The organism is Bacillus cereus group sp. BfR-BA-01356, from assembly GCF_022663635.1.
Classification (GTDB): Bacteria; Bacillota; Bacilli; order Bacillales; family Bacillaceae_G; genus Bacillus_A; species Bacillus_A cereus.
Genome location: NZ_JAKUFX010000024.1, coordinates 1 through 56,532 on the forward strand (window position 1 = coordinate 1; position 56,532 = coordinate 56,532).

Consider the following 56,532-nt stretch of genomic DNA (forward strand, 5'->3'; position numbering starts at 1 on the left):
AAATGATTGTCCTTTTCTTGCCATAAAAAAATCCCCTCCAGATAAAACAGTATTGAGTCCATCATATCAGATGGACTCTTTTTTACTGTCTACCTATAGGGGATAATACCATATTGACATCTTTTTTAATGAAGAAGTGACCACCCCATGAAGTCTTCATGTACTTGGCACGCCCTCTTATCGTTTCGATCATATAATTCAGCATAGCTATCTGTTTCTTCATCATAAGCCATCGTATAAATAATTTGGCCGTCTACTTCAACGGATAAAACGACTCCACCTTTCATCTCTTCTACATGAATGATAGCATTCGCCGGAATTCTCATATCCGTCATTCTCATCGCATCTAACAATATACTAAACCCCCTACAGCGTATTCATTGCTAGTACTATTACACACTAAATAGTATACTACTGTAATAGCATACATTTCGTCAATGAAATTGCTGTTGAAATAGCATATTGTCTATATACATATACGCTAAAATAGAAGAAATAGAAACATATTAATGGGAGGCTAACATTGATTCTACACAAAGGAGATGTACTATTCCGTCAAGGCGAGGACGGTCCTTTATACTTTATAAAAACAGGCTTATTAAAAGTAGTTCGGCTAGAAGAAAACGGAACACCATTTTTATTCAATATTATCGTTCCAGGTGAAACGATACCTCATCATTCTTTAATTTCACCGAAAGAATATCACGGTACAGCTATCGCTTTAATAAAAACAGAAGTGGAACCGATCACTAGTAGTGAATGGTATGAGAGGCTTCAAGCAAATCCCGAATCGTATGCTAACATTGCTATGCAATTGCAATCTAAATTAAGAATGATGCAACAACGAATTGATCAATTGACAACCGTCTCTCCGAAAGAACGTCTTCATCGTTTACAAGAATGGTTCACTCTATATTTAGGTGACATTCCTATATATGAAATATTAACACAAACCGAAATTGGCCAACTGATAGGTATACGCCGTGAAACAGTAAACCGTTTATTACGAGAACAAATAAAAAACGAGGTAAAATAAATACCTCGTTTTTTTGCTTATTGTAAGCTTGTTGCTGGGCCGAAAAATTCATAATGAATATGCTCTTGTTTCACACTTAAATCAGTTAGTGCAGCATTTATATGCTTCATAAATGCTACTGGACCACAGAAATAGAACTCTGCTTCAGTTGTCGGAATAATAGTTTTTAACCATTCACTTTCAATGAAACCTTCTTTATCAAAGTTCTTCATTTCTAAATCTTTTTCAGTCGGTGCAGAATAACAAGTATATGCTTTAACTTGTTCATATTCATTTTCTACTGCCTTAACGTGTTCTTTCATTGCATGTGTATTACTATTTATTGCTGCATGAACAAAATATACATTACGTTTTGAATCTTGTTCAATTAACGTATTTAACATACTCATCATCGGTGTAATCCCTACTCCACCACTAATTAGTACAACTGGTAATGTTGAATCCATATTTAACACGAAATCTCCCGCTGGTGCACTTACTGGTAAAACATCTCCTTCTTTTACATGTTCATGTAAGTAATTAGACACTTTACCGTCTGGTGTATCTACACCTTTTTCTTTTTTTACACTAATACGATAATATTCTTTCCCAGGAGCATCGGATAAACTGTATTGACGATTATGTGTATATGTCTCACCTTCAATATTGATTTGAATCGTTACATATTGACCTGGGATGAATGAAGAAACTTTCCCTCCATCTTCAGGTTTCAAATAAAATGACGTAATAACATCGCTTTCCTTCACTTTTTTTACAATCACAAAGTTGCGGAAGTCTTTCCATCCACCTTCTTTATGTGCAGCTTCTTCATACATCTCTGCTTCAATGCTAATGAATGCATCAGCAATGACACCATATGCTTCTCCCCATGCATTTAAAACTTCATCAGGTGCACCTGCGACCTCTTTAATGGCACGTAGTAAACATGTACCTACAATCGGATAATGCTCTGCTTTAATACCTAAACTTCTATGCTTATGACCAATTTGTTTTACAACTGGAATAATAGCTTCTAAATTATCAATGTACGTTGCAGCTGCATAAACAGCATTCGCTAACGCTTGTTGTTGTCTTCCCTTTTTCTGATTTGTATGGTTGAAAATATTCAATAACTCCGGATGTTCCGAAAATAAAATTTCATAAAATCTCGTTGTAATTTCAACGCCTTTTTCTTGTAATAATGGTACTGTTGACTTTACGATTTCAATTGTTTTTGCACTTAACATTGTATCCCACTCCTCTATTTCCTTAACTGTTTTTAGTTTAACTGAATCTTATAATGCAGATTGTGATTTTAATCACTATTAACACGGTGTTTTTGTGAATAATATATGAACATTGCATTTACAAAAGAAAATAAGCTAACTAGAATTCTAGCTAGCTTATTATTTTGTTTGTATAGCTTGTTCGATTACTTTTATATCTTTCCCATCGCCAAACTCCGTATACCCCCAGATATTCGTTTCACCTCTATATTTATTTACGATAATATCCAAGTCATGATATACACGGTGAGCATACACTACATACTCAATATTTTGAAGTTCCACACCTTTTTTTACAATTTCATAGCTTCTATTTACATCGCGTTTTATTTTTTCATTCTTTATTTCCGTATGTATATTTTTTAAAGATTGTTCTTGTTGTTGAAACCATTGCTTAAATTGATTCCAATCCCCATCTGTATAATTCTCTGCTTTACCATAATTTAAGAAATTATTATAGCTTTCATGTGTCATTCGAATAAAATCTAGCACTTTTGTCTCTTCTTGCACATCTTCTATTTGAGCTATTGTATTTACCTCAGCAGGCTTATTTGCATAATGTAACAGCACTTTCATAAGACTATAACTCGCAATGATCATCACGATAATAATACCTAATACATTTAACAATTTCTTCATACACAGAACTCCTTCTCTACTAAAAATATTACAACGTATGACTATACTTGTAACATTCTCTCGTAGAAATATAATTCCTGTATTAATTCTTCCTATCATTTCGACAATATTTTTCTATACATTTCTCGTTGGCAAATGTTCTTGTAAAACAATATATCCTTCATAAGCTGTGTAACCGAGTATAACCATTAATCCGATATAACAAGCAAATACTGTCCATTTCGTTTTCGCATCCACTTTATAATAGTTTTCTTGTTGTTCCTTTTCTGTTTTCCATTCATTTAATTTTCTTTCTGACGCTTCAAATGCTTCCCTTATGTAAATTGTATACTCATCTTTTTCATCTTCATATGGAACATAATCTAACGGTTCGAACTTCGGTAAAAGATACTCTAACACTTCCATTTTTTGAAGTTCACCTATTTGTAACTCTTTTTCCCGTTCTCTTTGTCTTAATGCATTCATCTCATGATGCATCACGTATATAGTCCGATGTACAGCACCCGTTTCTTTTAATTCCTCTTCAAGCCTAGTAACATATTCTTTCATCCCATCAATTTTATGCCCTAATTCCTTAATCGGCTCATCTCTCTTTATTACTCTATATAACTCCATACAACCGATAATAACAATAAACCCTCCCAAAATACTTTTAAAGTAAATTGAATAGCCAAGTAATAAAATAAGGCCTGCTCCCCAAATTTTAGTACTGACAACTGAAATAATTCGCCCACCATCTAGCGGTGAAACGGGAATTAAATTAAAGAAATTAATCATACTTCCAAGCAAAATAACAAGCGCCCAAAATGGCTCTTTCGTCATTATATAAAGCGGTATCGCCGGTAAAAATGACAGAAGTCCGAAAAGCGGACCCATATAGGCAATGTAAGCTTCCTCTTTCGCATTTTTCGGCATCTCTTTCATTCCAATAAGAGCCCCCATAAATGGAATAAAGATTGCTGGCGATGTTGGGATCCCCTTTCTTTTCGCAGCCCATAAATGGCCCATTTCATGAACAAACAACAAATAAATGAGCGCCACTCCAAATTTCCAACCATATAGAACTGCGTATGCGCCAAGCGATAGAAACATACTAAATACCGTTGAAAACTTTGCTAATTTAAAAATTGCAAATACCCACTTTAACTTAGACAGTAAAAATAGACCTATCGCAACAATAATTCCCCATAATCCTTTTTTATTATTTTTCATATTCCTCTCCTTTATCTCTCATTAATGAATCATATCATTCATCAAAGCTTGTTCTTTTCTCTATTATGACATATTTTTTTCTATTGTTAGAAATAATGTTTATATAATCCATTTTCAGCCAAAAATATAAATAAAAGGAGGTGTACACAAATGAATTTACAATCTCTTATAATAGGTGCTCTATCGTTTTTAGCTTCAACTCTTATTTTTTATACCGTTAGTTACGTATTATTATTAGATTTGTTGCCCAATCACGTATTTATTGCCCTTGTCATCCTTTCCGCTCTTATGATTTCTTTTCTTATTACACGAAAATCAATGAATGAGCCATCTACAAAAGCAAAGTAATAGAGAGGGGTGCTTTCCCCTCTCTATTATCATTTCCTAGGAAAGGTCATATAGATTTGACGAGTTTATATTCATTCCAATCCGTAAGGGCTAATTAAAGTCTCACTTTATCTTTGAAAATTCATTTTTTCACCATAATCTTTAACAATCTGAATTATATTTTGAAACACACCTATTTTTTCTTTTTCACTGTTTAATATTTTCAAATCATAACTTTCGTAATATGTTTCTAATGATTTTAATTGTGATTCTGAAGCGCTTTTTATCGGAACAGTAGCATGTAATTCATATTGCTTATACCCTTCCTTTACTTTTTCACCTAAAATCATTTCACTCTCTTTTGCTCTAATTAATTTTTGAACTTTTTCTGGAAAATTGAGTTGCAAATAATATTCTTGCTCCTTCACTAACTTATTGTATAGTGATTGTGAAATCGTATACCGTACCGTATAATTCACGTTTTGATCGCCTGTTTTAATATGAAACGCGGTAATCTGCAAATCTTTTTTTGTTACTTCCGTTAAAGGGCTTACCTGCATCTCATCTTCTTTTTGTTCTGAGACATTTGGAAATATATCCAAAAGCTTTTCCGTATCTTTTTCATTCAACATATACATAGCTTTCTTATATTGCACCCATCCTCGTCTATCTTCTCCCCTTAACCATGCATAATAAGTTTCTTTTTTCCCATCTCTACTAATTTGTATTTCATATTCAGGTTCACCGAAGCTTCCTGTTATTTCTTGTTTCTCAGCTTTATTCAAAATGTCTATTACTAACTTCGCTTCTGATTCCTGCAACTTTTTCTCTTTATGTTTTTTTTGTATAACGGTTACCCCTATTGTTTCTTTCACTTCATTCACCGTCTCTTCTACTTTTTTTGTTTCTTTTTTCGGTTCAACTTGACCACAAGCTGCTAGTAACATAACAAACAACAACACCAATACATATTTCCCTTTCAAATTAATCCTCCTCTTACGATAAGAAATCCTTATAATCTTCATACATAAAACAAAAACGTGACATCCTATTAAATACGCTATACTAATCATTGAAAGGAGGTCTTTATCATGTCCATTAATTTTCATGATGAAAATAATAAGTACACATATGCAACAAGAAACGCTCATATTTCTTGGGCTGAAATGGTAAAAAACATTACAGAAATACAAAACAAGCAAATAATTGATATCGGCTGTGGTGGTGGGATTTATACGAAAGAACTCGCTCTTATGGGAGCCAATAATGTTGTGGGACTTGATTTTTCAAAAGAAATATTACAAGCTGCAAAAGAAAATTGTAACAACTTTTCAAACATTTCATTCATCCACGGTGATGCACATAATATCCCATACCCTAATGAAACATTCGACATAGTTATTTCGCGTGCAGTTATTCATCATTTACAAGACATTCCTACATTTTTACGTGAAGCTTCTCGTATATTAAATAAAAACGGTGTACTTATTTTACAAGATCGAACAATTGAAGATTGTACAATTCCAGGAAGTCCCGAACACATTCGCGGATATTTTTTCTCTCTATTTCCAAAACTTATTGAAATAGAGTCAAAAAGACGTCCAAAAACCAACACTATACAGACAGAATTACAAAAACATTCTCTTCATGTACTTCCCACACAAACACAATGGGAAATACGAAAAATACATGATTCTGTAGAAGCATTATTGCAAGATTTATCTCCTCGAACAGGTCGATCTATTCTATATGAGTTAACAGATGATGAACTTTCTCAACTTCTACAACATATACAGACCGCATTACAAAACGTCTCTCCTATTATTGAAAGAGATCGATGGACAATTTGGAGCGCCATGAAGTTGTAAGGAAGGAAGCCTCACAAAATAATGTGAGGCTTCCTTTCTTTCATAATCTAATTTTGCAACACTCTTGATATCCTCCACTTCTGGCCTGTGCACTTCCACACTTCGGACATACTAAATATCTAGACTGATTTGTCAATAAACTACCTTTTTGAAAGAGTAAAACTTCTGCTTGTTTAAACGAACGCGAATAATATAACCACATAAAACCAATTATAGCAATAATGCCAAATAATACTCCCATCGCAAGCATTTCAGTCACCTCTTTTGGTTTGTTCTTTCCAGCAAGTGGATTGTTGTATTATTCTCTGTAAATTCAAACAATCCCTTCTTTACTCTTATAAATATCAACTTTCTCTATAAATTTTACAATTCTCCGCAAATTTTCACTCCCATTTTACAATTCATCATTTCCTTTACAACAACGAATATCACTTTCGATATTTCCGTATATAAATATATCTTTCAAAAAACATATTGACTTTCTAAAAAAAACATGCAACAATACTGTCAGAATACTTGAATAAAAATTCATTGACGAGAACGAGTACGTTATAGAACTGTTCCCCAGAGAGTTGGCGATTTGCTGAAAGCCAACGTTCAGCGCGTAACCGAAAATCATCTCCGAGAAGTAGAACCGAATGTTACAGTAAGTTCTTACCGGCCGTCCCCCGTTACAAGGAACACGTATCATGTTGTACGTTGCAAAGCCGTATACATATAGATTTATTTCTACATGTGTAAATTAGGGTGGTATCGCGGGTAAATATAACTCGTCCCTTTCTTTAGGGACGAGTTTTTTGTGTTCTTACAAATGAATTTAAAAAAGGAGGAAAAACAATGAACACTGTATCAAAAAAACATATTTTTTTCACGGGTCTTATGCTATTTTCTTTATTTTTTGGGGCAGGTAATTTAATTTTCCCTCCCATGCTTGGCCAAAATGCAGGTGAAAACTTTTGGCCAGCAATGATTGGATTTTTACTAACAGGAGTTGGCTTACCACTACTAACTGTTATCGCAATTTCTCTATCTGGAAATGGAATGCAGCAACTTGCAAGTCATGTTCATCCATTATTCGGAATTTTCTTTACAGTAATTGTATACATTGCTATCGGTCCATCTATGGGCATCCCACGTGTTGCAAATGTCGCTTATGAAATGGGTGTTAGTTCTTTCTTACCAGAAACAATCCGCTCTAGCAGCCTAGTGCTATTTGTATATACAATCATCTTCTTTACTATCGTATTTTGGCTGAGTTTGAATCCATCTAAACTTGTTGATCGTATTGGAAATGTATTAACACCTATTTTATTACTCTCTATTTTCTTATTGTTTGTTAAAAGTGTATTTACACCACTTGGGCAATCAGGACCAGCAATGCAAGAGTATCAAACTTCTCCAATCTTCAAAGGCTTTATGGAAGGCTACTTAACAATGGACACTATTTCAGCACTTGCATTCGGAATTATCGTTGTAAATGCAATTCGCTCTAAAGGTGTGAATGATCGTAAGTCCATTGCCATCGCCACAGCAAAAGCAGGGCTTATTGCCGCTACAGGGCTCGTACTTGTATACGGTGCACTCGGCTGGCTTGGGGCAACTAGCGTCTCGCTCGGATATGCAAAAAATGGCGGACAGCTACTTACTGTTATCGTACAACAATTATTCGGTCCATACGGTTTGCTCCTATTATCTCTTATCGTTACACTCGCTTGTTTAACGACATGCGTTGGACTCGTATCTGCGTGCAGCCAATATTTTTCAACATTATTGACTACATTTTCATACAAAACGTTCGCGAGTATCATTTGCGCATTAGGATTACTAGTTGCCAACTTAGGTTTAACGAAAATTATCGCAATCTCTGTTCCAATTCTACTTGTTGTGTATCCAATTGCGATTGTACTCGTACTACTATCATTACTTCATAAATACTTCGGTGGATATCGCTCTGTTTATGTAGGTGCTTTAATTGGAGCAGCTGTAGTGAGCGTATTTGATGGATTAAAACAAGGTGGTATTTCAGTTTCATTTATCACACCATATTTTGAATTTATCCCTTTATATAATGAAGGAATCGGCTGGCTAATACCAGCATTAGTAGGAGGTCTTATTGGTCTTGCAATGGCTAAGTTAAGCGGTACGAAAAAAGTTCCATTAGTAACCGAATCTCACGAAGTAAAAGCCTCCTAAAAAAACTCCCAAAAGGGAGTTTTTTTACATTTGATACGCAGCATGATTAAAACTGCTTATTTTATAAGCCTTCGTATAATATTCAATATTCGTATCAACTGTTTCTACCTTGACAACATCATAGCGCTCTTCTTGCTTTACTAAAAATAAATAGTATTCCTCTGTTGCCTCAATAATCGCAATTTTATCTGTTTCAACATTATATTGTTCACAAAGCGCTTGTAATGCGTTCACATAATCCCCTAATTTTTTAGACTTATCCATTCCGAATATAGTTTGAACTAACATATACATTCTCCCCTTTATATGTACTGTTAACACCTCAATGATAACGCTTACATTATTTGTCGTCAATAAAAACATTCAATTGTTTTAACGCCAAATCTATATTGTATCGAGCCAATAATCAGCGAGGAATTCCCCGCCAATTAAAGTTTTACTTTATCCCGCATTAATTGCCCGTAAAAGTCCGATTGGTGAGGGCTGATAATCAGTGGGAGAGGAACAACCTCCCCACTGATTAAAGTTTCACTTTATCACTTCGTTAATTGATGCCTAAATGCATAAATAACCGCCTGAGTACGGTCACTTACATTCAATTTATTTAATATATTACTCACATGTGTCTTTACCGTTTTCAGTGCAATAAATAACTCGTCCGCAATCTCTTGATTACTTTTTCCCTCTGCAATTAATAACAAAATCTCAAACTCTCTTTCCGTTAAATCATCATGCAAAGGTTGCTCTTTCTTTTGACGCATACGGGACATCATTTTCCCGGTAACTTTCGGCTCTAATACTGTTTCTCCATCATAAGTAGCTCGTACAGCATCAGCAATATCACTTGCTCTTGATGTTTTTAATAAGTAACTGGTCGCCCCAGCCTCAATAACAGGATACAATTTTTCGTCATCTAAAAAGCTTGTTACAACTACAATTTTTGCTTCTGGCCATTCTTGAATAATAGCACGTGTTGCTTCGACACCATCCATCTCATCCATAACAAGGTCCATTAAAATAATATCCGGCCTTAATTGCAATGCTAATTCTGATCCTTTTCTTCCATTCTCAGCTTCCCCTACTACTTCAATATCTGGCTGTGTCGATAAATATGCCGATACACCCATACGAACCATTTCATGATCATCGACAAGCAATACTTTTATCATACTTCTCCCCCTCTCTCAATCATAATCGGTACTTTTACTTCTATTTGTGTACCTTTGGCCGGGAAACTAAGTACCTTAAGTGTCCCACCAATTTCATGAACACGCTCTTGCATCGATCTTAGGCCATATGAACCAGCCTTATTAACCCCTACTTCAAACCCAACGCCGTCATCAATGATTTTTAAAATCGCATATTGATCAATTTTTCGAAGGCGCACTTCTGTTTTCTTTGCCTTCGCGTGTCGCAACGTGTTTGATAGCGCTTCTTGCACAATACGGAATAAATGATCTTCTACACCTTTTTTTAATTCTATTGGCTCAATAAGCCATTCAATTTTCATATGTTGTTTTCGCGATAATTCCGTTAATAATTCCTCTATACCTTCTGTCAGTTTCTTACCTTCCAATTGTACAGGACGTAAATGAAGGAGCAATGCTCTCATTTCTGATTGAGCATTTACAACCATATTTTCAACAAGTTGCAATTGTTTTTTTGTCACATCTGGAAATTCAGTTATTTGTTCATTAATCGCTGACATCATCATCGACATTGCGAAAAGCTGCTGACTTACTGAATCATGCAACTCCCTTGCTAAACGATGCCTTTCTTGAGAAATCGCTTCTTGTCTCATCTCTTCATTCCAATGAGCTCGTTCATTCGTTACTTTTTGAAAGAGTCCAGCTTGCTCCTCTAATCGACGAGCCAGAACGATTACTTTTCGTTCCACTTCATGAAATTCATCATCTGCAGTAAACGAAACATCGCTCGGAAAATTCCCTCGCTCTACTTCAAATAGAAAAGTATTTAATCCTTGTATACGCTGCTCTATATAATAACCGATTGCATATCCTACAATTCCCCCGATAAGTAAACTTGTAGTCATAATAAACAAGCCAATTGGAACAGAAGCGATGGATTCCTTCCATAATAAATCATACACTTGTTGCTCGCTTTTCCATACATATACAATTGTACAAATGAGTGCGATACTAACAGAGGACAACATAGAATAACGAATATACATCCACGAAATATTTTTTTGTTTCTTCATTATACTTTCCTCACTTCCGTGTCGCCTACGACAAGCGAAGAAATAATTTTAATACGTCGAGGAGCCTCTTTATACTGCTCTGTTCTAAATGTAACATTGCGGTTAAACCCTGTCTCTTCATGACCTGGCAAGAGCACACGTCCGACAATAACAGAATGATTTAAAGAAAGTTCAATATCATACGGCACATATAAACGAATATTACCAACGACACCCCGAATAACAATTACCGTTTCCCCTTCTGGAATCATAGCAGTTGTTAAATCTATTTCCACATCACAAGCACCATATTGAACATTAATATCCTCAAGTTCATAAATATGATCCATCATTCGCACATTGCCTACAAACATATTTTTCAAATATGTTTCTGTACGATATATTTGCTTCTCTTCGTCTATAATCCCTTTTTCTTTAATTTCAACCTTCATTGCTTTTTGCTGATGCCCTTGTTGAATCAATTGATAACCAATTAAAGCTAAACAAGCAAATACGACAAGAACAAATGCTGCTGATGAAAATAAGAAAAATAAAAATACGATACCACCAACAAATAAAAATACATTTCCCCGTACATAACGATTCTTTTTACGATAATGCCTTCCAAACATAAGCATAATAAATGCAAAAATGAGACCACCTGGTTCAAAATGTCCAAGTATCATATCAAGAAAAAGACCGAATCCAAATATGATGAGGAGCATCCCCATTAATTGTGTCTTTGAAAAATGTTTCTTCATTTCAGCTCCCCCCTTCTTGTCACATATACATAGAAGAAAAGGCATTGCTTTCCAACACCTTTTCTCCTATCACTATATCATAAGCCTGTTTTATAATATACTACTATTATTTTGTTAACTCTTTCGTTAACGATACATCATTCTTTTCTTTCATTTCACGCTCAAGTTTTGCAATTTTCATATCAAATGTATCACGCTCATGCTCTTCATTCATACGAGTTTCTAAGTCACGAATGTGATCTTCAATTTCTTCAAATCGTAAGAACGGATTATTTTCATCCATTTTATGCATCGCAGTATTCATACGACGATTTGCATGTGCCATATTTTCACGTGCCATTAGTTCCATACGCTTTGCGTGCATTTCTTTTAATTTATTTTTCATTTCAGAAAGACGACGCTCTAACTCATCAATTTGCTCTACAACACCTGCATACATTTCTTCTAATCGAGTTACTTGACCTTCATAATAAGCTACCTCTTCTAACGCACGTTCGTGCAATTGCAATTCGCCTGCTTCTTGAGCAATGATAGCTTGCTTTGATCTTTTATTAACGAAATAACGTGCTTGCTCAAGCTCACGAGCAAAGTTAGATTTTAATGTTTTATGACGCTCAATTAACTTCTCAATTTTTGTTATTTCACGCTCACTATCACGTAAATATTGGTTTAACATCGCAATTGGATTTTTTCTTTCCTTCTCATCTAACGCGTTATGAAAATCAGCTAAAATTGCATCGCGTACACGTCCGAATAAAGATTGTTTCATTATAAATCTTCCTCTCTTCTACTTTTTTTATAATTTGATTTATTGTTTTAGTTTTTCATTAATTTGTTCCACTCATCTTCAAAGTTGCTATATGGTTTAGAACTTTCTGGAGCAGATTCAACAACTACATCTTTTTCTTTTTTCCACTCACGGTATCCGTAGTATAAAACCACTAAAGCAGCGATACCGATTAATGCTGGCGAATGAGAAAGTGCAATGGATAAACCGATTAAACCAACAATCCCCCAAGCTAACTTTCCAAAAAATGATTTAGCTCGCACAAATGATTTATAGCTCCAATATACAACTCCTGCTCCGATTGCAAATCCTACAATACCAGCAAGACTACCAAGAGCAATTAAAGCCAAAATACCGGCTGCGATAAACGCTAGAAATTGTTTCATCTTGTGCTTGCCTCCCTTCAATTTGATACTCTTATCTTAACTATTTTTTCATCTTTCCATAACGAGCTTAAGAACCGTTTTTAACTCAGACTTAAGACCGAGTCATATTCAGCCCTTTACGCAAAAAAACGTGCAGAGTCTATCCTCTGCACGTTTTTTAATTACTAACATTCATATTAAATTAAGCTGTTTTATGATACTCTTTTTTCTCAGCTACTTTCGAAAACCTTGGAAACCCAATTAAAATAGAAGCAATCCCACATACTCCAACTAAGATTGGATAAAATGCATATGGCAACAATTCAACCGGAGATAACGCTGCAAATCCTGCTGCCGTTAACATTTGGGCACCGTACGGAATTAATCCTTGCACACAACATGAGAAAAGATCTAATACACTCGCTGATTTACGAGGGTCTATTTCATATTGATCTGCAATATTTTTTGCAAGCGGGCCTGTAAAGATAATTGAAATCGTATTATTCGCTGTACACATATTCGTCATACTCACTAAACCAGCAATACCAAATTCCGCTCCTTTTTTCGAACGAATATTACGTGTTAATACATTCATTAAATATTGAATACCACCATTATATTGGATTAATTCAACCATACCGCCAATTAATATAGCAAGTAATACTAACTCCATCATACCGCCCATTCCAGTCGTTACACTTTTAAAGAAACTTTCTAACGTGTAACTTCCATCTATAAGGCCGATAACACCAGATAGTACAGTTCCACCAGTTAATACAATAAGTACATTCCAGCCAAGTAGCGCTGTAATCAGTACTCCTGCGTACGGTAAAATCTTTATCCAATCAAAGCTATGTGCTTTAATCTGCGTGTCACTTCCTGAAGTAACTATTACTAATAGTACAATTGTAATAATAGCCGCTGGTAACACAATTAAAAAGTTCGTTTTAAACTTATCTTTCATTTCTGTTCCTTGTGAACGAACAGCTGCGATTGTTGTATCTGAAATAAATGATAAATTATCACCAAACATCGCTCCGCCAACAACAGTAGCCATTGCAAGCGCAATTGAGATATCAGTTTGACCACTAATACCTACAGCAATCGGCGCTAATGCTGCAATTGTTCCCATTGAAGTTCCCATCGCTAATGAAATAAATGCACCAATAACAAAGATTCCAGCTACGATAAATCCTGGCGGTAAAATAGTTAACGCTAAATTAACAGTTGAGTCTACTCCGCCCATTCCTTTAGCAGTTTCAGAAAATGCACCTGCAAGCACAAAAATTAATACCATAATCATGATATCCGGATTTCCTGCACCTTTAGCGAACCGCTCTACTTTCACATTAAAACTTTCTTTACGATTCATCACTAAAGCGACTCCTACAGCAATTGAAATCGCTACAAGTATCGGCAATTTATAGAAATCACCTGTAATAATTCCAGAACCAATAAATAGCGCCAAAAATATCCCAAGTGGTAATAAAGCTAAACCATTTCCTCTCGTTTCTTTCAAAGTACCATCTCTCCCTAGTTTCAACCTTTTTCTAATGAATAACAAAAGACCTCTTCCGATGAGAAGAGGTCTTATACATCTATAAGAAACGCTCTTCTCATCTTTCAAGCACATGCTTGCTGGATTTGGCACAGCACTCTGAAATCGAGTCCGCTGCCGAGGCATCGTAGGGCCAGTCCCTCCGCCTCTCTTTATAAGAAGGTTTCATATTTATTTTTTAATAATAATTTCTTCCCTAACTTTACTCGCTTACAAAACAAAAGTCAATTATTTTTTGTATAGATTTTTTTGGTAATTATACAAAAATTCGAATACAACAATCATTTTAACTTTTCGATTTCTTCTTCCAATATTGAAATCCAATAAAATTCACTATTTTTTATTGCTGCTAATATCCATTTCGTAGTGTACCAAGCTAACTCATACTCTTCCTTCGTGACATCGCCACTTTTATAAGCATCCTCTAGCTCTTCTTCATCTAATATATACACCTTACCGCTGGGTAATAATACTACATCTAAATATAAATCATCAAAATACGGTAAACCACGATCGTCTATTTCATATTCTTTCGTCACATCAATATAATATTGCACTAAATTGTGCCTATCATCTAACATAGCTGTAATCGCAAAGTTCTTTCCATTAATGAAATATTGAGCCCACGTATACCCATCACTTGCAATACAAATTTCTTTACCATCATATTCTTTACAACTAGGCTCTCTCACCTTTTTTATATCCAGTATTCCGAGCATTCCCTCTTCCACTTGCTTAACCGTATAACTCTTTTCTATTAGTCTCTTCCACGAAGAACCGTCACCATATTTTCGTTTCATTATGTCTGCTCCTCTTCTATATACAGAAAAGCTCCCACATATTATGTGAGAGCTTGTTCATATTATAATTAAGCCGCTTGACCCTTTTCAGAAATCTCTTTTAAATAAGCTTGTCCTTTTTCAGCGTCATATTGACCTTCCCACTTAGACATAACTACAGCTGCTAAAGAGTTTCCTACAACGTTAACTGCTGTACGAGCCATATCTAAAATACGGTCAATACCAGCAATGAACGCTAAGCCTTCAGGTGGAATACCTACTGTACCAAGTGTCGCTAATAATACAACGAATGATACGCCCGGTACACCTGCGATACCTTTTGATGTAACCATTAATACAAGCAACAATGTAATTTGTTGTGTAATAGATAAATCAATACCGTACATTTGCGCTAAGAAAATAGCCGCAATTGCTTGATATAAAGTTGATCCATCTAAGTTAAATGAATAACCTGTCGGAATAACGAAAGATGTAATTGCTTTCGGGCAACCGAATTTCTCCATTTTCTCCATGATTTTTGGTAAAACTGTTTCTGAGCTTGCTGTAGAATACGCTAAGATCAGCTCGTCTTTTAAAATCTTAAAGAATTGGAAAATGTTAATTCCAAATATTTTCGCTGTAAGTCCTAAGACAACTACGACGAAGAAAATCATTGCTCCATATACGACAATTAGTAATTTCCCTAACGGAATTAATGAAGCAAGACCAAATGTAGAAACTGTAACACCAATTAGTGCAAACACACCAAATGGTGCAAATTTCATAACTTGGTTTGTTACGTAAAACATTGCATCAGCTACACCTTGGAAAAATTGAAGAACTGGTCTTCCTCTTTCACCAATCGCTGCTACACCTAAACCAAATAGTACAGAGAAGAAGATAATAGCAAGCATATCTCCGTCAGCTAACGACTTCATAATGTTCGTTGGAACAATATTTACAAATGTATCTGCAAATGAATGACTTTGTACTTGCTCTGTCGTATGTGTATATTTCGAAATATCTGTCTTTGTTAACTGCTCCATATTTACGCCTTTTCCTGGTTGGAAAATATTCGCTATTAATAGACCAACAATAATTGCAATTGTTGTAATAATTTCAAAGTAAAGAATTGTTTTTCCGCCTAGTCGACCTAGTTTTTTAACATCGCCAACACCAGCAAACCCAACAACAATACTTGCTACAACAATCGGTACAACGATCATTTTAATTAATCGGATGAAAATATCACCAATTGGTTGTAAGTACTTCACAACAGCTGGATTATCAAAGAAAATCGCACCAACCGCAATACCAAGCGCAAGTCCTATTAATATTTGCCATGCAAGTCCTATTCTTTTCATATTTGTTGTAACCCCCTCTTCGATGTGTCACTCTATCTCTCATTCTATCTCTATAAAACTAAGAAATTAAGAGTATTACATATTATTCGACAATTCACTACATTTTGTCCCTGTTAAAAATCATAAATCAAAAATTTAAATCTGACAACAAAATAACTTTGCCCGAACACAAATAATTTTCTTGACAAAAAGCAGACCCATGTTAGAAAACCTAACATGAGAACGATTCCTTACTAGTGTTTTATTAGCTTTCCAAGTAATATTTCACCTCATAAAAACGATTACTTTCCTCCTTCATTCCACAGATAAATCCCAAAATTTACCTTTGTTACACATATGAATAAAATGTAAGCACTATGACAATTACAGTTGAAAAATGATAAATTCCGACAAAACTTAGCAATTTTATAAAATTTTCTTTACATTATGATTACAACGATAGACACCCTTCTTCTTATGATATATAACATTCATAGGGAAAGGAGTCAGACAACAATGAAAAAGAAATTTGCAGCGTTTAGCGTTTTAGCAGCAGGAACGATTTTTGCTTCCCCGTTACTTTCACCCGTATACGCTGAAACGAATCAAGATAAATTATCTAACATTCAATCTGAATTAGAAGGCAAACAAAGTGACTTACAAAATAAATCAGTCGAGAAAGAACAAATAGAAAAAGAAATTCAAGAATTACAGAAGAAAATCGATGAATTAACTACTTCCATTAATAAAAATGAGACTGAATTAAACGATACAAAAAAAGAAATTAGCAAAACACAACAAGTAATTACTGACAAAAAGAAACATATAGAACAATTACAAACAAACATAGATACACGTCAGGAAGTTATTAAACAACGATTACAATCTATGCAAGAAAAACCGCGTACAAATATCATTACAGAAGTATTAACAAACTCTACAAACATTGCTGATCTTGTTGATAATATGTACTCCGTAAGTTTAATATTAAACAACGATACAGATATTGTAAAAAAACAAACATCTGATCAAAATGCTGTAACGACAGAAAAAGAGGCTGTTGAGAAAAAAGAACAACAACTGAAAGACTCTGAACAAAAACTAGAACAAAAACAACAAGAATTACAAAATAATCAACAGCAGCAACAAACTCTTATTAACGATCTACATACGAAAGTAGCAAAAGTAGATTCAGAGATTGAAGGATTAGAAGAATCCAAGGGCATTTTAGAAAATCAACGTCAAGCTGTTCAAAAAGCAATTGAAGAAGAAAAACGGGCGGAAGAAGCTCGTAAAGCGGAAGAAGCCCGCCAGGCAGAAGAGGCTCGCAAACAACAAGCTACTAAATCTGCTCAAGCGGCCCCAACACCACATGATACAAATATCGGTGGTTTTATCAAACCAGCAGCTGGATCAAAAACTTCCGGATTTGGTGTACGTTCTTTAGATAACCATAAAGGAATTGACATCGCTGCTTCGGGAACGGTTCCAATTATCGCTGCTGCAGATGGCGTTGTTATTCGCTCAGAATTATCATCTAGTTACGGAAACGTAGTGTATTTATCTCACCGTATAAACGGAAAAACATATACGACAGTATATGCTCATATGAATAGTCGTTCTGTATCGAATGGACAAACTGTAAAACAAGGCGATCAGCTTGGATTTATGGGGAATACGGGCCAATCATACGGACAACATTTACACTTCGAACTTCATCTTGGAGAATGGAATGTCGGCAAGACAAACGCAGTTGACCCATCTCCTTATATCGGATTATAAAAAACCTCGGTGCCTACCGAGGTTTTTCATTTACACTTCACACAATATAGGCGTTCTACATAGACTATAACTAAATGCCTATAGTTGACGAGGTGATCCATATGAATACGCAATTACAACAAAAAATAGAAGAAGCTAGAGGAACGTATATTGGCCGAATATTTACATTTGGCGGCTCAGTTTTATTTTTAATCGGTTCATTCCTCGCAGTCACCACAGCCTATAAAGCGTATAATCGTCTATTACATTCATCAACATAAAAAAAGACGGGAGATCCCCGCCTTTTTTTTATGCAAACATTTTAAATACACCTATCGCATTTAAAAATACAATTATTACAGTTACCGGAATAACATAACGAAGTAAGAAGAACCAAATGTTAAATAACGTTTTCCCTTTCGTTTCCGTCACTTCTAATTCTTTCATCAACAATTCTTTACTCATTTTATTTGGTACAAATAATGAAATAGCTAGTACTCCTAACGGTAGCAATACGTTACTTACCGAAAAGTCGACTAAATCAAAGAACGTTTTCCCAAATATTTTCACGTCACTCATAATCCCAAATGATAACGCTGATGGAATACCGACTGCAAAAATAAGAATACCAATTAATAATGATGCTGACGGACGCTTCTTCTCATTACCTTTCGCAACAGATGCTACTACAATTTCAAGCATTGAAATTGCTGATGTTAAAGTCGCAAAGAAGAATAAAATTAAAAACATAATAAAGAAAAATTGACCAAATGGTATTTTTGCAAATACTGCTGGAAGGACGATAAACAGTAATCCTGGTCCTTCAGTTGGTTTTACTCCTAATGCGAAAATCGCTGGGAAAATTGCTAATCCTGCAAGTACTGTAACAAAAACAGTTAAACTTACAATAGATGTTGCTGATTTCGCTAAATGTTCCTCTTTCTTTAAATACGAACTATACGTGACCATTACTGAGGCACCTACTGTTAGTGAGAAGAAAGATTGTCCCATCGCGTATAAAATCGTATCTGCTGTAAGCTTTGAAAAATCTGGCTTTAAGAAGAACTCTACTCCAGCAAAAGCACCATCGAGTGTTAACGCACGAACAATAATCGCAATAAATAAAATAAATAATAGCGGCATCATGTACTTACTTGCCTTTTCTATACCTTTCTCTACACCTTTACTTACGACAAAAATTGTACAAAGCATAAAGATAAATTGTGCTCCAATCGCACTTAACGGATTTGAAATCGTTTCACCGAACAATTGTCCATAATCAGCTGCTCCATTCCAGAAACTTCCTGTCACACTATAATATAAATAAAGTAAAATCCATCCACCTACAACACTATAAAAAGATAGTACACTAAAACAAGTAACAACTCCCATACGACCAATCCAAGGATATACTTTGCTATTTGGCACTAGTACTTTATAAGCTGTAACGGCCTCTTTTTGCGTGCTACGTCCAATAACAAACTCCGCTATTAAAAGAGGCATACCTATAAATAAAGTTAATAGTAAAAATACAAGGAAGAATGCGCCTCCCCCGCCATTACCTGCAACATATGGAAATTTCCATATCGCACCAAGACCTACTGCGGCTCCGGCTGCTGCGAGTACAAAGCCTATTTTCGACGTCCATTGCTGTGTTTCTTTCATCATAATTTCTCCTTTTCTGAATATTTAAACTTTTGTTAATTATACACTTTCATTTCATACTCGCACACCTCCTTTAGAAAATAAAAAAGTCCCCTACACGCAAATATGCATGTAGAGGACGATATATGTAATGTAAATACCGTGGTACCACCTCAATTGGATTGATAAATCCCACTTGTTCAAGTACAGGAATAATTCCGATACTCTATCCTTTTAACGGCGGAACCCGGGTTGCCTACTACAATGTTCAACATACCTCTCGCAAGCCCATTCTGTATATTTTATCGTACCGGGCTCCCACCTAACCCCAGCTCTCTGAACGCATCAAATATACGTACTCTTCTTGCTCATCGATTTCATCTATTGAAGTTACTTGTGATTATAAATTATATTTTTATATTTGTAAAGCGCACTTTATCTTTTATTATTTTAAAACCTTTTCCTCTAACTCACGTAAAAAACTTTCTCTTTTCCCCTCATTTTGCACATATACTGATTTCAACACTTCTTGGAGCAATATATTTCGTTCCCTCTTTTCTAACTGTAAATCTTTTAACTTCAACCTTACTTCATATAAAAAATCTAAATACGATTCATATGTCTCATCATATTTATTTGCAATATCATCTCGAATTTTTTTTGCGAGCTTCGGGCTCGCTCCCCCAGTAGAAACTGCTATATTAAGTAAACCACGATGAATCGCTGCCGGAAAATGAACATTACCACTTTCCGGATTTGTAATAATATTTACTAATTGATTCTCAGCGGCATCTTCAGCAACTTGTTCATTTAATATTGAATCACTACTCGCTGCAACAACTAAAAAAGCACTTTTAATATCACTTTTTTCATATTCTCTTTGATACCAACGAATTTTCTTTTCTTCCACAAGTTTTACTAAATTCGCATCTAATTCTGGACTTATCACAACTATATCCGCACCCTGTTTGAGTAAAGGAATAATTTTAAATCCTGCAACTTTTCCCCCGCCAATAACAACAACGCGTTTCTCATTAACTCGCACTGTAAGTGGATACATACTGATCTCCTTTCAATAACTCCGTCGTTTTCTGAATTAACATATCTTGAAACGCTTCATTCTTCCCTAAATATGGACTGATTTTTATCTCTTCCACTTCATATTGGCGCACTTCTTTCTCAATATGTTTCATAAGTAAACCTGTAAATAACAAGTAAGGCAGTACAACGATGTTCTTTTCTTTTCGTTCTACAACTTCCTTTAACTTCTCCTCAAATTTTGGCTCTGCAGCCGCTAAATAACAAACTTCTACTTTTTTAACCTTCTCTTTTGTTTGAAATAAAGAAGCAATCCAGTTTATATCTCTTAATACTTCAGGATCACTGCTCCCTCTTGCAACAAGAAGTAACGTCACTTCATTTTTATCTTCCTGTTCGATGCCACTTCCGCTATACACCGATTTAACAAGTGTTTCTGATACACCAAACGGATTACCATAGGTCACTTTAACATCCGAAAATTGATTAGTTAACTTTTCCAATTCAAAAGGGATATCTTTTTTTACATGACCTGCCGCTAATAAAAAAACAGGGATAGCAATAATCTCAGTGGCCCCACGCTTCACACATGTACGAAAACCATCTTCAATAGAAGGATTCGCTAACTCTAAAAAACAAACTTCTTGAATAGTCGCTTCTATACGGCTCATGCATGATGTAATAAATTGAATCGCCTCTTCTTTCGCTGTCTTCAAACGACTTCCATGACATATATATAAGACGGCTTTCATTTTACAACACTCCACTTACTTGATAAGCATTTTCTGTCTGCTTCTCAAACCAATGAATTTTTTCTCTAAAACGGACAACCTCTCCAATTACAATCATACTCGGATTTTGAATTTGCTCTTTTTTCGCAACATCTACAATTGTCCCTAACGTTCCAACAACTGTGCGTTGCATAGACGTCGTCCCCTGCTCAATAATAGCAGCTAGCGTACTTTTATCTTTTCCATGCTTCATAAGTTGCTCACATATGTAGGGCAAATTACTAACCCCCATATATACCGCTAAAGTCTCTACACCTTTCGCTAAACTTTCCCATTTCACTTCTTCTTCAGCACCTTCTTTCCTATGCCCAGTCACAATAGCAAAACTTGCACTTGCATCACGGTGCGTCACTGGAATGCCCGCATAAGCAGGAGCAGCTATTCCAGCTGAAATACCAGGAATGATTTCAAATGGTACACCTTGCTTTGCTAATGCTTCAGCTTCTTCTCCCCCTCTACCAAACACAAATGGATCGCCGCCCTTAAGCCTCGTTACAACTTTTCCTTTTTTCGCATACTTAATAAGAAACGTGTTAATTGTCTCTTGCTTCATCGTGTGATAATTCGGGAGTTTTCCGCAATAAATTAAATCCGCGTCAGGCTTTGCGTATGAAAGCAGCTCTTTATTCACAAGTCGGTCGTATAAAATAACATCTGCCTTCTCAATACATTTCAACCCTTTAACAGTAATTAAATCTGGATCGCCAGGACCCGCTCCAACAATATAAACCTTTCCCATCATCTCTCCTCATTTCTTCTATTAAAATGAAACTTCCATTCGTATATAAGAATGGAAGTTTTTATTTTTTCGTATTACTGATCTCTACTCATGGATAACAAATGCCCCACCTTTTCGAATCTTCTTTTTTTCAAACAAAGAAATCTCTTTTACCTCTGGCAACGGTAAAAAATGCTTTTCAAGCTCAATCTCCGCAAGCTTAAATGCCTGTTCTTCACTTTGAGCAACAACAACAATCGGAACAATACTATTTACTAACACAGCTTCAAATCGATATAAATCCATATCGTCCCTCCTAAGACGCTATTACTTCTTCTAGCACGTTATTTAACGCTATTTGTAATGTATCTACACCAACACGACCTACAAAATCATAAAATGTTTCGGCTGGTAATTTATTCTCTTTGAAATAACTTATAAATGATGCGAGTACATCAGGTAGATCCTCGCCATCTATTTTTCCTTTTAACTTTTGATTGTAGGCACCGCCATCTAACAATGTTCCACCTACGTATATTTCAAACGCTTCAACAATACCTTTTTCCTTCGTTTTCATTTTCACCCCTTGTAACCCAATGTCAGCAATTTGACGTTGACCACATGAATTCGGGCAGCCTACCATATGAATTCGAACTGGAACATCGAGTGCAATTTGTGTATCTAAGTATTCTGCAATTTTTCGTAATCTTTCTTTCGTTTCTACTAGTGCAAGATTACAATATTCAATACCGGTACATGAAACCGCATGACCAATAAATGATTTCGGGCTAGCAGATATCGCTTCAAACAGCGGTTCACTAAGTAATCCTTTTACATTTTCTGGAGGAACGTTCGGAATAATGAAGTTTTGCGAGTTACATGTACGAATTTGTCCATTTCCATATTGCTTTGCGATTCTTGCAATCTCAAACATTTCTTCTGCATGTAAACGACCTACCGGTACATTAAAACCTACATATTTTAATCCCTTTTGTTTTTGGTCTTGAACACCATAAAAATAGCCTGCATTCCATCCTTTGAGTGCACTTTCCCCTTTACTTTGTAAAGGCCCTGTATACTCTATTAGTTTCTCTTTAAATTTCTCTGCTCCCCAGTCCGCAACAAGAAATTTCAACCGAGCTAAATGACGTTTTTCACGATATCCAAAATCACGGAATATAGTAGCAATCGCAATCGCCACCGCCTTCACTTCTTCTGGTAAAACGAATACATCTAATTCATCAGCTAAATACGGTCGAGCTGATAATCCTCCACCTACTTTTATATGAAAACCAACTTTTTTCTCACCATCTATTTCTTTCGTTGCAGGCGTAAATGCAACACAGTTAATTTCTGCGTTTGCTGAATTATAAATATTAGAACTAATAGACATTTTAAATTTACGTGGCAAGTTAGAAAACTCTTCATTATGTTGGAAGTAATCATATACTTCTTTTACAATATGCGTTGTATCGAATAGTTCATTTGCATCAATACCAGCAAGCGGATTACCTGTAATATTCCGCGTTATATCACCACAAGCCCCCGCTGAAGATAACCCAACTCTTGCTAATCTTTTAAAAATATCTGGAATTTGCTGAATTTCTAACCAGTGAAACTGAATCGCCTGTCTCGTCGTAATATCTATTACATTACGTCCATAATCTTCAGCGATAGAAGCAAGTACTTCTGCCTGTGCATTTGTAATAATCCCTGACGGAATATTTACCCGCATCATAAAATAACCAGCTTCTTTCGGTCTTTGTAAATACAAGCCTGCCCATTTAAAGGCATCCCACTCTTCTTTCGGAATAGATTCGAAACCATTTTCCGCATAGTAAGGAATATCATTAAAAATTTCTAAGCCATCTTTTTCTAATTTATTTTTCTCGGTCTGATTTAATTTTTCATTGTTAGCCCATACTTTTTCATAACTCATTGTTTATCCCCCTATATAAAACTACGCTCTTGTAAGTACTTCACGATTTGTTCTGCACATTCTTCAATAGAATATTTGTGCGTTTCTACAATTAATTCCGCCTGCTCTGGCTCTTCATAAGGCGAATCAATACCTGTGAAATCCTTAATATCACCTTTTCTTGCCTTTTTATAAAGTCCTTTCGGATCACGTTTCTCACACTCTTCAATCGGACACTTCACAAAAATTTCAATAAATTCATCTGCCGCTAATAAATCTCTTACTTGTTTGCGGTCTACTCGAAATGGTGAAATAAATGCTGTAAGGACAACTGCTCCTTGGTCTACAAATAACTTTGCCACTTCGCCAATACGTCTTATATTTTCCATGCGATCACTTTCAGAAAATCCTAAGTCTTTATTTAAACCGTGGCGAATGTTATCCCCATCCAGCACATAATTTCCAATATTCTTTTCAAACAGTTTACGAGCGACCGCATTCGCTACTGTAGATTTACCCGAAGCTGATAAACCAGTAAACCAAATTACAAAACTATGATGTCCATTCTTCACTCTTCTCTCATCTTTTGAAACCGAAGCTGTATGCCAAGTAATATTCGTATCCATCTCGTTCTCTCCCTATTCTGTTACTACTTCTTTTTTCAAGCCTTTAATTAGCACTTCCACTACTTCTTTACGACTAAATGTACTTGGCGGAATCTCACCGTTTCTTAATAATTCTCTTACTTTCGTACCCGATAAAATAACATGATCTTCTTTTCCGTGCGGACATGTTTTCGTTGAAGCCATCGCTTCACATTTCGTGCAGTAAAAACTATGCTCAAAGAATAGTGGTGTAATTCCTAACTCTTCTATCGTAAAATTTGTGAAGATTTCTTGCGCTTCATACGTTCCGTAATAATCTCCTACTCCAGCATGATCACGCCCTACTATAAAGTGGGTACATCCAAAATTCTTTCTTACTAACGCATGAAATATCGCTTCCCTTGGTCCTGCGTAACGCATGGCAGCAGGAAATACACTTAAAAAGACACGATTTTTCGGATAATAGTTTTGAAGAAGTACTTCATAGCTTTCCATTCTTACATCAGCAGGAATATCATCCGATTTCGTTTCTCCAACGAGCGGATTTAAAAAGAGACCATCTACAATTTCAAGAGCAGATTTTTGAATATACTCATGGGCACGATGTACCGGGTTTCTCGTTTGAAATCCGACCACTGTTTTCCACCCACGTTTTTTAAATGCTTCCCTCGTTTCAATTGGGTCTAAATGATAAGAAGGAAATTGATTATTTTCAAAGCGTTTTGTTAGAATAATAGTTCCTCCAACGTAAACGTTTGGTCGTTCATATAATTTTTTCACTCCTGGATGAGCCTCATCCGTTGTTTTATATACAAGTAACGCTTCTTTTTCTTTATCTGGTACAAAAATATCTTCTATTTGAATGACACCGTATATATTTCCATTGTTGACAAGCTTTACTTCCTCTCCAGCCTTCAGGCTTTCTGCGACTTTTTCTGTTACCGGTAATGTAATCGGTATACTCCACACACTACCATTTGCTAAACGAAGCGTTTCTACAACAGAATCATAATCTTCCTTCCCTAAAAAACCAGTAAGGGGGCTATATCCACCTGTCGCCAATAGTTCTAAATCACTTAACGCAATATTGTCTAATTTAATTTCTTTTTCAATTTGTGATACATCATATGTCTCATCTATACGGTTTACTAATTCGTTTACTATGCTCATTTTTCTATATCCTCTCTTAGCTTTATTTCAAGATTCATCTTATTGGTAATGAAGACCACATTCAGTTTTCACTTTTCCAGCCCATCTACCATCTCTTGAATCGCCACCATCCCCTACAGGTAACGTACATTTCTCACACCCAATACTTGGATAGCCAACATCATGCAACGGGTTATACGGCAAGCTATGTTTGTATACATATCGCCAAACTTCTTTCCACGTCCAATGAATGAGTGGACAAACTTTAATAGATTGAAAACGATGATCTTGATTTATAAACTTTGTATGCTTACGTGTTTCTGATTGTTCCCTTCTTAAGCCCGATATCCATGCTTTTTCCACGACTAATGATTTTTCTAAAGGTAAAATTTTTCTAATCTTACAACAAAGATTCGGATTGCTCTCCCACAGTTTTTCACCATGCAACTTCGCCTGTTCATCAAGTGTAAGTTCTGGCTGTTTTTCTATAATATTCAATGAAGGAAATCGTTCCCGCACTTTTCGAATTAATTCATACGTTTCTTGAAAATGAACATTTGTATCCAAAAATACAACTTTAGCAGATGGATTTACTTGGTTTATAATGTGCAGCAATACCATACCTTCCACCCCAAAGCTACATGCGTAGACAACCTCATCTTTATATTCTTTATAAGCCCAATTTAATACTGATAACGCACCTTTTGTTTCATCTTCTTCCGAAAACGAAACAACATTTTCTTCCCACGTTTCATACGTCAACATGTTTTTTCCCCCTGTAAAAGCAAAAAGACGGTTTTAACCTAATGAAAATAGGTTAAAACCGCCTCTAGTTTTTCTAGTCAGCGCTTTTCACTTTAAACGTACTTTTTCACTTTTCTCTAACTGAATTACTTTTCCATCTTGCACAACAATTGTAATTGAACCATATTTCATATCAGCAAGCATCGCTTCAATCTTCTCGGATACTTCATCAAAATGTTCCCGTACACTCACGCGAACAGCCCCCCTTTTTATTCATAAAAAAAATCTTTCCCATTTCGAAAAGACTGTTCGGTAATATATTTTACCTTATCTTTCAAAATGGATCCCATTTTGCTGGATTTAGCACCTTGCTTTCTATAAGCAGGTTGCCGAGCTTCTTCGGGCCAGTTCCCTCCGCTTCTCTTGATAAGCTTTGTATTTGTATTTTATCACAATTCTGATTTTTTTCAATCCTAGTTTTCCGATATATTTTAATTATTTTATTTTATAAAAAAGGAATTGTCCATTCGAACAACTCCTTTTCCTATTTAGACAAGCTCTTTAATACGTATGCGATCGTTCCCAATAATATTTTCATATGTTTCGCGTTCCACAACTACTTGCGATGTTCCGCCTTTTGCAAAGACAACGGCTGGTCTTCGAATCCGATTGTAATTATTCGCCATCGAGTACCCGTATGCTCCTGTACAGGAAACTGCTAGTAAATCAGAAGCAGCGACTTTCGGTAAATGAATATCCCAAATCAACATATCTCCACTCTCACAGCATTTCCCAGCAATCGAAACGAGTTCCTCATTCTCATCATTCCCTCGATTCGCTAACATCGCTTCATAACGCGCACTATATAAAGCAGGTCTTAAATTATCTGTCATTCCACCATCGACTGATACATATTTCCGAATACCAGGAATATCTTTCACAGATCCAACTGTATAAATTGTTGTCCCAGCATCACCTACAATGCTACGGCCTGGCTCAATCCATATTTCTGGCAATGGATATTCACATACAGTAAATTGTTCTCTCACTGCACTTGTTACAGCTCGCACATATGTCTCAAGAGTTAATGGTGTATCTGACTCTGTGTAACGTATTCCAAATCCCCCGCCTACATTTAACACTTTTACTACATAGTTTGTTTGCTCTCTCACTTCTTCTAAAAATTGGCGAAGAACTTCAATTGCTCGAACAAAACCAGCTGTTTCAAATATTTGCGACCCAATATGTGAATGGATCCCTAGCACATTATAATTTGATTTTTGTAAAGCAAATCCAATTGCCTGCATCGCTTGACCGTTTGAAACACCAAATCCAAATTTCGAATCATCTTGACCTGTTGTAATATATTCATGTGTGTGCGCCTCTACTCCAGGCGTTACACGAATTAATATGTTCACAAATTTCCCATGTTGCATCGCTAAATCGTGTAAAACTTCTAATTCAAAGAAATTATCTACGACAAAACAACCGATATTCGCCTGAAGAGCCATCACTATTTCTTCTTCTGTTTTATTATTTCCATGAAAATGAATACGTGATGCCGGAAATCCTGCTTGGAGCGCAGTATATAATTCTCCCCCAGAAACAACGTCTAATGACATACTCTCTTCACGAGCTACTCGGCACATCTCCATGCACAAGAACGCCTTGCTTGCATATGCTACTTGATAAGAGAAACCACTTTCTTTAAAAGCACGATGAAATGCTCGGCATTTTCCTCGAATAGACTCTTCATCGTATACATAAAGTGGTGTTCCGTATTGCTTTGCTAGCTGCGTCGTATCGCACCCTCCAATTTCTAAGTGTCCTTGCCCATTAATTCGGCTTGTGCCGTGTAAATACATTTAAATTCCTCCCTTATTTCCTCTAAAACTCATAACCCCAATCTTCTATTCATTGCAGCACGCTTTTAGATAGACAAAAAACGCGCGGAACAATGTTCACACGCGTTTCTTATTAGGAAAAATATATATTGAAAAAATAAACGAGTTGTTATCTCCTCAAAATAAGAAACCGCATCAACATCTCCAAATAGCTCTCCATAAAATAAATCTTATGACAGTACTACATTTATTCAATGCAGTCCCAATATATGAATAAGATGGTTATTCTTATATTTCGGCAATAGTCCCTTTCAACCTATGATCACAGATTCCATTAAATCTCCCATAGCTTACTCTTTCCTATCGCGGCCTCTACCTTTGAGAGTAGATGAGGTAAGTCTATTTAATTTTCAAACATCTAATTGTTGCTATTAACAATACCAAAGGACCATTTTATTTGTCAAACAATTTTTTATATTGTTTTTTTACAGTTTAGTTTCGTATCATTTGGTAAGCGCTTTACTGAAATCTTTGTCACTTCCCATTCGCCTTCTTCGTTATTAAATGTAATCGTTACCTTCTCAAATGGTGGAGCAATTTTCCCAGCAACACGTTCATACTTTGTCACTTCAATACTTGCTTGAAATAAATATGTACCGCTATACACTTTTTTTAAACTAATAATTTTAGGACATTGATAAGGTTTCAAACTTCCATATTGTTTTTCAATTGCTTTATTTATTTTTGGAAATAAAACAGAATAAAGTGCATCTTCCATAAGAGGTGCATCATATTGGGCTACCGACACACTCGGTGAAGTAAAAAGTATAACACTACTGCATGCTATAAAATATAATAATTTTCGCATTATAACCTCCGTATAATCACGCGATTCTTTCTGCGTACGATAATTATCATACATAGAAATTCTGTTTTATTGTCTCCCACCACTCTTTTTCTACTCGATTATTATAAAAAAGCCCACAACCTTCTTTTATTTTCGTATAATGATACTCATAGTATAATAATCATAATAACAAAGGACTGTTCGTATATATAAAATGAGTCGTTAAGCAAACTGACTCACAAGAACTGTCATGCTTTTTAGGAGAGGAGTATATTATGCTACAACATCTGTTTCCAAAACTGCGATTTGCACTCGTTGCAGTCGTTTTACTATGGATTAAAACATATATTGTGTACAAGCTAGCATTTGATATTAAAATTGATAATTTCTTTGAAGAATTCATGCTTTTTATCAATCCACTAGCTGCGTTACTTTTATTTTTCGGCTTAGCTTTACTTGCATCTAAGCACCGAAACCGAATTATAATTGGAATCAGTTTTATACTGTCATTTATTTTATTTGGAAACGCAATGTTTTATGGGTTCTATAACGATTTCGTTACTTTCCCGGTTTTATTCCAAACAAACAATATGGCTGATTTAGGGACAAGTATAAAAGAACTCTTTACGTACAAAACATTACTTTTATTTGCAGATGCAATTATTTTAATGTTTATTTCACGTAAATTCCCATCATTTGGCGACAAAACACCACTTTCCCGCTCAGAGAAGCGAACTTTCTTTAGCGGTGTAACAGCTTTATTAGCACTACAAATTGTTGTATCAGTTATTTATAAACCACAAATGTTCTCGCACTCATTTGACCGTCAAACTGTCGTGAAGAATTTAGGTTTATACACATACCATCTATTTGATATTACGCTTCAATCCAAGTCTTCAGCTGAGCGTGTATTTGCAAGTGGGGATGGGTTTTCTGAAATTAAAAACTATACAGACTCAAAAGACAAACAAGTTGATAAAAACTTATTTGGAGCTGCAAAAGGTAAAAATGTAATTTTAATTTCAATGGAATCTACACAAAACTTTGTTATTAATAAAAAAATAAATGGAAAAGAAATTACACCATTTTTAAATGAATTTATTAAGGATAGTTTCTATTTCGATAACTTCTATCATCAAACTGGACAAGGCAAAACTTCTGATGCTGAATTTATCGTTGAAAACTCACTTTATCCGCTAGATCGTGGTTCTGTATTCTTTACTCATGCAACAAATGAATACACAGCGACACCAGAACAATTAAAGAAATACGGATATTCTTCTGCCGTCTTCCATTCAAACGATAAAACGTTTTGGAATCGGGATGTAATGTATCCTGCGCTTGGATATGATCGTTATTTTAATTTAAATGATTACGCAGGAACGGAGCAAATGTCTGTCGGTTGGGGATTAAAAGATAAAGAGTTCTTTGAACAATCTATTCCAAAGTTAAAATCTTTACCGCAACCGTTCTATACAAAATTTATTACATTAACAAATCATTTTCCGTTTCTTCTAAATCCGGAAGATCAATATGTTGATGAATTCAACTCGGAAAGTGGTGTTGTAAACCGCTACTTCCCAACTGTTCGTTACACAGATGAAGCTCTTAAATTATTTATTCAACAATTAAAAGAAGAAGGATTATATGATAATTCCGTTATTGTCATTTATGGTGATCATTACGGTATTTCCGAAAACCATAACACAGCTATGGCACAGTTCCTAGGAAAAGATACTATTACACCATTCGATTCTATGCAATTACAACGAGTCCCTCTTATTATTCATGTGCCTGGCCAAGAAGGAAAAGTTGTTTCTAAAGTATCCGGTCAAATTGATATTAAGCCAACGCTCCTTCATTTACTTGGTATTAAAACAAATAAATCCGTTGAATTTGGAACTGACTTATTTATTAAAGAGAAAGACCCGCTTATGGTAATGCGTGATGGTAGCTTTGTTTCTGAAGAGTATGTTTATACAAAAAATATGTGCTACAAAAGAAGTACGGGTGAAGAAGCTGACATGACGCTATGTCAGCCGTATATTGAAAAAGCAAAAACAGAATTAAAATTCTCCGACAAATTAATTTATGGAGATTTATTACGCTTCGATCCTAATAATCGATATAAAACTGGAACGATGGCAACGAAATTTGAATAGTAAAGGAAGCAACTTTATACAAGTTGCTTCCTCTTTTTATTTTCACTTAATTTTCAAACCATCCTTCTATGAAATCTTTCACAAATTGGTAATTTCTTTCGTATGAGGAATAAATTTATGGTATGATAAAATAAGTAAACTTTCATACACTAATTAAGAATTTATTACAGAAAGCAAGGGATCAGATTTTGTATAGAGCAGCTATTCCAAACTTATTTACGCTCGGAAATTTATATAGCGGATTTTTATCAATCGGCTATGCATCTTTAGGATATTATAAATCAGCTGCTATTTTAGTACTTATCGGGATGATGTTAGATAGTCTTGATGGTCGTGTTGCTCGTTTATTACGTGTTGATTCACAAATGGGAAAAGAGCTCGACTCGCTTGCAGATGTCGTAACATTTGGTGCAGCACCAGCTGTTTTAATGTATTACACATCTTTCTCAAACTACGGAATCATCGGATTATACATAGCGGGATTATTCCCTCTTTTCGGAGCATATCGTTTAGCACGATTTAATGTAACACCATCTTCTACTTCAATGAAATATTTCACTGGAGTACCGATTACAGCAGCGGGAGGGCTTGTTGCTTTCTTAACATTATTTTCACATACCATTCCAAAAATCGTTCTTATTACCGTATTTGTAACGTTCGCATTTTTAATGGTGAGCCGCATTCGTATCCCAAGTTTAAAAGATGTACCAATTCCACGATATAGCATCATTATTACACTATTTTTAGTTGGAATCATTATTACAATGTATCAAACAGGATTTGGAAATTTTTCTGTTTTCTTATTCATTGCCATTCCACTATATATTTTGTACATGTTATCTCAATTCATTAGACAAAGACCGTCTAAAAAAGCGAATAAAGAAAAATAAGAAAACCTTCCAAGTCCGGAAGGTTTCTTTTTATTTTGTAACTAATACCTTTTGATTTACAGGTGTTACTGGCTCTTCGCCGTTTAATACAGCTAAAATATTTCTGACAGCCATTTCAGCCATCGCATCACGAGTTTCAAATGTTGCATTCCCTACATGTGGAGCAAGTACTACATTCTTTAATTCTTTTAGCTCTTCTGTAATTTTCGGTTCAAATTCAAACACGTCAAGAGCTGCTCCTTCAATTTCATTTGTTTTTAATGCATGAGCAAGTGCTGCTTCATTCATAATTGGTCCACGTGAAGCATTTACAATATACGCTGTTTTCTTCATCATTTTAAACTGCTCTTCATCAATCATATGATGTAATTTTGGATTATAAGCACAGTTAATTGTAATAAAGTCTGCTGTTTGTAATAATTCTTCCAACGTCACATACGTTGCTCCCAGTTCACTTTCAGCTTCAAGCTTACGATTTGGCCCTGTATATAAAACATCCATTCCAAATGCTTTCGCACGTTTTGCAACAGCCTTCCCAATTTCTCCAAGACCTATAATTCCGATTGTCTTACCATGAACTTCTCGTCCTAAGAAAAATAACGGTGCCCATCCGTTAAATCCAGTCGTACGACATAACGTATCCCCTTCAGGAATTCTACGCGCCGCTGCTAAAAGAAGTGCAAATGTTAATTCTGCAGTCGCTTCCGTTGATACTTTCGGTGTATTCGTAACTGCAATTCCTTTTTCGCCCACATACGTGTAATCAATATTGTCGTAACCAGCACCATAGTTTGCAACAATCTTTAAATGAGGCGCTGCATCAATAACTTCTTTTGGCACCTTTGTCGAAAGTAAACTTAACAATGCATCTTTATCTTTTACACGCTCTGTTAATTCATCTATAGAAATTAACTCCTCTTTATTGTACATTTCTACATTATGATCTTTTAATAGTTCTAATCCAATTTCCGGAATTTTTCCCGCTACTAATATTTTTGCCACTACTAACACCTCTTCTATAGAAAATAAGACATCTCTTATATTTCATTGTAAGAAATCCACATATAAAAACCAAGGAATTTGATTATAGTTTTGAAAATCGACACTTTTCCATGAAAAAAGAGGAGATGCAACTCTCCCCTTTTCTTACGCTTTTTCCTGCGATTCTTTTCCGAGCTTCACATCAATAGTTCCTTCTGCAACCGTATCGCTAATTTGCTCCTCAATAACCGATTGAGATGCAGCATTCGTTTCAGAAGTATAAGCTTGTTGCTGTGCACCTTGTACATTTTGTTTATTTTGTTGTTTCGCCATTTCTTACCCTCCTTTTCATTCTTTCTTATTTTGAACAAAAAGGACCGTTTTCATCAAAAAATTGCGTTTCATTTTGAATTTGTTACTTCTTCTTCAAGCGACCTCATTACTCTTGCTCGCTTCGTAAATGTTGCAACCTGAGTAACACCGTGAGCTCGTAATGTTTGTACATTTTCTTGTACATAATTCCCTAAATCATTTGGGTAATGGGCATCCGAAGAAATCGTAATTGGAACACCATACTTAGCTAATACTTGTAAATATAGTGGACTTGGGCACATTTCACGAACAGGATAACGATAGTATAATCCTGCATTTATTTCTGTTGCCGTATTCGTTTCTACTAACGCACAGGCAATTTCCTCATAATAAGAAAGCTGTTCATTCTCATCCAATCGATAATTAAATACCTTTATATTATCAAGATGAGCGATAATATCAAATAACTCGGTACGAATCGCACTCTCAACTGTTTTAAAAAACATATCATATAATGCGCGTAGGTCATGCACCTCAAAATATTCTTTCGTATCTGGATTATCAAATCCCCAGCCATTTAGAAAATGAACGGAACCAATTACATAATCAAAGTCTCCTAGCGCTAATAATTCTTTTAACTCTCCTTCACAACCAATAAAATAATCCGCTTCAATTCCAAGTTTAAGTGTGACACCTCTTTTCCCCCATCGTTCTTTCGCCTCTTCAATTGCCTTTGTAAAATCATACAGTGAAACTACCCTTACTTGATCCAACCATTCTTTCTGTATACGACCGAGCTTAGAATCACTAATATCTACATATTTTTCATAATATCCTTTTGCTTCATGAAAACGATATAGATGATCAACAATTCCCACTTCTTTTATTCCTTTTCGTACAGCTTCTTCTAAATATAGATCTATCCATTCTGTTGTAAATGGCCCTTCCTTCACACGCTTTTGCAAACGCTCTTGTGTTTTCATAAGCCAATCAATAGAATGTCTTTCTTGAAGCGGTTCATAACATTCCAACGCTTCATTTATTTTAGCAAGCCATCCTATTGAATACGGTCCTTCTTCTAAGTGAAGATGATAATCTACTTTCATATACATTCCCCCTTATAATGTATCTATTTCCCTTCTATCCCCAACTCTCGAAAGCTTTCCATTTCGTTCTTTCACCTCTCGCATGACATCTTCCAATGCAATATTTTTTTCAGCTAATAAAACGAAACAGTGATAAAATACATCAACCATTTCTTTCACTACTTCTTCTTTATCATTATTTTTACATGCGATAATTACTTCAGCACACTCTTCACCAATCTTCTTTAAAATTTTATCTTCTCCTTTTGAAAATAAATAATTTGTATACGATTCAGGAAGTGGGCTTCCCTTTCGTTCTTCAATTGTTTTATACAGCAACTTAAAGGCATTTTCCATATGTATCCCCCTATATAATTTGATAGTGAAAACATGTCTTCTCTCCCGTATGACAAGCAGGTCCTACTTGTTTCACATTCACAACAATTGAATCTTGATCACAATCTAAATATAAAGATTGCACATATTGAACATTCCCTGATGTTTCCCCCTTATTCCATAACGACTGCCTCGAACGAGAATAAAACCATGTTCTTTTCGTCTCTAACGTTTTTTCATATGCTTCTTCATTCATATAAGCTAGCATTAAAACGTCTTTCGTACCTTCTTCGATGACAATTGCCGGTATTAATCCTTTTGAAAAATTAGGTTTCATAACCGCACCTCAATATTTGCATCTCTTAATTTTCGCTTTACACTATGCACTGTCGCCTCACCATAATGAAAGATGGATGCCGCTAACGCTGCATCAACTGTTGTCTTTTGAAAAACTTCTATAATATGATCCGTATGACCACAGCCCCCTGATGCGATGACTGGAATAGAAACACTTTTTGAAATTTCTTCTGTTAAACGAAGGTCATATCCGCTTTTCGTTCCATCTGCATCCATACTCGTTAACAAAATTTCACCTGCCCCAAGTTTAACAACACGATTCGCCCATTCTATGGCATCCATTCCTGTGTCAACTCTTCCGCCGTTGACGTATACGTTCCATTTATCTTCTGCTACTTTTCTAGCGTCAATTGCCACGACAATACACTGTGATCCAAAGTGTTCTGCGCCCTCTTCTATTAGCTTCGGGTTTCGCACTGCCGCTGAGTTTATTGAAACTTTGTCTGCTCCAGCTCTTAGTAAATTGTACATATCTTTCACACTTGAAATCCCCCCGCCAACCGTAAGAGGAATAAATACTTTAGCTGCTGTTTTTTCTACAACATCTATAATCGTTTTTCTTCCTTCATGAGTCGCTGTAATATCTAAAAATACGATTTCATCTGCCCCTGCCACGTTATATGCTTCAGCTATTTCAACCGGATCACCGACATCTTGTAATCCTATAAAATTTACACCCTTTACGACTCGCCCTTCTTTCACATCTAGACATGGAATAATTCGTTTCGCTAACATAACTTCGTTACCTGTAACACTTCTTCTAAATCAATCGTTTTCTCGTAAAGCGCCTTTCCAATTATGACACCATATATATTCATATCATTTAACTTTTTCACATCTTGAATAGATGCCACTCCTCCAGAGGCAATGAGACGAATGCCCACACTTTTTTGAAGTAACGCCAATTGTTCAAAATTTGGCCCTGCAAGCGTCCCGTCTTTCGAAATGTCTGTAAACACAATCGTTTGAACACCTAAACTTTCCATTTGTTTCGCTAAACTAATATAAGAAATTTCAGACAGATCAAGCCAACCTCTCGTTGCTACGAAACCATTTTTCGCATCAATTCCAACAATGATTTTCTCTTTATATAGACGAACTGCTTCCTCTAAAAATGACTTATCATAAAGAGCTGCTGTTCCTAAAATCACTTTTTCTACACCTACTGACAATAACTTCTCCACCGCTACAAGTGAACGAATTCCTCCTCCCACTTGCACAGGAATACGTACCGCCTTGCAGATTTTTTCAATGACGGGCAAATTTAACGACTCGCCAGCAATTGCACCGTCTAAATCAACAATGTGTAGTATTTCCGCTCCAAGCTTTTCAAATATGATTGCCTGCGCTACCGGATCTTCATTCATCACCGTTTCTTTACTAAACTCTCCTTGATAAAGTCTAACGCATCGTCCTTCTTTTAAATCGATAGCTGGGAAGATTTCCATGCTTCTACCACCCCTTGAAAATTTTTTAATATTTGCATGCCAATTTCACCACTTTTTTCTGGATGAAACTGTGCACCAAATACATTTCCTTTCGCTACAAACCCTGGTACTTGCATTCCATAATCACTTACTCCGCATACAATTTCATCTGGACAATCCGCGTAATATGAGTGAACATAATACACGAAAGAACCATCCACTAATCCATTCCAAAGCGGAAATTCTCTTTCCTTCCTTAATTCATTCCATCCCATATGAGGAATTTTATACGAAACTTTTAACTTACGAATTTCCCCTGGTAGTAAACCTAACCCGCTACAATCTTTTAGTTCCTCACTTCGTTCAAATAAAAGCTGCATGCCCAAACATATACCGAGGAGTGGTTTTCCTATATCACAAACCTCTTTTAGTACACACACTAAATCTCTTTCTTCTAATACGTCCATCGCTTTCGGAAATGCACCTACTCCCGGTAAAATCACGCCATCGCTTCTCAATATCTCTTTTTTATTACTCGTTACAATGTACTCTGCGCCAATATATTTTAATGCTTGCTCTACACTGCGAATATTCCCCATTCCATAATCTATAATGGCAATCAATTACAACATCCCTTTCGTTGAATTTACACCAGTAATGTTGGCATTTTTTTCGACCGCTTCTCTAAGCGCTCTACCAAAAGCTTTAAATAATGCTTCAATTTTGTGATGCGTATTACTTCCGTATAGAACGCGCGCATGTAATGTAATATTGGCAGCATGTGCAACTGCTCTAAAAAATTCTTCCGTCAATTCTGTATCAAAATCCCCAAGCTTCGGATTTGTTAATTCCCCTTGAAATACACAATATGAGCGTCCACTTATATCAATTGCGACAAATCCTAAAGATTCATCCATCGGTACATACGCAGAACCGTAACGATTAATTCCCTCTTTGTTTTGCAATGCTTCTTTCAAGCAATTTCCGAGTACAATTCCAACATCTTCAACGGTGTGATGTGCATCGACAAATACATCACCTTCTGCTTCAACTTGCAATCCAAATCTTCCATGTCTAGCAAATAAAGTAAGCATATGATCGAAAAAACCAACCCTCGTTTGAATAGATACATTTGTACTTTCATCAAGCTGCAAACTTAATTTAATTTTTGTTTCTGTCGTCTCACGTACTTGACTGGACTGACGCATTATTGTTCCTCCTCAAACCTTATTTGGATTGCTCTCGCATGTGCATGTAACCCTTCTTTATTTGCAAGCTCTACAATATGATGCTGTACATTTTTTAATGCTTCCTCCGTATAAGAAATAAAACTTGATTTTTTCACGAAATCATCGACTGATAACGGAGAAAAAAATCTTGCCGTTCCGCTCGTTGGTAATACATGATTCGGTCCCGCTAAATAATCCCCGAGCGGTTCAGGTGCATATGACCCAAGGAAAATAGAACCTGCATGTTTCACATAATCTAGAGCATTCATCGGTTCTTTTATATGTAACTCTAAATGTTCTGGAGCAATTTCATTTGATAACTTTAGCGCCTCCTCTAAAGAAGGAACGATAAAGATGGCTCCATTTCTATTTATTGATTCACGTGCAATTTCAATTCTTGGTAACGTTTCTAACTGTCTTTCTACCTCTTTTTCTACTTCTTTAGCTAGTTCTATATTCGTTGTAATACAAATCGCCGTTGCTCTCTCATCATGCTCTGCTTGCGATAATAAATCCGCTGCGATATATTTTGCATTACCTGTTTCATCCGCGACAACTACAATTTCTGATGGACCAGCAATCATATCGATATTTACTATTCCGTATACTTCTCGTTTCGCTAGAGCGACGTACAAATTTCCCGGTCCAACTATTTTATCCACTTTCGGAATCGATTCCGTCCCGTATGCTAAAGCAGCAATTGCTTGTGCGCCACCTATCGTATAAATTTCATCTACTCCCGCAAGATCTGCAGCAGCTAATATATGCGGATCAATTCCTCCTTTCCTCGGCGGTGTTACCATTACAATCTTTTTCACACCTGCGAGTTTCGCCGGCAATACATTCATTAATACTGAAGAAGGATATGAGGCTGTCCCACCCGGTACATATACACCTACATTTTCTAACGGCCGAATGAGTTGCCCTCTAATTATCCCTTTACTTTCACAATCGAATATTGAGTGCTTCTTTTGCTTTTCGTGATACGAAACAACGTTTTTCTTCGCCTCTTTTAAAGCTTCTAAAAATGAATTCTCTACAAACATACTCGCTTGCTGTATTTCTTCTTCACTTACACGAAAATCTTTCATCTCTACACCATCAAACTTTTTTGTATAGAAAGATAAAGCCTCATCTTTCCCTTCCCTTACATGTCTAATGATTTCTCTTACACTTCTTTGAACAGTTTCTTCTATTATATTAGCGTTTTCTCTTAGCACTTTTATTTTAGATAATGCCTCCTTAAATTCTTCATAAATGATTTCCATTTTAAATCCTCCTATTTCCTTGATAAGATTTCTTGCTCCATCATATTTATAATGCTGAATATTTCGTCTTTTTTAGTTTTTAAGGCTGCCTTATTTACAATCATCCGAGCCGATATAAAGTACATTTCCTCAAATACAATGAGTCCATTCTCTTGTAATGTTTTTCCTGTTTCAACAATATCTACAATCGCATCTGCCAATCCAAGAAGAGGAGCGATTTCTACAGAACCTTCTATCTTAATAATTTCTACATCCTCTCCCTTATCATGATAATAAGTAGAAGTAATATGGGGGTATTTCGTAGCGATTCTTTTCTTCCGGTAACTCTTCGGATTATACGTAGGAATAGAAGCAACACAAAACTTACAAATCCCCACTCCTAAATCCAGCATTTCATAAATATCTTTCTCGTTTTCCATTAAAATATCTTTTCCAACGATGCCAATATCAGCTACCCCATGTTCTACATAAGTAGCAACATCAATCGCTTTTACTAAAATAAATGAAACATTTGTATTTTTACTTTGAAATACAAGCTTCCGACCTTTATTTTTGAGCTCGGAACAATCAATTCCAATCTGCTCAAAAAGTGGAATGACATGTTTTTCTAATCTTCCTTTCGTTAACGCAATTTGAATGTTACGCATGAAGCCTCTCCTTCTTTCTGGACTACCCATTTCTCATTCCATACATATTCCACTAAGTATTCATTCTTTGCCTCAACGACCGTTCCTATTTTATTTTTTCTTGCAAATTGAAAGGTATCGCTTAAATTAGAGAATAGAGATAACCAAGCATTTTTCCCATCCTTTCGAAGTAAATTTCGTAGCCTTTCTGCTTCCGCTAATCTATTTAACTCATAATGAATCACAATATCAATTTGATTTCGTTCATATGGTTCTTGCTGCTCTTGCAGCGCCTTCACAATTTGATTTACTTGTACCGCGAGTCCAACAGCTGGCAGCATTTCTCCAAAATTCCCAATTAGCTCATCGTACCTTCCGCCACTAACGATTTCTTCTCCAATTTCATATATATATCCTTTGAAAATAACACCCGTATAGTAATCTAAGTGTTGAATCATGCCCAAATCAATTGATATGTAAGAACCATATCCTAACATTTCAATTGTTTCATACATTTCTTTTACTCTTGCAATTGCCATTTTCATTTCATTACTTGAAGCAAGCTTTTCTGCTTCCTCAATAACTTCTAAATTTCCAAATAGCCTTGGCAATTTCTCAAGTAATCTTACTGTCTCATCGCATCGATCTAATTTCTTTTCTCCGATAAAATTTGAGAGGGCTGCATAATTTTTACTTTCTATATACGTTCTAAGTACCCTTTCTTCTTCATCCTGGATGGAGAGTTTTTTTACAATACATTTATATAACTGTACTTGCCCAATCTCAATTGTAAAAGATTGCACCTTCAACTTTTGAAGTGCTTGAATGACACTTATTACACATTCAATTTCAGCTCTTACATTATCAATCCCGATAACTTCAATACCACTTTGTACGATTTCATTATATTTTCCAGAATGGGATTCATTCGCTCGAAATACATTCCCGCTATACGTCACTTTAAGTGGCGTATCCCATCTCTGTGTTCCAATAACTCTCGCTAAAGGAATTGTCATATCTGGACGTAAAACGATAATCCTTCCCTTTTCATCAAAAAATTTATACATCTTCTCTTCATCTATCGGTCTATTTTGAAATGCAAAAACATCATAAAATTCAATTGTAGGTGTTCTTATTTCCTCATAACCTCTCTCTAAAAAAGTAAGCCTTAATTTTTGTTCTACTTCTTCAATTAACGTACATTCTTCGAATAAATAATCTCTCGTTCCATTCGGGTTTGCTCGTTTCCATTTTGTCATCTAAATTTTCACACCTTTCCCCTTCTAATGTATGCCTATTTCATTCCCCTAAGCCGAAAATAAAAAGAGCCTTGTAGACAAAATACCTACAAGGCTCTTCAGTAGAGTGTAGGTACAACGGGAATAACCCTTGTACCTACACGTTTTCACGCTAGGTTCAAGGGTTTCATGTATGATGATGTAGTTGTGTAAGCATTGTAATAGATTGCACGATATTCATAATACTTACTCCCTTTCTCCTCTGATTTTCACATAGTATATAACAGTTAATTTTGAATGTAAATACATTTTTAATATTCCGTCATTTTTTTTAATGTAAAGCCACTTTTCTTTCATACTCTTTTATTTCTTGTTCATATTGCATTGTAATACTAATTTCATCTAAACCATTTAATAACTTCTCTTTCCACATTTTCTCGATCGTAAAATGGAATCTATGCGTATTCGTTGTCATTATTTCATTTTCTAAATCAACTGTAATTTGTTCCCTCGCATCTGTTTTAGCAAGTTGTTCACGCATATCTTTATCCATTACAATCGGTAACATGCCATTCTTCATACAATTCATATAAAAGATATCGGCAAATCCTCCAGCGATAATAACGCGGAAACCATAATCAGCAAGTGCCCATGGAGCATGTTCTCTTGACGAGCCACATCCAAAATTATCACCTGTGATTAATATGCTGGCTCCTTTTCTTTCTTGTGCATTAAGCGGGAAATTAGGGTTTTCTTGGCGATTATTATCATATCGCCACTCATCAAATAAAAACTTCCCAAACCCAGTTCTTTCAATTCTCTTTAAATATTGCTTCGGAATAATTTGATCTGTATCAATGTTATCATTCATCAGTACTGCGGCAGTACCTTTATGAATACGAAATGGCTCCATCATAACTCTCCTTTCTAATATCAACAAAATGACCATATAACGCAGCCGCTGCCGCCATTGCCGGGCTAACTAAATGCGTTCGTGCTCCCTTTCCTTGTCTTCCTTCAAAATTGCGATTGGACGTAGAGGCACAATGTTCTCCTTCAGGCACTTGATCTGGATTCATACCTAGACACATTGAGCATCCGGGCTCTCTCCATTCAAATCCAGCTTCTTCAAATATGCGATGTAATCCTTTATGCATCGCTGCTTCTCTTACCCTTTGAGATCCAGGTACAACAAGTGCTCGCACACCTTCTTTTACTTTTTTACCTTTCACGACAGATGCAGCAATTTCTAAGTCAGAAAGCCTGGAATTTGTACAAGATCCAATGAAAACATGTTGAACTGGAATGTCATACGTACTTTGTCCGGGACTCAATCCCATATAAGAAAACGCTCTTTCATCATTTGCATCATGCTTTTCTGGCAATTTCTCATCGATCCGAACACCCATACTAGGATTTGTTCCCCACGTAACGTACGGCGCTAAATCCGTAACATCTACTAGAATATGTAAATCATAAACTGCATCTAAATCTGTATAAAGTTCTGACCATTTTTTCTTAATAGATTCATAGTCTTTCGGTGCATATTTACGCCCTTTTACGTAAGCAAACGTTTTTTCATCTGGTGCAATAATGCCAGCCTTTGCTCCCCCTTCAATTGCCATATTGCAAAGCGTCATCCTCTCTTCCATATCCATAGCATGAATGGCCTCTCCATAAAATTCCATTACGTAACCTGTTCCAACTGCTACTCCGTACTTTGAAAGAAGGTGTAAAATAATATCTTTCGCATAGACACCTTGCGGTAACTTCCCTTTTAACTCAATGCCCATCGCTTTCGGCTTTCGTTGCCATAACGTTTGCGTTGCCAATACATGTTCCACTTCACTCGTACCAATACCAAACGCTAGTGCGCCAAAAGCACCGTGTGTTGCTGTATGACTATCACCACAAACAATCGTTTTTCCTGGCTGTGTGAGTCCAAGTTCTGGTCCTATTACATGAACGATCCCTTGCTCTTCATCTCCGATATCCGCTAATGGCACCTGAAATTGTTTACAGTTTTGCCGAAGTGTATCTAGTTGCTGCTTCGCAATGCGGTCGGTAATATTCCAAACATCTTTCGTTGGAATATTATGATCCATCGTTGCAAATGTTAAATCTGGTCTGCGGACTGTTCGATTTGTAAGCCGCAAGCCTTCAAAGGCTTGCGGTGACGTTACTTCATGAACAAGATGTAGATCGATATATAATAAATCCAATCCATTTTCATTAGTCGCAACTACATGTCTTTCCCAAAGCTTATCTAGTAACCTTTTTCCCATTATCTCCCTCTCCCTACTAACGCTTGCTCTTCCATTTCTTGAATAACTGCCTTTGTAAATGAAGTTGTCGTTTCAGTCCCCCCGATATCTGCTGTACATTTCCCTGATTTAAGGACTGCAGAAACTGCTTCTTCAATTGCATATCCTTCTCTCGTTAATCCGAACGATTGCCCAAGCATCATTGCAACAGAACGCATCATCGCAATTGGATTCGCCTTATTTTTCCCCGCAATATCCGGTGCTGATCCGTGAATAGGCTCGTATAATGAAGGTCCCTTTTCAGCGTGACTTGCTGATGGAAGCATTCCTAATGATCCAGCTAATACTGAAGCCTCATCACTTAAAATATCACCAAATAAATTTTCCGTTACAATAACGTCAAATCTTCCTGGATTCCGAATTAATTCCATAGCTGCTGCATCTACTAAAATGTGTTCTACTTCCACATTTGGGTAGCGAAGTGCTACTTCTTCTGTCACAGTTCTCCATAATTTACTAGACTCTAAAACATTCGCTTTATCAATAGATGTTACTTTTTTCTTCCGCTTATTTGCTAATTGAAAAGCATACGAAACGATACGTTCAATTTCATGGCGATGATACGTAAGTGTATCTGTCGCCACTTCTTCCGTTCGCTCTTTCGGATAAGAAAAATAAATTCCGCCTGTTAATTCACGAACGACAACGAAATCAATTTCATCAGCGTTTTTTAATGGTGATAAATGTGCAGTTGCACTTTCTACCGTTACAGGGCGAACATTCGCAAATACATCGAGTCCTTTTCTTAATGCTAATAATCCTTTCTCAGGCCTTTCTTTCGCACTATCCCACCTTGGTCCACCTACTGCTCCAAGTAAAACCGCATCACTCGCTAAACAGGCGGCAAGTGTTCGCTGTGGTAATGGTTGCCCAGTTAAATCGATAGCAACACCACCAAAGTACTCATCTTGCAAATGAAAATGATGTCCATATAGCCTTTCTACCATATGCAATACTTCCTTCGCACTCTCCATTACTTCTGGACCGACACCATCACCAGCTAAACAAACGATACGTTTTTCCATTTTTAACACTCCTTTTAACCGAATTTTCAGAACTTTAATTTGATAGGTGAGGAAAGCTTCTCTCACCTATCAATTATTTATTTCACAAGCGCTATAAGAGATTTTAATTTCCCTGCTGCATGGACATAAGCTCTCGCCGACGCTTCCAATACGTCTTGCGCAACTCCGAAACCTGATATTTGGTGACTACCTTCTTTTAATTCAACATGAACGTGAGCAAGTGCATCTTGACCTTGTGTAATAGATTGTATGCGATAATCTGCCAATTCACATTCTAATCCTAAAATTCTTTGAATCGCATTGTATATCGCTTCAATACTACCAGAACCAGTGGCTGCATCTTCATATACATTTCCTTCCTCATCCTTCAACACAACTGTTGCGCATTGTGTACTATTTGATACGAAATGCACTTGTAATTGCGTAATGTTATATTGCTGAGCTGCAAATGCTGCTTCACCAAGCATAAGTGCGCGTAAATCTTCTTCAGTAATTTCCTTTTTACGATCAGCCAATTTTTTAAATGCTTCGAATGCCGCATCTCGCTCTTCATTTGTAAATTCATAACCAAGCTCTTTCATTTTTTCCGTAAACGCATGACGGCCAGAGTGTTTCCCAAGTACAAAGAGATTTTGAGATTCTCCTATAAGCGCTGGTTCGATAATTTCATAAGTTGTTACTTCTTTTAAAACCCCGTCTTGGTGGATGCCCGATTCATGAGCAAATGCATTCGCTCCAACGATTGCTTTATTTTTCGGTACAACCATACCCGTTAACCTGCTTACTAATATACTCGTCGCCTTAATTTCTTTTAAAGTCATCGAAGGCTCTGCTTTATAAAAATCTTTTCTAATATGAAGAGCTACCGCAACTTCTTCTAACGCTGCATTCCCTGCTCTTTCTCCAATGCCATTAATCGTTCCTTCTACTTGCAATGCTCCCCCTTCAACCGCAGCTAACGAATTTGCTACTGCCATACCAAGATCATCGTGACAATGACAAGAAAAAATCGCTTTTTCATATGATGGAACGGATTCTTGTAAGTATTTAAAAAGAGAATAATACTCTTCCGGATTTGTATATCCAACTGTATCCGGAATATTAATTACATTCGCTCCTGCTCGAATCGCAATTTCTACTGCTTCAGCTAAAAATGCTCTCGATGTTCTTGTCGCATCTTCTGCAGAAAATTGTACTGTCGGAAATAATGATTTTCCGAGCGTAACCGAGCGATGAATACTATTTAACACATCTTCTTTTGACATACAAAGTTTATATTTCATATGAATATCACTCGTAGCTAGAAATACGTGTAGACGAGGAGATACAGCGCCTTTCACAGCTTCATATGCTCTTCGAATGTCACTTTCTTTCGCTCTAGCTAAACTCATAACCGTAGCATTTTGAATTGTATTCGCAATACGTTTTACCGATTGGAAGTCGCCTTCGGAAGCTGCCGCGAATCCAGCTTCCATTACATGAATACCAAGCCTCTCTAATTGCCTAGCAATTTGTAATTTCTCTTGTTCATTTAAATTTACTCCTGGTGATTGTTCGCCATCACGAAGCGTTGTATCCATGAACAAAACCTGCTTCATATTATTTAACCCCTACCTTTACTCGCGGCTGTACGAAAGGCATCATTTCACGTAATTTACGTCCAACTACTTCGATTTCATGTTTATTCTCTTTCTCATTTGTCGCATGGAAATTTGGTCTTCCTGCTTTATGTTCTGCAATCCACCCTCTTGCAAATGTACCATCTTGAATTTCTGCTAATACTGCCCCCATCGCTTTCTTCGTATCTTCAGTCACAACGCGTGGTCCTGATACGAAGTCTCCCCACTGCGCTGTATCTGAAACTGAATATCTCATATTTTCAAGTCCACCTTCGTACATAAGGTCAACGATTAGCTTCAATTCATGTAAACATTCAAAATATGCAAGTTCAGGCTGATATCCCGCATCAACTAACGTTTCAAACCCTGCTTTTACAAGTGCAGTCACTCCGCCGCAAAGTACAGCTTGCTCTCCAAACAAATCTGTTTCTGTTTCTTCTTTAAACGTCGTTTCTAGTACACCAGCTCTCGTTGCTCCAATTCCGTCAGCATAAGAAAGTGCTTTTTCAGTCGCAACTCCTGTTGCATCTTGATATACTGCAAATAATGCAGGAACAGCCCCGCCCTCGGCGAACGTACGGCGTACGAGATGCCCTGGTCCTTTTGGCGCTACTAGAAATACATCTACATTAGCTGGTGGTTTTACTTGATCAAAGTGAACATTAAATCCATGTGCGAACACGAGAGAGTTTCCAGCCTGTAAATTTGGTGCAATTTCAGCTTCATATACTTCTGGTTGTAATTCATCAGGCAATAGAATCATTACTACATCAGCTTTTTCCGCAGCTTCTGCTACTGTATATACAGAAAACCCATCTTCATTCGCTTTATCCCAAGACTTACCTTTTCTTAAACCTACTACTACATCAAATCCGTTATCACGTAAATTTTGCGCATGCGCATGACCTTGCGAGCCATATCCGATGATTGCTACTTTCTTTTCCTTTAATACATTTACTGTTACATCTTTCTCATAATAAACTTTTGCCATTTTCATTTCCCCCTATATTTAAATGATTATTGAATTAACATAACTTGCTTATCTTGTTTTTTCATACTACGTGTAAATGCTGTTACACCTGTTCTAGCAATTTCTTTCAAACCGTATGGACGAAGTAATTCAATTAACGCTTCTACTTTATCTTGCGTACCTGTTACTTGCACAACTATGGAATCCTTCCCAACATCTATTACAGCGGCTCGAAACGGTTCAATTAAACTATATAATTCTGCCCTCGCTACAGAAGTTGCTACTTTAATAAGAGCAAGCTCTCTAGCAATCATCGCTTCTTCTGTAATATCTGATACTTTCAGAACATCAATTTGCTTATGCAGTTGTTTAATTAACTGCTCCACTTGCTGTTCACTTTCAACGTGTACAACAATCGTCATTCGCGATATATCTGATGATTCTGTATGACCTACTGAAATACTTTCAATATTAAAATGTCTTCGTGTCATAACCCCTGTAATTCGGTTTAACACACCACTTTGATTTCGAACTGTCGCTGTAACAATTCTCTTCACCCTTTTTCCACTCCCTCCATTTGGTGAACACCTTTTCCTGGCGCAACCATCGGCATAACCTTCTCTGATTGAAGTACACGACAATCAATTACGACTGGCTCTTGTAATTCGATCGCATGCTGGATTTGCTTCTTTGCAAGAAGTGGATCGTCAATACGAACACCTTTTATGCCATATGCATTTGCAAGAGCGACGAAATCTGGTTGGCATGGTAATAAAGAATGTGAATATCTTTGATTGTAAAATTCATCTTGCCATTGTCTTACCATTCCTAAAGCTTCATTATTTAAAATAAATACTTTAACGGGTAAAGCGTGTTCTTTTAATACACTTAATTCTTGCAGAGTCATTTGAAACCCAGCATCACCAACAATTGCAATAACTAATTCTTCAGGCTTTGCAATTTGCGCACCGATTGCTGCTGGAAATCCGAACCCCATCGTTCCTAGTCCACCAGAAGTTACCCATTTATCTGGATTTTTCAGTGGATAATATTGCGCTGCCCACATTTGGTGTTGCCCAACGTCTGTTGTTACAATCGCTTCTCCCTTCGTAATTTCATATAGCATATCAATCGCATATTGAGGTTTAATACTTTCAGAATTTCTTTTATAAGAGAATGGATATTTTTCTTTTCTATTCTTTAATAAAAAGAGCCATTCATGATGATTTTCTTTCTTTCCTTCTGATTGAAGCAATACTTCTAACGCCTGCTTAGCACTTGCAACAATAGGAATCTCTGTTGGCACATTTTTCCCGATTTCTGCTGGATCAATATCGATATGTGCAACAGTCGCCCCTTTAGCAAAAAAAGCTAAATTTCCAGTAAGACGATCATCAAATCTCGCGCCTATATTAATGAGTAAGTCGCATTCATATAATGCCATATTGGCTGTATAAGAACCGTGCATTCCCCCCATCCCTAGAAATAGTTCATCATCTGGTGGAAAACCACCAAGTCCAAGTAATGTATGCACAACAGGGATTTCATATTTACGAGCAAAACTTGTCAATTCTTTCGAAGCTTTCGCATGCAATATACCCGCTCCAGCTAAAATTAACGGTTTTTTTGCGGTTTCAATTACTTTGAGTAATTTGTTTATTTGAAGTAGATTCGGTTCATAATTAGGGTTATATCCTGGTAAATCCATTTGTACATTGCTACATCGCCCACCTTTCTCGACTACCATATCTTTCGGAAGGTCAATAACGACTGGTCCTGGTCTTCCTGTTTTAGCAATATGAAATGCTTCTTTAATAATTCGAGGTAAATCTGAGGCCTTTCGCACTTGATAGTTATGTTTTGTCACTGGCATCGTAAGTCCCATAATATCTGCCTCTTGAAAAGCATCGCTCCCAATTAACGTTGTTGCTACTTGGCCTGTAAATACTACAAGTGGCAATGAATCAATCATCGCATCAGCTAGACCCGTAATTACATTTGTAGCACCTGGTCCACTCGTTGCAATTACAACCCCTGGATTCCCTGTAATTCTGGCATACCCTTCAGCAGCGTGAATTGCCCCTTGCTCATGCCTTGTTAAAATATGCGGAATTTCACAATCATACAATGCATCATAGAGAGGTAAAACGGCACCACCCGGATAACCGAAAATCACTTCTACGCCTTCCTTTTCTAGCGCTTCTAACAATAGCTGTGCACCAGTTTCCAGTTTCTCTTCCGTTTTTGAAGACATTGTTCTTATAAGCCCCCTTTTTCAACCTTTTATACAATAAAAAAATCCTACGTCCACACTCCAGCTATGTGCTGAAGGGACGAAAGATTTCGCGGTACCACCCTTCTTTGCAAGAATACTCTTGCCTCAGTGATCCATAAATGGATCTAGCTAATAACGGAGCTACCGTCTAAGCCTAGACAAATGCTTTAGCTTAGCACTCAAGGGCGATGTTCGTCGACGTGAACCATCGGTTTTCAGCAACCACCGACTCTCTGTGAGGCTTCACAATCAACTACTCCTCCCTATCAACGCTTTCTTATGTTAAAAAAGTTGTTATCCAACTTTATTTTCTTCGTAAATTTTCTCTCCATCTTCTACAACTAACTTACGAAACTCTTCTAATAAACGGTTCGTATGTGGACCTGTTTGCCCTAAGCCAATCGTTCTACCATCTACTGTCGTAACAGCAATCACTTCAGCAGCTGTTCCTGTTAAAAACACTTCATCAGCTACATATACATCATGTCTTGTAAATAACTCTTCTCTTACGTCATACCCAAGTTTTTCGCCGATTTCTAAAATGGCGTTTCGTGTAATACCTTCTAACGCTCCAGCAGAACTTGGTGGTGTAATTAATTTATTTCCTTTAACAATAAACACGTTATCTCCTGATCCTTCAGCTACATATCCTTGATCATTTAACATAAGCGCTTCTTGTACTCCAGCTAATTTCGCTTCAATACGAACTAAAATATTGTTTAAGTAATTTAAAGATTTTACTTGAGGGGATAAAACATCGGGACGATTTCGGCGCGTTGCAACTGTTACAACTGGAATCCCTTTCTCATAATATTCTTGTGGGAATAAAGATAATTGTTCTGCAATTACTACTACATTCGGCTTCTTACATGAATCGGGATCCAATCCAAGATTTCCTGCTCCTCTTGATACAACAAGGCGAATGTATCCATTAGATAATTTATTTTGTCGAATCGTCTCAACAACAATATTTGTTACTTCATCTAATGAATATGGAATTTCTAAAAGGATTGATTTTGCTGATTCATACAACCGGACAAGATGCTCTCTCAAACGGAAAACATTACCGCTATAAACTCTAATTCCTTCAAACACTCCATCGCCATATAAATAGCCATGATCATATACTGAAACTTTTGCCTCATCTTTTGGAACAAATTCTCCATTTAAGAAAATCCATTGCTCATTCACTAGAAGCGCCTCCTATGTTCTATGAATTTTTTATTGTTTCCTAGTTTACTCTCCTTTCTAAATAAATCAAGTGAATTTTTAGAAAATTTATAATTTTTAATCATACGTACTTCTTTACTTATACTGATTTAACAACATTGTTAACGTTTACAAAAAGTCAAAAAATTTTTTTCGCCAATTTCCACTAAAAAAATATTTGTTTAAAAGAAGGATTTTCATCAATTGATACGAATCTATTGTATTCAATAAACGGACGTCCGATTTTATAAATCCGGAAATATATAACGACTTTTGCTGAAAAAGGGGGAAAATAACAAAAATAGCGCTGTCTAAAAATAACATTCATATTTTTCATTTCGTAATCATAATCCTATTTTTAAAAAACAATTTGTCAAAATGAAGGAGGAAATAAATATGGCGTGTGTACAAATTAAAGGAACGAGACAAGAGGTAGTAGAAATGCTGCAATTATTTGATCTAATGGATACGAAAGGTTTTTGTAAATTCGATAATTACGTAGAGGTAGAACCAAATACGCAAGAACATAATCATTTTATTGCTTCAATCGACATCCATTCAAATACTTCTTCAGCACAAGATACATTATTAAACGATCAATTCGTTAGTCAAATGCTTACTGGCGTATATAACGACTAAACAAAGATTTACTTCCTACCGTCTTTTCATAAATATATGCAGTGAACTTGAGCATACTAGCAATTAGATGGTAGGGAGGTGAGAATTATGGCTAGAATTGGCGTTGAAAACTCATTAACAGACGTTCAACAAGCTCTTCAGCAACAAGGTCATGAAGTTGTTACACTTAACTCAGAACAGGATGCACAAGGGTGTGATTGTTGCGTTGTAACTGGGCAAGATTCTAATGTGATGGGCATTGCAGATACATCAATTAAAGGATCAGTCATTACAGCTCACGGTTTAACAACAGATGAAATTTGTCAACAAGTTGAAAGTCGCACTTAAAAAATGAAAGAGGACTCCTTTTAAAAGGAGTCCTCTTTTTTATATTCACCTAACGGGAAAGTAACATATACTGGATGAAAGCCCTACCTCTCTCTCATCATTACGGTTCCACTGACCGCTCCTTGATTCACTAGTATACATATATAGCTTACAAATACAATTTATAGGGTTTGTTCACAAAAGTTGTTGATAAAATTACCCGATCTTTCGCAAACTTTTCGTATTGCATTCATAAGAGATATTTACTTTACACTAGCTGTAACCGAGACACAAATTAAAATTCTAACACCAATACAATAACTTGTCAACTTTTTTCCGCAAATTAAAAACAGACATTAACGGTTTGTCTGTTTTAGAATGGAGCTTTTTCTTTTATTACATATACAACAAAGCCGCTTACTAACATGAATAAGCCAACTACTAAGTTTTTGATATTAATCATAAATTCCTCTCCCTTATTCCACACATCATATATATTTACATTTCAATTATTCCGATCATCCTAAAGCGCACTTTTTCTAATATATCATAATTCCTAAAAAATGCAAGTTCACTTTTGACGACCATTCACAAATTTATCTACAGTGCTTGGTACAGTATTTAAAGCCTTTTCAATTAAATGTGTACTGCTGTTGAGATGTAATACTTGCACCCCATTAGAACCAACTACTAAAAAAGCTACTGGACTAATGGAAACCCCAGCCCCGCTTCCTCCTCCAAATGGATGCCCTTGTTTGTTCTCTTTATGCTGATTTTGCCCACCGTTATGTTTTTCAGTAATGAAATCCCCTTTAAAATCACTTCCACCAGCTCCAAAACCAAAAGCCACTTGAGATACTGTTAATACTACATTTCCGTCAGCTGTTGAAACCGGGCTCCCAACAATTGTATTTACATCTACCATCTCTTTTAAATTTGTCATTGCCGTTTTCATTAAATTTTCAATTGGATGTTCCATTATGTATTGCACCCTTTCCTCATTATTCCTTTTTATATTTTCCAAAATAGAGGAAGTCATACTAACTTTTCCTATTTCAAGAAAACATTTTCCTCCTTTTAAAAGATACTACTCCCTGTACATGCTCCGGTATAGTGAAACTTTAATCAGTGGGATGTGCACGTTTCTCGACTCCCACAAATAGCGGGATAAAAAAGAAAAAGAGATACATACTACTATTGAACCTTGTTATGAAAGGAGTCATGACTTTGACTGAGAAATTTGATGATTATAAAAGAAAAGATAGAATAGATAGTGATTATAGTGACTATAAAGAAGAGTACGCCGCTGAGGTTGCACCACAACGCATTGATTATGATTACGATGATAAAGACGATAAAGATGTTGTAAAATCGTCCGCTGCTGGATCAACTGCTGGTTTTATCGCTCTTGCGCTATCTATCTTATCGCTATTTACATTTCCAACACTATTTGGTCTTGTTTCTGTTTTACTCGGTATTTACGCTTATAATCGCGGAGCTACTGTAACTGGCGGTATCGCTGCAGTTGTCGGTGGAATTGCTGCACTTATCGCAATTTTATTCCGAGTAGCACTTATTGGTCTATTGTTCTCCCTGTTCTAAAAAAGAAAAAGGTATCTCGCTTAACGCGGGATACCTTATCCTGTAAACACATCTTCCGATGGATATTTTATTTTTTGTTTTGCTGGTCGCGCTAAAGAGAACACAAGTGTTAATGGTCCAATTAATCCGCAGAACATAACAAACATAATAATACATTTTCCGAATGCCGATAGCTTTGCAGTAATTCCCATCGTTAATCCGACTGTGCCAAACGCTGATATTGTCTCAAATAATAATTGAATAAAGCTGAAGTTTTCTGTAAGCATTAATATGAATACCGCTGCTAAAATAAGTATTTGACTGGCAACAGCAATCGCTAAGGCCCTCGTTACTGTCGACATTTTAATTGTACGCTGAAATAAAACAATTTCCTCCTTTTTTCTAAAGAAAGAAAGGACAGATGTAATTAAGATAACAAACGTCGTTAATTTAATTCCTCCACCTGTCGATACACTTCCTGCACCAATAAACATTAAAATCATCGTAAATAATATAGATGATTCTTCCATACCTCCATAGTCAACCGTATTAAATCCAGCTGTCCGCGGAGTAATACCTTGAAAGAAGGAAGCCCATAGTTTTTCATTTAAAGATAAATTCCCTAACGTCTTCACATTATTATATTCCAATACAAAAATTACAATCATTGCTATAACATTTAGCACTACTGTTCCAATAATCATTATTTTTGAGTGAAGTGATAATTTTCGAAAACTGCGGCTATACCATATATCAATTAATACGGTAAAACCGAGTCCCCCAATTACAATTAAAGAGCAAATCCCAATATTAATAATGGGATCCCCTACATATCTTGTTAAATTATCTGGCCATAAAGCAAATCCTGCATTATTATAAGATGCAATTACATGAAAAATACTATAATATAAACCTTTTCCAAAACCAAACTCTGGAATAAAGCGAAACGATAAAAAGATGACCCCAATAAGTTCAATACAAATCGAAAATATAAAGACACGCTTTACTAATTTTACAAGACCACCTATATTTGTTTGATTAAATGCTTCTCCAATTAATAAACGATGGCGTAATCCGATTTTTTTACCTAGTACCCAAACAATTAAAATGGCAATTGTCATAAGACCTAGACCACCTGTTTGAATTAAAAACATAATAACAATTTCGCCAAACATCGTAAATGTACTTGCTGTATCCACTACTCCCAAACCAGTTACGGTCGCTGCTGACGTTGCTGTAAAGAAAGCATCTACCCAACTAATATGTACTTTCGTTGCGAATGGTAATTTTAATAACAAACCGCCAACCACAATTAAGCAGAAAAAGCCTAATGCTAATATTTGTGGTGGGTTTAATCGTATAAGACGATTATACAGCCCTTGTTTTTTTGTTACGTCCATATCACTAACTCCCTTATTAAAGTGAAGCTTTCCCCTCATACAATAAAAAGCTTTTTAAAAGCCCTTAAATAATTGGGACAAACCTTATATTCTCATAATATAGTTGAGCATAATCCTTTTTTTCATAGATTACAACTTTTATTTATATTCAGATTCCTTTTCGTTTTATGCTGGGAAAACTCTATATCCTAACTCAATATTGCTAGCAATAACAATTTCATATGTACTATTTTTCAAATCCCCATATCTTTCACTCTATGTTCACATAGAGGTCACATCCACCTTTTATAGTATATGTATCGAAGCTGTTCCTCCCTAATTTATAAGACATTCCCCAGTGTCTTTGAATAGCTTCCATCCCTAATTAAATTGACATAAATTGTCCCCTTCCTTGACCATCTTATAAATGATGGTCTTATTTTTTTGTTTTCTCTATCTTTTATTCCGCTATTTGTGGGCAATAAACGCCCGATTGGTTAAGGCTAATAATCAACAGGGGATGAACAAAAAACACTCATTAAATTTTCATTTTATTTAAAACTCCCTCTCTCTTTCACTCTATATTCACACAGAGGTCACATCTACCTTTTATAGTATATGTATCGAAGTTGTTCCTCCCTAATTTATAAGACATTCCCCAGTGTCTTTGAACAGCTTCCATCCCTAATTAAATTGACATAAATTGTCCCCTTCCTTGACCATCTTATATATGATGGTCTTATTTTTTTGTCTTTCTATCTTTTATTTAAAACTCCCTCTCTCTTTCACCCTATGTTCACATGAGAGTCACACCTATCTTTTATAGTATATGTATCGAAGTTGTTCCTCCCTAATTTATAAGACATTCCCCAGTGTCTTAAAGCAACTTCCATCCCTAATTAAATTGACATAAATTGTCCCCTTCCCTTGACCATCCTATGTGATGGTCTATTTTATTTTCCAAACACAAAATCTGTCTATCTACACTTAAAAAAATTAAAAATTCAGAAAATATTGTCAAATTAGGTATTTTTTCGGTATAATTACTTTAGAAAGAAATTTCGCAAAAACAAAAGGGGGGATTTTATTGAAACAAACAAAAGCAATCTTAATCGCATTATTTCTAGGTCTAGTTGTTGGACTCACTCTAAATTTAGCTGCTCCATCTATCTTTGAGCCACTAAATCAATATGTGTTCAACCCAATTGGTCAATTGTTTATTCGACTTATTAAAATGCTAGTTGTTCCTGTTGTGTTCATTTCTATCGTACTTGGTGCTGCCGGCCTTGGAGATCCGAAACAACTTGGAAGAATCGGTTTAAAATCAATTTCATTCTTTCTCGTAACAACTGCGGTTGCCATCTCTATAGCGGTTACATTTGCACTTATTATAAAACCAGGAGCTGGCGGTAATTTTAAAACAGAAGGTCTTAAGTATGAAGGTGCAAAAACTGAAACATCTTTCGTCGACACATTGCTAAATATCGTACCAGATAACCCAGCAAAAGCGATGGCTGACGGAAACATGTTACAAATCATTGCCTTTGCCGTATTGATTGGACTCGGTATAGCTATTTTAGGAAAACGAGTTCAAGGTATCCATTCATTACTTGAACAGGGCAACGAATTAATGATGTATCTTGTTAATCTCGTTATGAAATTAGCCCCAATTGGAACATTCGGTTTGCTCGCTTCATCCGTTGGTAAAATGGGGCTTGCAGGCGTCGCTGCGATGTTCAAGTATATGATTGTCGTTATGTTAGTACTCATTATTCACGGGGTCTTTGTATATGATATGCTCCCCCTATAGTAGACAGAAAAAAGAAAGCTTTATATCCTGTCTACTATAAGGGGGATTTTTTTATGGGGAAAATTAGAAGAACATATGATGAAACATTTAAG

At 36.1% G+C, this 56,532-nt stretch carries 61 protein-coding genes, 1 pseudogene, 3 riboswitches and 3 other annotated features; of the genes and pseudogenes, 12 read left to right on the forward strand and 50 right to left on the reverse strand.

Translation table 11 applies throughout. The features are described from left to right. Positions 1-125: 125 nt before the first annotated feature. Entirely contained in the window at positions 126-353 is a 228-nt protein-coding gene (locus MR168_RS11065; protein ID WP_000883009.1) for a hypothetical protein, read from the reverse strand. A 170-nt stretch (positions 354-523) separates the two neighbouring features. On the opposite strand from MR168_RS11065, the gene MR168_RS11070 reads away from it, so the two are divergent. Beyond that, complete coding sequence (locus tag MR168_RS11070; protein WP_000600589.1) at positions 524-1,036, forward strand: Crp/Fnr family transcriptional regulator; 513 nt, start codon at positions 524-526, stop codon at positions 1,034-1,036. A gap of 17 nt (positions 1,037-1,053) precedes the next feature. Here MR168_RS11070 and hmpA read toward each other — a convergent pair whose 3' ends face one another. From hmpA to MR168_RS11085, 3 genes are all read right to left on the reverse strand, one after another. Next, complete coding sequence (hmpA, locus tag MR168_RS11075; protein WP_006915513.1) at positions 1,054-2,262, reverse strand: NO-inducible flavohemoprotein; 1,209 nt, start codon at positions 2,260-2,262, stop codon at positions 1,054-1,056. Between the two features lie 159 nt (positions 2,263-2,421). After that, entirely contained in the window at positions 2,422-2,940 is a 519-nt protein-coding gene (locus MR168_RS11080) for a hypothetical protein (protein WP_000735227.1), read from the reverse strand. 114 nt (positions 2,941-3,054) lie between these two features. Beyond that, positions 3,055-4,152: a site-2 protease family protein gene (locus MR168_RS11085; RefSeq protein WP_000794498.1), complete on the reverse strand. Its 1,098-nt coding sequence runs from the start codon at positions 4,150-4,152 to the stop codon at positions 3,055-3,057. A 150-nt stretch (positions 4,153-4,302) separates the two neighbouring features. Between MR168_RS11085 and MR168_RS11090 the strand changes: the two genes are divergently transcribed. Then, positions 4,303-4,500, forward strand: a complete 198-nt coding sequence (locus MR168_RS11090) for a hypothetical protein (RefSeq protein ID WP_001053357.1) — start codon at positions 4,303-4,305, stop codon at positions 4,498-4,500. A gap of 107 nt (positions 4,501-4,607) precedes the next feature. Here the strand turns inward: MR168_RS11090 and MR168_RS11095 are convergent, their stop codons facing one another. Further along, positions 4,608-5,462, reverse strand: a complete 855-nt coding sequence (locus MR168_RS11095) for a YhfM domain-containing protein (RefSeq protein WP_153579024.1) — start codon at positions 5,460-5,462, stop codon at positions 4,608-4,610. 108 nt (positions 5,463-5,570) lie between these two features. Between MR168_RS11095 and MR168_RS11100 the strand changes: the two genes are divergently transcribed. Next, positions 5,571-6,347 (forward strand): class I SAM-dependent methyltransferase, encoded by a 777-nt coding sequence (locus MR168_RS11100; protein ID WP_000026285.1) that lies wholly within the window; start codon positions 5,571-5,573, stop codon positions 6,345-6,347. Between the two features lie 40 nt (positions 6,348-6,387). Here the strand turns inward: MR168_RS11100 and MR168_RS11105 are convergent, their stop codons facing one another. Continuing rightward, positions 6,388-6,597, reverse strand: a complete 210-nt coding sequence (locus MR168_RS11105) for a hypothetical protein (protein ID WP_000880630.1) — start codon at positions 6,595-6,597, stop codon at positions 6,388-6,390. A 272-nt stretch (positions 6,598-6,869) separates the two neighbouring features. Beyond that, positions 6,870-7,128 (forward strand) — a binding site (T-box leader). A 56-nt stretch (positions 7,129-7,184) separates the two neighbouring features. Between MR168_RS11105 and brnQ3 the strand changes: the two genes are divergently transcribed. After that, positions 7,185-8,540: a branched-chain amino acid transport system II carrier protein BrnQ3 gene (gene brnQ3, locus MR168_RS11110; RefSeq protein WP_016122166.1), complete on the forward strand. Its 1,356-nt coding sequence runs from the start codon at positions 7,185-7,187 to the stop codon at positions 8,538-8,540. A 24-nt stretch (positions 8,541-8,564) separates the two neighbouring features. On the opposite strand, the gene MR168_RS11115 is transcribed toward brnQ3, so the two are convergent. The 9 genes from MR168_RS11115 to gltP form a co-directional block, all read right to left on the reverse strand. Beyond that, a complete protein-coding gene (locus MR168_RS11115; RefSeq protein WP_002025529.1) occupies positions 8,565-8,903 on the reverse strand; it encodes a DUF3922 domain-containing protein in 339 nt (112 codons plus the stop codon). Positions 8,904-9,076: 173 nt separating this feature from the next. Continuing rightward, positions 9,077-9,709, reverse strand: a complete 633-nt coding sequence (locus MR168_RS11120) for a response regulator (RefSeq protein ID WP_000598707.1) — start codon at positions 9,707-9,709, stop codon at positions 9,077-9,079. Further along, the gene (locus MR168_RS11125) at positions 9,706-10,761 is read right to left on the reverse strand and encodes a sensor histidine kinase (RefSeq protein WP_000744326.1); all 1,056 of its coding nucleotides are present in this window, start codon (positions 10,759-10,761) and stop codon (positions 9,706-9,708) included. Before MR168_RS11125 ends, MR168_RS11120 begins: the two co-directional genes overlap by 4 nt. Further along, the gene (liaF, locus tag MR168_RS11130) at positions 10,761-11,501 is read right to left on the reverse strand and encodes a cell wall-active antibiotics response protein LiaF (RefSeq protein ID WP_000716095.1); all 741 of its coding nucleotides are present in this window, start codon (positions 11,499-11,501) and stop codon (positions 10,761-10,763) included. The genes MR168_RS11125 and liaF overlap by 1 nt, the downstream gene beginning before the upstream one ends. 106 nt (positions 11,502-11,607) lie before the next feature. Next, on the reverse strand, positions 11,608-12,270 hold the full coding sequence (locus MR168_RS11135) for a PspA/IM30 family protein (RefSeq protein WP_086411837.1): 663 nt from the start codon (positions 12,268-12,270) through the stop codon (positions 11,608-11,610). Positions 12,271-12,317: 47 nt separating this feature from the next. Continuing rightward, entirely contained in the window at positions 12,318-12,674 is a 357-nt protein-coding gene (locus MR168_RS11140; protein WP_000808640.1) for a lmo0954 family membrane protein, read from the reverse strand. Positions 12,675-12,855: 181 nt separating this feature from the next. Beyond that, on the reverse strand, positions 12,856-14,172 hold the full coding sequence (locus MR168_RS11145; protein ID WP_000665494.1) for a Na+/H+ antiporter NhaC family protein: 1,317 nt from the start codon (positions 14,170-14,172) through the stop codon (positions 12,856-12,858). Positions 14,173-14,266: 94 nt separating this feature from the next. Continuing rightward, positions 14,267-14,372, reverse strand: a riboswitch (SAM riboswitch). Between the two features lie 120 nt (positions 14,373-14,492). Further along, complete coding sequence (locus tag MR168_RS11150; protein WP_086411838.1) at positions 14,493-15,011, reverse strand: ribonuclease FAU-1 family protein; 519 nt, start codon at positions 15,009-15,011, stop codon at positions 14,493-14,495. A 68-nt stretch (positions 15,012-15,079) separates the two neighbouring features. Then, positions 15,080-16,354, reverse strand: coding sequence for a glutamate/aspartate:proton symporter GltP (gene gltP / locus MR168_RS11155; RefSeq protein WP_086411839.1), 1,275 nt, complete (start codon positions 16,352-16,354; stop codon positions 15,080-15,082). A gap of 495 nt (positions 16,355-16,849) precedes the next feature. On the opposite strand from gltP, the gene MR168_RS11160 reads away from it, so the two are divergent. Together MR168_RS11160 and MR168_RS11165 are read left to right on the forward strand one after the other, a co-directional pair. Next, the gene (locus MR168_RS11160) at positions 16,850-18,115 is read left to right on the forward strand and encodes a murein hydrolase activator EnvC family protein (RefSeq protein WP_000726086.1); all 1,266 of its coding nucleotides are present in this window, start codon (positions 16,850-16,852) and stop codon (positions 18,113-18,115) included. 101 nt (positions 18,116-18,216) lie between these two features. Continuing rightward, positions 18,217-18,375: a hypothetical protein gene (locus tag MR168_RS11165; RefSeq protein WP_001096006.1), complete on the forward strand. Its 159-nt coding sequence runs from the start codon at positions 18,217-18,219 to the stop codon at positions 18,373-18,375. Between the two features lie 28 nt (positions 18,376-18,403). On the opposite strand, the gene MR168_RS11170 is transcribed toward MR168_RS11165, so the two are convergent. From MR168_RS11170 to MR168_RS11225, 12 genes are all read right to left on the reverse strand, one after another. Further along, positions 18,404-19,759, reverse strand: a complete 1,356-nt coding sequence (locus MR168_RS11170; RefSeq protein ID WP_000665440.1) for a sodium-dependent transporter — start codon at positions 19,757-19,759, stop codon at positions 18,404-18,406. A gap of 111 nt (positions 19,760-19,870) precedes the next feature. Continuing rightward, positions 19,871-20,119 (reverse strand) — a binding site (T-box leader). A gap of 64 nt (positions 20,120-20,183) precedes the next feature. Continuing rightward, positions 20,184-20,798 (reverse strand): NAD(P)-binding protein, encoded by a 615-nt coding sequence (locus tag MR168_RS11175; RefSeq protein ID WP_000283353.1) that lies wholly within the window; start codon positions 20,796-20,798, stop codon positions 20,184-20,186. Then, positions 20,773-21,528 (reverse strand): sirohydrochlorin chelatase, encoded by a 756-nt coding sequence (locus MR168_RS11180; protein WP_000648887.1) that lies wholly within the window; start codon positions 21,526-21,528, stop codon positions 20,773-20,775. The genes MR168_RS11175 and MR168_RS11180 overlap by 26 nt, the downstream gene beginning before the upstream one ends. Position 21,529: 1 nt before the next feature. Then, positions 21,530-22,306: a uroporphyrinogen-III C-methyltransferase gene (gene cobA / locus MR168_RS11185; protein WP_000521261.1), complete on the reverse strand. Its 777-nt coding sequence runs from the start codon at positions 22,304-22,306 to the stop codon at positions 21,530-21,532. A gap of 84 nt (positions 22,307-22,390) precedes the next feature. Then, positions 22,391-22,591, reverse strand: a complete 201-nt coding sequence (locus MR168_RS11190) for a DUF3906 family protein (protein ID WP_000366914.1) — start codon at positions 22,589-22,591, stop codon at positions 22,391-22,393. Positions 22,592-22,601: 10 nt separating this feature from the next. Next, positions 22,602-24,224 (reverse strand): nitrite/sulfite reductase, encoded by a 1,623-nt coding sequence (locus tag MR168_RS11195; protein WP_000119621.1) that lies wholly within the window; start codon positions 24,222-24,224, stop codon positions 22,602-22,604. A gap of 11 nt (positions 24,225-24,235) precedes the next feature. Beyond that, a complete protein-coding gene (gene cysC, locus MR168_RS11200) occupies positions 24,236-24,829 on the reverse strand; it encodes an adenylyl-sulfate kinase (protein WP_000380499.1) in 594 nt (197 codons plus the stop codon). A gap of 12 nt (positions 24,830-24,841) precedes the next feature. Further along, the gene (sat, locus tag MR168_RS11205) at positions 24,842-25,978 is read right to left on the reverse strand and encodes a sulfate adenylyltransferase (RefSeq protein ID WP_000029491.1); all 1,137 of its coding nucleotides are present in this window, start codon (positions 25,976-25,978) and stop codon (positions 24,842-24,844) included. Positions 25,979-26,017: 39 nt separating this feature from the next. Further along, positions 26,018-26,722: a phosphoadenylyl-sulfate reductase gene (locus MR168_RS11210; RefSeq protein WP_000959022.1), complete on the reverse strand. Its 705-nt coding sequence runs from the start codon at positions 26,720-26,722 to the stop codon at positions 26,018-26,020. Between the two features lie 87 nt (positions 26,723-26,809). Continuing rightward, positions 26,810-26,953, reverse strand: a complete 144-nt coding sequence (locus MR168_RS11215) for a YezD family protein (protein ID WP_000116158.1) — start codon at positions 26,951-26,953, stop codon at positions 26,810-26,812. A 72-nt stretch (positions 26,954-27,025) separates the two neighbouring features. Further along, positions 27,026-27,134, reverse strand: a riboswitch (SAM riboswitch). 115 nt (positions 27,135-27,249) lie between these two features. After that, positions 27,250-28,566 carry a diaminopimelate decarboxylase gene (lysA, locus tag MR168_RS11220; protein ID WP_000280676.1) on the reverse strand — a complete coding sequence of 439 codons (1,317 nt, stop codon included), beginning with the start codon at positions 28,564-28,566 and terminating at the stop codon, positions 27,250-27,252. A 180-nt stretch (positions 28,567-28,746) separates the two neighbouring features. Continuing rightward, a riboswitch (Lysine riboswitch) is annotated at positions 28,747-28,928 on the reverse strand. Positions 28,929-29,017: 89 nt separating this feature from the next. Next, a complete protein-coding gene (locus MR168_RS11225) occupies positions 29,018-29,413 on the reverse strand; it encodes a DUF3888 domain-containing protein (protein WP_001228823.1) in 396 nt (131 codons plus the stop codon). Positions 29,414-29,667: 254 nt separating this feature from the next. Here MR168_RS11225 and MR168_RS11230 point away from each other — a divergent pair, with 254 nt between their 5' ends. After that, entirely contained in the window at positions 29,668-31,554 is a 1,887-nt protein-coding gene (locus MR168_RS11230) for an LTA synthase family protein (RefSeq protein WP_242291261.1), read from the forward strand. A gap of 188 nt (positions 31,555-31,742) precedes the next feature. After that, complete coding sequence (gene pssA / locus MR168_RS11235) at positions 31,743-32,444, forward strand: CDP-diacylglycerol--serine O-phosphatidyltransferase (protein WP_000285417.1); 702 nt, start codon at positions 31,743-31,745, stop codon at positions 32,442-32,444. A gap of 30 nt (positions 32,445-32,474) precedes the next feature. Here pssA and MR168_RS11240 read toward each other — a convergent pair whose 3' ends face one another. The 20 genes from MR168_RS11240 to ilvE all read right to left on the reverse strand — a co-directional run bounded on the left by MR168_RS11240 (position 32,475) and on the right by ilvE (position 50,707). Beyond that, positions 32,475-33,446 (reverse strand): NAD(P)-dependent oxidoreductase, encoded by a 972-nt coding sequence (locus tag MR168_RS11240; RefSeq protein WP_242291262.1) that lies wholly within the window; start codon positions 33,444-33,446, stop codon positions 32,475-32,477. Positions 33,447-33,590: 144 nt separating this feature from the next. Further along, entirely contained in the window at positions 33,591-33,758 is a 168-nt protein-coding gene (locus tag MR168_RS11245; RefSeq protein WP_001118878.1) for a YozQ family protein, read from the reverse strand. Positions 33,759-33,826: 68 nt separating this feature from the next. After that, positions 33,827-34,843, reverse strand: coding sequence for a histidinol phosphate phosphatase domain-containing protein (locus MR168_RS11250; RefSeq protein WP_000861838.1), 1,017 nt, complete (start codon positions 34,841-34,843; stop codon positions 33,827-33,829). A 12-nt stretch (positions 34,844-34,855) separates the two neighbouring features. Continuing rightward, positions 34,856-35,179: a phosphoribosyl-ATP diphosphatase gene (gene hisE, locus MR168_RS11255; protein ID WP_000426358.1), complete on the reverse strand. Its 324-nt coding sequence runs from the start codon at positions 35,177-35,179 to the stop codon at positions 34,856-34,858. A gap of 10 nt (positions 35,180-35,189) precedes the next feature. Beyond that, a complete protein-coding gene (gene hisI, locus MR168_RS11260; protein WP_000803955.1) occupies positions 35,190-35,495 on the reverse strand; it encodes a phosphoribosyl-AMP cyclohydrolase in 306 nt (101 codons plus the stop codon). After that, positions 35,492-36,250: an imidazole glycerol phosphate synthase subunit HisF gene (hisF, locus tag MR168_RS11265; RefSeq protein ID WP_000880112.1), complete on the reverse strand. Its 759-nt coding sequence runs from the start codon at positions 36,248-36,250 to the stop codon at positions 35,492-35,494. The genes hisI and hisF overlap by 4 nt, the downstream gene beginning before the upstream one ends. After that, positions 36,244-36,963: a 1-(5-phosphoribosyl)-5-[(5-phosphoribosylamino)methylideneamino]imidazole-4-carboxamide isomerase gene (gene hisA, locus MR168_RS11270; protein WP_000402296.1), complete on the reverse strand. Its 720-nt coding sequence runs from the start codon at positions 36,961-36,963 to the stop codon at positions 36,244-36,246. The genes hisF and hisA overlap by 7 nt, the downstream gene beginning before the upstream one ends. Then, positions 36,936-37,565, reverse strand: coding sequence for an imidazole glycerol phosphate synthase subunit HisH (hisH, locus tag MR168_RS11275; RefSeq protein WP_000560361.1), 630 nt, complete (start codon positions 37,563-37,565; stop codon positions 36,936-36,938). Before hisH ends, hisA begins: the two co-directional genes overlap by 28 nt. Next, positions 37,566-38,150, reverse strand: a complete 585-nt coding sequence (gene hisB, locus MR168_RS11280) for an imidazoleglycerol-phosphate dehydratase HisB (RefSeq protein WP_001249960.1) — start codon at positions 38,148-38,150, stop codon at positions 37,566-37,568. Next, positions 38,150-39,439, reverse strand: a complete 1,290-nt coding sequence (hisD, locus tag MR168_RS11285; RefSeq protein ID WP_086411841.1) for a histidinol dehydrogenase — start codon at positions 39,437-39,439, stop codon at positions 38,150-38,152. The genes hisB and hisD overlap by 1 nt, the downstream gene beginning before the upstream one ends. 11 nt (positions 39,440-39,450) lie before the next feature. Next, on the reverse strand, positions 39,451-40,086 hold the full coding sequence (gene hisG, locus MR168_RS11290) for an ATP phosphoribosyltransferase (protein ID WP_001244488.1): 636 nt from the start codon (positions 40,084-40,086) through the stop codon (positions 39,451-39,453). Then, on the reverse strand, positions 40,062-41,324 hold the full coding sequence (locus MR168_RS11295; RefSeq protein WP_000170296.1) for an ATP phosphoribosyltransferase regulatory subunit: 1,263 nt from the start codon (positions 41,322-41,324) through the stop codon (positions 40,062-40,064). Before MR168_RS11295 ends, hisG begins: the two co-directional genes overlap by 25 nt. Positions 41,325-41,634: 310 nt before the next feature. Then, complete coding sequence (leuD, locus tag MR168_RS11300) at positions 41,635-42,216, reverse strand: 3-isopropylmalate dehydratase small subunit (protein WP_000433189.1); 582 nt, start codon at positions 42,214-42,216, stop codon at positions 41,635-41,637. Next, a complete protein-coding gene (leuC, locus tag MR168_RS11305; RefSeq protein ID WP_000518111.1) occupies positions 42,194-43,588 on the reverse strand; it encodes a 3-isopropylmalate dehydratase large subunit in 1,395 nt (464 codons plus the stop codon). The genes leuD and leuC overlap by 23 nt, the downstream gene beginning before the upstream one ends. Next, positions 43,588-44,652 (reverse strand): 3-isopropylmalate dehydrogenase, encoded by a 1,065-nt coding sequence (gene leuB, locus MR168_RS11310; RefSeq protein ID WP_086411842.1) that lies wholly within the window; start codon positions 44,650-44,652, stop codon positions 43,588-43,590. The genes leuC and leuB overlap by 1 nt, the downstream gene beginning before the upstream one ends. Positions 44,653-44,729: 77 nt before the next feature. After that, positions 44,730-46,250: a 2-isopropylmalate synthase gene (gene leuA / locus MR168_RS11315; protein WP_000815753.1), complete on the reverse strand. Its 1,521-nt coding sequence runs from the start codon at positions 46,248-46,250 to the stop codon at positions 44,730-44,732. 1 nt (position 46,251) lies between these two features. Continuing rightward, positions 46,252-47,262, reverse strand: a complete 1,011-nt coding sequence (gene ilvC / locus MR168_RS11320) for a ketol-acid reductoisomerase (RefSeq protein ID WP_001151741.1) — start codon at positions 47,260-47,262, stop codon at positions 46,252-46,254. A gap of 26 nt (positions 47,263-47,288) precedes the next feature. Next, the gene (gene ilvN, locus MR168_RS11325; protein WP_000822952.1) at positions 47,289-47,798 is read right to left on the reverse strand and encodes an acetolactate synthase small subunit; all 510 of its coding nucleotides are present in this window, start codon (positions 47,796-47,798) and stop codon (positions 47,289-47,291) included. Further along, positions 47,795-49,495 carry an acetolactate synthase large subunit gene (gene ilvB, locus MR168_RS11330; RefSeq protein WP_242291263.1) on the reverse strand — a complete coding sequence of 567 codons (1,701 nt, stop codon included), beginning with the start codon at positions 49,493-49,495 and terminating at the stop codon, positions 47,795-47,797. The genes ilvN and ilvB overlap by 4 nt, the downstream gene beginning before the upstream one ends. A gap of 72 nt (positions 49,496-49,567) precedes the next feature. Beyond that, positions 49,568-49,795 (reverse strand) — a binding site (T-box leader). Between the two features lie 15 nt (positions 49,796-49,810). Then, on the reverse strand, positions 49,811-50,707 hold the full coding sequence (gene ilvE / locus MR168_RS11335) for a branched-chain-amino-acid transaminase (RefSeq protein ID WP_001005486.1): 897 nt from the start codon (positions 50,705-50,707) through the stop codon (positions 49,811-49,813). Between the two features lie 414 nt (positions 50,708-51,121). Between ilvE and MR168_RS11340 the strand changes: the two genes are divergently transcribed. Beyond that, positions 51,122-51,364: a DUF3911 family protein gene (locus MR168_RS11340; protein ID WP_000752513.1), complete on the forward strand. Its 243-nt coding sequence runs from the start codon at positions 51,122-51,124 to the stop codon at positions 51,362-51,364. Positions 51,365-51,451: 87 nt separating this feature from the next. Continuing rightward, on the forward strand, positions 51,452-51,691 hold the full coding sequence (locus tag MR168_RS11345) for a YkuS family protein (protein ID WP_000101022.1): 240 nt from the start codon (positions 51,452-51,454) through the stop codon (positions 51,689-51,691). 352 nt (positions 51,692-52,043) lie between these two features. Here MR168_RS11345 and MR168_RS11350 read toward each other — a convergent pair whose 3' ends face one another. Together MR168_RS11350 and ytfJ are read right to left on the reverse strand one after the other, a co-directional pair. Beyond that, positions 52,044-52,133 (reverse strand): hypothetical protein, encoded by a 90-nt coding sequence (locus MR168_RS11350; protein WP_000608227.1) that lies wholly within the window; start codon positions 52,131-52,133, stop codon positions 52,044-52,046. Positions 52,134-52,241: 108 nt separating this feature from the next. Beyond that, on the reverse strand, positions 52,242-52,709 hold the full coding sequence (ytfJ, locus tag MR168_RS11355) for a GerW family sporulation protein (protein WP_000204234.1): 468 nt from the start codon (positions 52,707-52,709) through the stop codon (positions 52,242-52,244). Between the two features lie 188 nt (positions 52,710-52,897). On the opposite strand from ytfJ, the gene MR168_RS11360 reads away from it, so the two are divergent. Further along, positions 52,898-53,272 (forward strand): hypothetical protein, encoded by a 375-nt coding sequence (locus MR168_RS11360; protein WP_000136541.1) that lies wholly within the window; start codon positions 52,898-52,900, stop codon positions 53,270-53,272. Positions 53,273-53,307: 35 nt separating this feature from the next. Here the strand turns inward: MR168_RS11360 and MR168_RS11365 are convergent, their stop codons facing one another. Then, positions 53,308-54,651: a TrkH family potassium uptake protein gene (locus tag MR168_RS11365; protein ID WP_000383526.1), complete on the reverse strand. Its 1,344-nt coding sequence runs from the start codon at positions 54,649-54,651 to the stop codon at positions 53,308-53,310. Positions 54,652-55,717: 1,066 nt separating this feature from the next. On the opposite strand from MR168_RS11365, the pseudogene MR168_RS11370 reads away from it, so the two are divergent. After that, positions 55,718-56,422: pseudogene (locus tag MR168_RS11370) on the forward strand (dicarboxylate/amino acid:cation symporter); the annotation flags it as partial. Positions 56,423-56,532: the final 110 nt, after the last annotated feature.

Coding starts and splice junctions, on each gene's coding strand:
- MR168_RS11140 (WP_000808640.1), bottom strand. CDS start 12,674: ATGAAACAATTTCTAGCGTTTATCGCAGCCGGTATTTTGGCTTTAATT.
- leuD (WP_000433189.1), bottom strand. CDS start 42,216: ATGGAGCCATTTCGTATTCATAAAGGTACTGCCGCAGTACTGATGAAT.
- hisA (WP_000402296.1), bottom strand. CDS start 36,963: ATGGAAATCTTCCCAGCTATCGATTTAAAAGAAGGACGATGCGTTAGA.
- hisG (WP_001244488.1), bottom strand. CDS start 40,086: ATGCGTAACATTCAAATTGCGTTAACGAAAGGAAGATTAGAAAAACAT.
- MR168_RS11165 (WP_001096006.1), top strand. CDS start 18,217: ATGAATACGCAATTACAACAAAAAATAGAAGAAGCTAGAGGAACGTAT.
- lysA (WP_000280676.1), bottom strand. CDS start 28,566: ATGTATTTACACGGCACAAGCCGAATTAATGGGCAAGGACACTTAGAA.
- hmpA (WP_006915513.1), bottom strand. CDS start 2,262: ATGTTAAGTGCAAAAACAATTGAAATCGTAAAGTCAACAGTACCATTA.
- MR168_RS11090 (WP_001053357.1), top strand. CDS start 4,303: ATGAATTTACAATCTCTTATAATAGGTGCTCTATCGTTTTTAGCTTCA.
- MR168_RS11100 (WP_000026285.1), top strand. CDS start 5,571: ATGTCCATTAATTTTCATGATGAAAATAATAAGTACACATATGCAACA.
- MR168_RS11180 (WP_000648887.1), bottom strand. CDS start 21,528: ATGAAAGCCGTCTTATATATATGTCATGGAAGTCGTTTGAAGACAGCG.
- MR168_RS11225 (WP_001228823.1), bottom strand. CDS start 29,413: ATGCGAAAATTATTATATTTTATAGCATGCAGTAGTGTTATACTTTTT.
- MR168_RS11190 (WP_000366914.1), bottom strand. CDS start 22,591: ATGGATTTATATCGATTTGAAGCTGTGTTAGTAAATAGTATTGTTCCG.
- MR168_RS11295 (WP_000170296.1), bottom strand. CDS start 41,324: ATGACAAAATGGAAACGAGCAAACCCGAATGGAACGAGAGATTATTTA.
- brnQ3 (WP_016122166.1), top strand. CDS start 7,185: ATGAACACTGTATCAAAAAAACATATTTTTTTCACGGGTCTTATGCTA.
- MR168_RS11125 (WP_000744326.1), bottom strand. CDS start 10,761: ATGAAGAAACAAAAAAATATTTCGTGGATGTATATTCGTTATTCTATG.
- hisF (WP_000880112.1), bottom strand. CDS start 36,250: ATGTTAGCGAAACGAATTATTCCATGTCTAGATGTGAAAGAAGGGCGA.
- hisI (WP_000803955.1), bottom strand. CDS start 35,495: ATGAAACCTAATTTTTCAAAAGGATTAATACCGGCAATTGTCATCGAA.
- ilvC (WP_001151741.1), bottom strand. CDS start 47,262: ATGGCAAAAGTTTATTATGAGAAAGATGTAACAGTAAATGTATTAAAG.
- liaF (WP_000716095.1), bottom strand. CDS start 11,501: ATGAAGAAACATTTTTCAAAGACACAATTAATGGGGATGCTCCTCATC.
- leuA (WP_000815753.1), bottom strand. CDS start 46,250: ATGAAGCAGGTTTTGTTCATGGATACAACGCTTCGTGATGGCGAACAA.
- hisD (WP_086411841.1), bottom strand. CDS start 39,439: ATGGAAATCATTTATGAAGAATTTAAGGAGGCATTATCTAAAATAAAA.
- MR168_RS11210 (WP_000959022.1), bottom strand. CDS start 26,722: ATGTTGACGTATGAAACGTGGGAAGAAAATGTTGTTTCGTTTTCGGAA.
- hisB (WP_001249960.1), bottom strand. CDS start 38,150: ATGCGTCAGTCCAGTCAAGTACGTGAGACGACAGAAACAAAAATTAAA.
- leuC (WP_000518111.1), bottom strand. CDS start 43,588: ATGGGAAAAAGGTTACTAGATAAGCTTTGGGAAAGACATGTAGTTGCG.
- MR168_RS11250 (WP_000861838.1), bottom strand. CDS start 34,843: ATGAAAGTAGATTATCATCTTCACTTAGAAGAAGGACCGTATTCAATA.
- MR168_RS11170 (WP_000665440.1), bottom strand. CDS start 19,759: ATGAAAGAAACACAGCAATGGACGTCGAAAATAGGCTTTGTACTCGCA.
- MR168_RS11150 (WP_086411838.1), bottom strand. CDS start 15,011: ATGAAACGAAAATATGGTGACGGTTCTTCGTGGAAGAGACTAATAGAA.
- MR168_RS11175 (WP_000283353.1), bottom strand. CDS start 20,798: ATGTATCCACTTACAGTGCGAGTTAATGAGAAACGCGTTGTTGTTATT.
- sat (WP_000029491.1), bottom strand. CDS start 25,978: ATGAGCATAGTAAACGAATTAGTAAACCGTATAGATGAGACATATGAT.
- ytfJ (WP_000204234.1), bottom strand. CDS start 52,709: ATGACTTCCTCTATTTTGGAAAATATAAAAAGGAATAATGAGGAAAGG.
- MR168_RS11245 (WP_001118878.1), bottom strand. CDS start 33,758: ATGGCGAAACAACAAAATAAACAAAATGTACAAGGTGCACAGCAACAA.
- gltP (WP_086411839.1), bottom strand. CDS start 16,354: ATGAAAAGAATAGGACTTGCATGGCAAATATTAATAGGACTTGCGCTT.
- MR168_RS11195 (WP_000119621.1), bottom strand. CDS start 24,224: ATGAGTTATGAAAAAGTATGGGCTAACAATGAAAAATTAAATCAGACC.
- MR168_RS11080 (WP_000735227.1), bottom strand. CDS start 2,940: ATGAAGAAATTGTTAAATGTATTAGGTATTATTATCGTGATGATCATT.
- MR168_RS11115 (WP_002025529.1), bottom strand. CDS start 8,903: ATGTTTTTATTGACGACAAATAATGTAAGCGTTATCATTGAGGTGTTA.
- MR168_RS11135 (WP_086411837.1), bottom strand. CDS start 12,270: ATGAAACAATCTTTATTCGGACGTGTACGCGATGCAATTTTAGCTGAT.
- MR168_RS11120 (WP_000598707.1), bottom strand. CDS start 9,709: ATGATAAAAGTATTGCTTGTCGATGATCATGAAATGGTTCGTATGGGT.
- MR168_RS11105 (WP_000880630.1), bottom strand. CDS start 6,597: ATGCTTGCGATGGGAGTATTATTTGGCATTATTGCTATAATTGGTTTT.
- hisE (WP_000426358.1), bottom strand. CDS start 35,179: ATGGAAAATGCCTTTAAGTTGCTGTATAAAACAATTGAAGAACGAAAG.
- MR168_RS11365 (WP_000383526.1), bottom strand. CDS start 54,651: ATGGACGTAACAAAAAAACAAGGGCTGTATAATCGTCTTATACGATTA.
- MR168_RS11230 (WP_242291261.1), top strand. CDS start 29,668: ATGCTACAACATCTGTTTCCAAAACTGCGATTTGCACTCGTTGCAGTC.
- MR168_RS11345 (WP_000101022.1), top strand. CDS start 51,452: ATGGCTAGAATTGGCGTTGAAAACTCATTAACAGACGTTCAACAAGCT.
- ilvB (WP_242291263.1), bottom strand. CDS start 49,495: ATGTCTTCAAAAACGGAAGAGAAACTGGAAACTGGTGCACAGCTATTG.
- MR168_RS11340 (WP_000752513.1), top strand. CDS start 51,122: ATGGCGTGTGTACAAATTAAAGGAACGAGACAAGAGGTAGTAGAAATG.
- MR168_RS11160 (WP_000726086.1), top strand. CDS start 16,850: ATGAAAAAGAAATTTGCAGCGTTTAGCGTTTTAGCAGCAGGAACGATT.
- MR168_RS11085 (WP_000794498.1), bottom strand. CDS start 4,152: ATGAAAAATAATAAAAAAGGATTATGGGGAATTATTGTTGCGATAGGT.
- cysC (WP_000380499.1), bottom strand. CDS start 24,829: ATGGATACGAATATTACTTGGCATACAGCTTCGGTTTCAAAAGATGAG.
- cobA (WP_000521261.1), bottom strand. CDS start 22,306: ATGGGAAAGGTTTATATTGTTGGAGCGGGTCCTGGCGATCCAGATTTA.
- leuB (WP_086411842.1), bottom strand. CDS start 44,652: ATGGAAAAACGTATCGTTTGTTTAGCTGGTGATGGTGTCGGTCCAGAA.
- MR168_RS11350 (WP_000608227.1), bottom strand. CDS start 52,133: ATGATTAATATCAAAAACTTAGTAGTTGGCTTATTCATGTTAGTAAGC.